This window comes from Phyllobacterium sp. 628, from assembly GCF_014189505.1.
Lineage (GTDB): Bacteria > Pseudomonadota > Alphaproteobacteria > Rhizobiales > Rhizobiaceae > Phyllobacterium.
Genome location: NZ_CP050301.1, coordinates 65,172 through 120,310, shown reverse-complemented (window position 1 = coordinate 120,310; position 55,139 = coordinate 65,172). Strand labels below are relative to the sequence as shown.

Genomic DNA, 55,139 nt, shown 5'->3' with positions numbered 1-55,139 from the left:
CGTTCACCAGTGGCGGCTCTTACATCTTTCTGCAGGGTCCAATTGCCATTACCAGCAGTTCCAATTCCTTCATTTACTCCCAGTTTGCCTCCGGCGTTAACGTCACACAGGCAACAATTACGCTCACCGGAACACCCAATTTCGCGAATGCTTTCGTGAATGTGACCGCTGGCGGTTTGGCGATTGGGACAGGCGCGTCAATCTCTGGAGCGGCGACCGGCAAGAGGTATTCCGGGACATTGAACTCAATCATAGTCGCTGGCGGCTCGGCGATGTTCTTCCCCGGTTCTGTTGCCGGCACTGTGGACGCAACCAGTTCGTACGGGTGATTCAATATGAGTATCAAAATACTTAAATCACTTCGGAAGAGCGCTGCAACTTCTTGCATGCCTGCAGTGGTTACGCCGTGTATTTCATATGTGGTTGCTATGAGGATGGACTCAATGGTGGGTATTTTTCCCACAGCGAACCTAACTGGCGATATCGAATTGATTACACAGACATTGCCTAAGGCTAAGGTCGCCTATGTCCTTGCCGTTAGTTGCGACCCCCAGATGGTGGTAAGTTTGGCACATGGAAACCTTGTCCATGAGGCTGTTGGAAATGGTTGGTTCAACGTCACCAATGAAGAAGCGGAAGCTGCGATCGATGCAGTTGTGAAGGCCTATACGGGGGCGGAAGTAACCCACACTACGAATGTAGAAATCATAACCAGAGTGAGGTCAGTCTAATGGATGTTTGGCAAATTGGTGTCAAGATCAGCTTGGCCAACTCGATGAGCCCTGTGCTTGCGCTTATTGCAAAGGACCTTCTTGGCCTTAAGGCATCAGTCAAAGACGTAGAAAAAGCATTTTCGGGTTGGAATTTGGCAATTGCCGGAGCCGGCGCCGCACTCGCTGGGAGCGCCATTGTTGCTGGTGTCATGAAGCTTGCCGACGGTGGTAAAAGCCTCATTGATCAACAGGACAAACTCCAACGTTCTGGCGTTTCGCTGAATGAAACTCTCAGAATTCAAAAGAATTTTTTCGATAATGTTTCGAACTCTATCCCCACTGCGACGGCAAGTGAATATCTCAAGACATTCAACGAGATGCAATCTGTTGTGGGCATTAAGGAAGCTGAGGCCAGCAGCCCATTTGCGATCAAGCTTGACGCCATTATTGCAAATGCCTTGGGGAAAGACGTAAGCGGATCTGGCTTCGCCTTGTGGCGGGCAATGGAAATGCGCGGCACCACGATTAGTGATCCGGAGGGATCGTCGAAACTTGCAAGCGCACTTGCTCAGGACATTATCGGCTCCGGGGGAAGCTAACCGCCGATACTTTCCAAACGATGGCTAAACGCGGCGGCGTGTCTTGGATCAAAGCAAGTCCAGAGTTTCTAACCGGTGCAGGTGCTGTAGTCGCATCTGATTTGGGCGGCGATACAGCGGGCACAGCTTTAATGAGCCTCTACCAGTTGCTGAGCGGTGCCGGTACGATGTCCAAGCAGCAGTACGAAGCACTTTCCACGGCCGGACTTATCAATACATCCAAAGTCAGCGTCGATAAGGGAGGGCGCGTTAACGCAGAACCTGGCGCCATCATCGGATATGATATGGGCATGAAGGACCCTTACAAATGGGTTCAGAATTACGTCAATCCAGGGTTGTCGAAAGCGACGGGTGGTGACCAGGATGTCATGGATTCTTACCTTGCAAAAATAGGTCGAAACCGCAATACGACCCGCATGTTGACGATGTTTTCTGATCCGAGCTTCAAGGAGCAGATTGAAAAAGACAGCGAGTTGTGGAAACGCGCCAGTCCCGTTGATAAGGCGTATGACGATTCACTGCAGCGCAATCCGACGTTTGTGGACAAGGCGTTTCGGGAGCAATTCAAGTCGATGACGGAGGCGATCGGCGGTCCGTTGGCGCAGGCTGCTATTCCTATCATGAAAGACCTCACTTCGGTGTTTCAGGCAATCGGTAAGTTCGCAAACAATAATCCGGGCACGATCAAGCTTGTCGGAGAAGCCTTGATTGGTCTCGGTATTGGATTGGCTGCCGTTGGCACGGTAGGTGTAATTGTTGCTGCCGCTGCGTTGGCTCCCGGTGGTTTGATTGTTGGCGCGATAGCGGCGGTTGGAACAGCCATCGCTGCTGTGGTGGCCATTAATTGGCATGGGGTCGTTGAAATCTTTGATGGAATTTATGCCGCAATCGTCAGCTTCATCGAGAAGATGAAAGCGCTCGTTGCTTCCATTGCTGGCATGATCTCCGGCGCAGCATCGGGAATTTCGAACTTCGAGCCGTTCAAGCCAAGGGTTCAGCGTGGACCTGGCGGGCCAAGTTTGTTCCGTCCCGATCCGGCGAGTTATGTACCTCCCGCACCGCCAGCCAACCAGAACACGACGTTGCACACATCGATCCAGTTGGATGGCCGGACACTGGCAAAGGCGGTTAGTCAGCACATGGCCAGCAATGGCGCATGGAGCAATTCATCTTCGTCTTTTGACGGACGGGCAATGCCTGCACCGACTGACGTTTCATACATCTGAGGTAAACCATGATTGATGTACGCGCTGTGTGTGCCGAATATGATCTTGAGATCGTGCCAGCCAACGTACTTCCCCAGCCGGGGCAAACACGTGCTGTCGCCACGATGGAGAGAATCCTGAACAAATATGGCGAAGGTCATTTCCGCATGGTGCTGACAACTCTGGCGGAAACCCGTGATAATAATTGTCTGATTGACGAAACCTCGCTGTACGCCACCAGCGACCTAATACTGGCGTGTCCAGACTGGGTGGAGAACCATACCAGTGAGTGGTTGGAATGGTGGGACAAGATACCTCTTGGCCCTATCATGGCAACGATCAGCCAGCTTCGCGGCAAAGTGCACGCGCGGTTTGCGCTGGCCGGCGCTATCTATCTGATGCTCACCCATTACAGCAATCAGCGGATGGCCAAATTGGATTCAGCCCCGTCAATCAAAAGTAAGCTGCCCAAGCAGTACAAGGGAAAGCATCTGCGCCAGGTCGAACGTATCAGGCTCGGCCGCAAACTCATCCAGATCAAAGCCGATTTGCCCCGTGGCCACTTCATACCATGGGTAAAAGACGAGTCTGGCATCAGCTATGGGGCTGTACAGCGGTATATGCGCGAGGCGAAAGCGGCATAGAGACAACCCTACCTTGCATGTTTGTACCCATCATGCTTGGCTAGAACGCTAACAATTGGGGAGTGGGATATGAAGATTACAGTCGTGATTCGTGAAGTCGGAAAATTGCAGCCTGACTATTCCCTAGATTTCGATCTTCCCGAAGTGCCCCGCACAGGCGAGTACATCTCAATCCAAAGACCAGACAAACGCGAGCCGTTCGGAGAAGATGTTATTGTGCGCAATGTTTGGTGGCGCCTGACACATCCGGAAACTGCTGGTTTCGCAAGCGAACCGAAGATCGGCAAAGTGCAGGAAATAATCGTCGAATGCGAACCAGCCCTTAGTCCATACTCTAGCGACGCTTGGAAAAAGCTTCTTATAGGAGCACGCGACCGCGGTCATACGGTTGAGGACATGACCGTAGAACGTTTTGTGGTTCCAGAGGCTGAATTCTTGAAGCTTAACGACTAGGGCCTACGGGCAGTCGGCTCTTAATCCGCTTCCGCTCATACCGACGCTCTCCAGTCTCTTGGATCCGCTTCAACCTCACCATCCGCCGGCCATTCGTTCATGGCTGCCTCAATTTCGGATATCAGCCAGAACTTCCGCGTGTGCCATTTGCGCGGTCGCGGAAGCACACCCTCCTTGACCATCTCATCAACTGTGTTCGGGGCCACTCCGATCGCAATTGCTACTTCCATGCGATTAAGTGCCAGTCGCGGAACGCTCGATAGTTTATTCTCTTTCATTATTCAGCCTCGGGCGGATCTGGGTCGTTGGTATAGCCTGGCGGAATCCCAAGGGCGCGATCCAAGTCAGCCTTCGCCCATATCATCCGCCGCCCTTTGCCGCTGCCACTGTCGACGACGGGTTTAGGGTATTCGGTGCCGACAAGCTTCAAGAACGCTTCTGCAGTGCGCTCACCGACGTAGCCTGCTGCGATCTCTGCTGGCATCCTAGGCGGCCAGCAACCAACAGGAATTACAGCAGTACGGGTCACTTATTTTTCTTCTTGTTCAGTTGGTGGAATAGAGCGGCCTGGGCAGCTTTACCATCAAACACCGGGGCACGCGGAGCCATGACGACCGGAGCGCGCGCTGTAGGCTTGCTACGGCATTTCTCTACCATCTCTCGAATGCCTTCCTTGGTCACGAAGTCCTTTCGTGCAATCTGGATGATTTCAAGATTGCCCTTCTCGGCTTCGGTGCGGAGAGATGAAGGCGTTAAGCGTCCGCCAAGCAGCTTTTCGCACGCCTCCTTGAGGGTCATCAAACCAAGATCATTCGGATCGTCATTCATTATCGTCTACCAAAAGATTCTTCGGCCCTCAAAATCGCACCAGTTTCTTCTCTGGAGGCTGGATCGTCTGAGGTCTGACCTTGTCGGCTGGCACGTGCGGTGACACCTCGAACGAACCATCAGCGTTCAAGCTAATACAGACATTCTGTTCTTTGGCTACAACCGCAGCGGATCGGATTTGTGCTCTGGTCCAAACAACTTTATCCATCATCTTTCATTCCATGTCGCATTCATGTCGCGTAGATTCGCCGCGCACCTGTGAAAATCGTTTGAAATCAATGATACTCAGTTGCAACATGACGCGACATGAAACCAAGCACGACGTTATGATAAGTCATTGAAAGTATTGGTGATCCCGACTGGATTCGAACCAGTGGCCTACAGATTAGGAATCTGTCGCTCTATCCTACTGAGCTACGGGACCATGCGGCCAGACATACTGTTTTTCCGCGTGGCCGCCAAGTCTCAAGATGCAGGAAATACCGGCACCCTGATGAATATCAGGATGCAGCAGGCAGAGCGCTTTCCGCCAGTTGTACCCAATAGCTGATGCCATGCGGAATAACATCATCGTTGAAATCATAAGCGGGATTATGGAGCGAAGCGCTTTCGCCGTTGCCGATGAAGATGAACGCGCCGGGCCGTGCTTCCAGCATGTAGGAAAAATCCTCGCCGGCCATCATCGGGGCGACTTCCAGATTGACCGCATTGGTGCCGGCAACGCTCTGGGCGGTGCGGGCAGCAAACTCGGTTTCCTGATCATGGTTGAAGGTCACCGGATAGTTGCGATCATAATCGATCTTCGCCACAGCGCCGAGCGCGGTCGCGATACCTTCCGCGGTTTCGCGTAGCCGCTTTTCGGCAAAATCACGCATCTCCGGACGAAGGGTGCGTATCGTGCCGGCAAGTTCCGCCTTTTGCGGGATGATATTGTGGGCATCGCCCGCATGGAATTTTGTGACGGAAAGCACGACTGAATCCAGCGGGTCTGTGCCACGTGATACGATGGTCTGCAAAGCGTTGACAAGCTGCGCGCCAATCACGACAGGGTCGATTGTCCGGTGTGGCTGGGCCGCGTGGCCGCCCCGGCCTTCGATGGTGATGGTGAACTCATCCGTCGCCGCCATGATCGGTCCCTTGCGAATGGCGAACTGGCCGATAGGCAGGCCGGGAATGTTGTGCATGCCATAGACTTCGGAGATGGAAAACCGTTCCATCATACCTTCCTTGACCATTTCGCGCCCACCGCCGCCACCTTCTTCCGCAGGTTGGAAGATCACTGCGACGGAGCCTTTGAAATTGCGTGTTTCGGCAAGGTATTGCGCTGCACCAAGCAGCATGGCCGTATGACCATCATGCCCGCAGGCGTGCATTTTACCCGGATTTCGGGAAGCCCAGGTTTTGCCGGTGATTTCCGTCAGGGGGAGAGCGTCCATGTCGGAGCGCAAGCCCACTGTCTGACCTTCGCCGTGACGGCCATGAATGATACCGACAACACCGGTCTGACCAATGCCGGTGACGATTTCATCCACGCCAAATGCATGCAGCTTGTCCGCAACAAATTGTGCGGTCTCATGGACATCGAACATCAGCTCGGGATTTTCATGCAAATGGCGACGCCACTGCGAAACCTCTTCCTGCATTTCGATGGCGCGATTGAGCAAGGGCATATCTGGTTCAACTCCACGTGCAAATAAAATCTGACAATTCAGTGAACAGGATAAAGGTGTTTTGCCTTTTGCCTGCCACATAGGGTAGATAAGGCCATTGCGACCCGGCGGGAAGCCCGGCAATGAATTCACAAGGCCATTTCCCTGGTTCTTTATACAGACAGGCTGGATATCTGGAATGCGGAAAACTGTAGCACTCTTTCTCTCGGGCTGCGTGGTGTCAACCATTGCGGGTGTATCGACAGCGGCTGTTGCGGGCCCAAATATCACTGTTGATGTCGGTACCGGCGAGATTTTGTCACAGGAAGATGCGTTTCAACGCTGGTATCCGGCGTCTTTGACCAAGCTGATGACGGCTTACGTGGCATTCCGCATGATAGAGTCCGGGCAGATTACACTCGACACGCCGATCAAGATGACGGCACGTGCGGCAAAAGAGCCGCCGAGCAAAATGGGCTACAAAGCAGGGTCACAGCTGACCCTGGATAATGCCCTTAAGATCCTGATGGTGAAATCGGCAAATGACGTTGCCATGGCTGTCGGCGAGACTTTGGGCGGTTCATCCGAAAAGTTTGCCGTGCTGATGAATGCAGAAGCCAAACGTCTGGGGATGTATGGCTCGCATTTCATGAATCCCAATGGCCTGCATTCGGACGATCATTATACGACAGCACGCGATCTTGCCGTGCTGACCGTGCAGATGCGTCATGAGTTTCCGCAATACATGCATTATTTCGACATTGAAGCTATTGATACGGGTAACAAGATTCAGGCGAATTTCAACGCTTTGATCGGCCGGTTTCAAGGCGCTGACGGTATGAAAACAGGCTTTGTCTGCCCTTCCGGTTTCAATCTGGTTGGTTCGGCGACGCGCGATGGCCGGAATATCGTCACCATTGTTCTGGGCGAGTTGAAACAGGAGCGCCGCGCCACCAAGGCTGCGGAATTACTGGCCAAAGGGTTCGAGACGCGCGGGACAGGAATGACCCTGGAAGCGTTGCAGCCATATGGCCCCGCAACACGCGACGTGGCCATGAATATGCGTCCGTCTGTCTGTTCGAAGGAAGCTGCGGCTTCCGACAGCTGGGACGGCAAGGATGCGGAAGGGCATATGATACAGGGCTCACCCTATATGTACCGGATGGATCACGACCCAAAGGCAGAGCTGGTGGCGCTGCTTCCTTCCAAGACCAATTCAAAAGGCATTGATTTAAGCCGTATTCCGATTCCAATTCCGCGGCCTGAGCGTGCATCGGTGACTGATGCCGCCGACGCTGCGAAAACAGTCAATTGAAATAAACAACATTAGGAAATTATCATGAGTGGTCTTCTCGCCCCTATTCCGGTTTCTGTGCTCACGGGATTTCTGGGGTCGGGCAAGACCACCTTGCTCAACCGCTTGTTGAAAGATCCAGCCCTTGCCGATACGGCTGTCATCATCAACGAGTTTGGTGACGTGGGTATCGATCACCTGCTGGTGGAAAAGGCCAGCGACGGCGTTATCGAACTGTCCGATGGCTGTCTCTGCTGCACGGTTCGCGGCGAACTGGTGGACACGCTGGCCGATCTGATTGACCGGGTACAGACGGGGCAATTGAAAAGCCTGAAGCGTGTGATCATTGAGACGACCGGCCTTGCCGATCCTGCACCTGTCCTGCACGCAATTATGGGGCACCCTGTATTGTTGCAGGCTTTCCGCGTGGATGGGGTCATCACCACTGTTGATGCGGTCAATGGCATGGCGACGCTTGACGTCCATGAAGAGGCCGTCAAGCAGGCGGCGGTTGCCGATCGTATTGTTTTGACAAAGACGGATTTGCCGGAAGCCGCGGCCGGGCTACCGGCACTGCGGGCCCGTCTGCGGGCGCTTAATCCCGGTGCTGATCTCATTGATGTTGGCGACGAGCGGACAGGTTATGCGGCGCTGTTTGAATGCGGTGTCTATAACCCTGAGACAAAGACCATCGATGTGCAACGCTGGTTGAAGGCTGAAGCCTATCGTGATCGCGACCATGAGCGCGAGGAGGTGGATCACCATGCCCACCACCATGATCACGATCATTCACATGATGATCACCACCACCACCACCATCATCACGATGTAAACCGGCACGATGCGGCGATACGGTCTTTCTCATTGAAACACGATAAACCGGTAAGCCGCTCGAGCTTTGAGATGTTTCTCGACCTGTTGCGTTCGGCGCATGGAGAGAAGCTTTTACGCGTCAAAGGCATTGTGCAATTGGCTGACGATCCGGAGCGTCCGCTGGTTATCCATGGTGTGCAGCAGATTTTTCACCCTCCTGTCCGGTTGGCGGGATGGCCCGATGCGGTGCGCGAAACACGTCTGGTGATGATTGTGAAGGATTTGCCGGAAAGCTACGTGATGCAGCTTTTCAGCGCGTTCCTCAACGAACCAAAAATCGATACACCGGATCGCGCTGCTTTGTTCGACAATCCGCTGTCGATACCGGGCATGAAAATCTAGACGCATCCCATTTATTTGGGCGGTGCAGGACATGCGATGCGTGGTTCGACAAGCTCACCATGAGGGAGATGGAGGATTGCAGGGAGCCAAATTCTGTAATGTTTCCGAGTGGAATTGCAGCCAACACTCTCCCTCATGGTGAGCTTGTCGAACCACGCACCGCAGTTTTTGCAGATTAAAGTCTATCCGCGCTCGATGTGGAAGCGGTGACCGCCATCGATTGTCACCGTTTCAATAAGTTGATGGCCATCTGTGACGCAGAAATTGGGCATGTCGATAACAGCAAGTGGATCGCTGGTTTCTACCCAAAGACGTGTACCTGCGGGCATGGTCTCCAGGCGTTTTCGGGTTTTCAGAACCGGCAGCGGGCAGTTCAGGCCGCGCAAATCATAGATATCAGCTGACATGACGAGCACTCCGGGTGCAACAACGCGAAATGCTCAATTGCCGATGATCTTCCACCAGGCCTTCTTTGCCGGTTCGGCGGGTGCCGCGACGTCCTGCACTTGGGCAGGAGCAGCAGCGGGTATTGGTGTCTGTGCAGCCGGTGCAACATTTGCTGCAACCTGATTGGCTGTCGATGCGGTTGTGGCCGGTATGGCGGCAACGGTCATGCGATGTCTCTTGCTGGCATCACGCTCTTCGCGCGCCTTATCGGCTGCGACTGCTGATGCAAGGCGAACCATAACCTGTGGCTTCAGCGCGGCATCCTTGTCCTGCGGAGACAATGACGGTGGTTCCTGCGTGACCCGTTCACCGCGTGAGCGCCGGGCGCTCCATTCAGCAATGATCTTGGCTTCGTTCAAACCCTGAATAGACCGGCTTGGCGGCTGGATGCTGCCTTTGCCGGCCATGGATGTGAATGCTGCGTCATAGGTGGTCTGATAGCTCTGGTAAGCCATCTTGAGTGTTTCGGGTTGCTGCATTGGCGGACAGGTTGCCGTTGCTGCGATCGGCGCATTCGGGTCGGTTGTGTTGTTGAAGACATATTTCTTCTCGCACACATCCACCTTCGGTGGCACTTTGGTGATCTCGAAATGGTCGTAACCTTCTTTCAGGTTCTTCCAGAAGGGGTAGTTGGGATCGTCCTTGTAACGCGCCATGTTGGCAGCGGTCATACGGAACGGAAATGCCTGCAGCTGGATGGAGTCCTGTCCGCCTTTGAAAGCATCACGCGCGAAGGCATAGATTTCCTGCACTTGAGCGTCTGTCATGGAATAGCAGCCGGATGACGAGCATGCGCCATGCACCATCAGATTAGCGCCAGTACGGCCGAGTGCGCTGTCAAGCGCGTTGGGGAAACCGGTATTGAAAGAAAGGTAATAGCTGGATTTCGGGTTCATCTGTCCCGGGCGTACCGAATAGAAGCCTTCCGGTGCCTGGCGGTCACCTTCAATGAATTTCGGACCAAGCTTGCCGGACCACTTGCAGATTTTGTAGCTGGTGACGATGTCGTAGCGGCCATTGTCTTTCCGCTTCCACACTTCAAGCACGCTTTCTTCCTTGAAGATGCGCACCATGACCGGCGCGGTCATGCTCATACCCTTGGTCTTCATCAGCTTGACCAGCTTTTCGGACAGCTGCTTTTCAGACTTTGGCGCAAGGTCTTCGACCGATGAGCCCTGACAGCCCGCCAGGAACAGAGTCAAAAGAAGAGGTGCAAGGATATGCGTTGGTATTTTCATCTTCGCAGCTGTTACCAGTTTGCCTTGTCGCGTTAAACCTGTCGAAATCGCGTGGATTGCCGCCCACAGCATCATATTTGCATCCGTTATAGTTGATAAAGACTTACTGCAACGGATGAAATTGCTCAATCACGCAGATGTCACCTGCGATAAAGACAGGGCGGTTTTATGGCAAAATGCACTGTTTTTCCAGAGGTGGCGGATATTGCATGGTCACATTACCAGTAAAACGCAGCATTGACATAAAGCGCTGGTGATCATCAAGTAACATGTCCCGACCGACATCCAATGACGTTTCGCGCCTCTTTAGGGAGAGAAAGAATGGCTGTTGCACCTTCTCTGATGCTCAAACGTCATCTGAAGGCGCCGCCCAGCCTCGTTTGGGCGGCGTGGACCGATCCTTCCATGATTGTGCGTTGGTGGGGACCGGCAGGCGCCAAAACGCTGAAAGCGGAGGCAGAACCGCGCGTTGGTGGGAAATTCCACATTGTCTTTCAAACGCCTGACCGCGAGCAGCATGATATCAGCGGCATCTACTGCGAAGTCATTGTTGAGGAACGTCTGGCGTTTACCTGGGTCTGGATCACCTTGCCCGATCGCGAGTCGCTGGTGACGCTGGTGCTGAAGGGTGTCGCCGATGGTACATTGCTGACGCTGATCCACGAAAAGTTCCACGACGTCGCCGCGCGCGACCGGCATGCGGAAGGCTGGGACGGAGCGCTCGACAGCCTGACGCGATTTGTCAATCAAATGGCGGTGAACCAGGGTGGCTGAAAACCCTGCAATCACCTTCCGTCCGGCATCACTATCTTATCTGCCGTTGATGGCACGATGGCTGATGACATCGCATGTGCGCGCGTTTTATCAACTGGACCCCATTACGCCGCGTGAGGTGGCAGAGGAGTATGGGCCGCTGTTCACCGGCGAAACGCCGGATATCTGCCATATTTCCTATTATGGCGAACAGCCTTTCGGTTATCTGCAATGCTATAGAAACGTCGATTATGAGGATTGGGCTGAGTTGCCCGGCCTCGACCATGGGATCAGCCTCGATCTGTTCATCGGCGAGCCTGCTTATCTTGGCAGAGGCTTTGGACAACGCATGCTGAAACAATATTTGTCGCAGATTGCCTTTCCGCATTTCAACGAAGAGCGCTTTGCCTATATCTCGCACAATGCGCAGAACGTCACGGCAATAAGAGCATCCGAGGCGGCTGGCTTTAGACCAATTGATGAATTTGTTGAAGATGGCGACCGTGTTATCCTGTACAGGTTCGAACGGAATATGAGCCAATAAAAAAGGCGGCGCCGAAGCACCGCCTTTTCTGAAATCACCAAAAACGGCAATTAGCCGTTGAGGGCATCCTTCAGAGCCTTAGCAGGCTGGAAGGCAACCTTCTTGGAAGCTGCGATCTTGATCGTTGCGCCAGTTGCAGGGTTACGGCCTTCGCGAGCGGCGCGCGACTGTACCTTGAACTTGCCGAAGCCTGGCAGCGAAACTTCGTCGCCTGCGACGACGGCATCGGTGATGCCCTTAAGAACGCTATCAACAATCGCCTTGGACTGAACCTTTGTAAGACCCTGATCAGCGACGAGCTTCTCGATAAGATCGGACGTATTCATTTGGCGGTTTCCTCAGTATATTCGTTGATCGAAGGCGTCTGTATGGCACGCGTTTCCCGCCCTGTCATCAGGAATAGCACGCATTTTCGGGGTTTATACCCAGTGTTTACAGGGTGTTTTGCAAATCCGGCTATGAATTTCCAAATCGGGGCCTGATCGGGCGCACAAATCCAGCAGAGTGATTCGCTGGCTGATTCTTCAGGTCTCGCTCTGTTCAGGCTGTAACAGGTCGGTCATCTGCCAGAGGGGAGGCTCACCAATATGGCGCTTGAGATGGTCGATAAAGGTTCTCACTTTGGCTGAAACATGCCGTGTTGGCGGATAGACCGCGTATATTTTGTACGGCAATGGCTTGGCATCCGGCAGCACCGGAATGAGTGTGCCATTGCGCAGGGCATCGGCGCAGATGAACATGGGGAGCAGGACCAGCCCCAAACCGGCGATGGCCATATCGCGCATGGCTTCACCATTGTTGTCGACGATACGTCCATGCATGGCAACCGAAATTGGCTCATTCGGCGAATCCGGATTTTCAAATTGCCAGAGCTGGCTGGTGTTGACATTGGAATAATCAATGCAGGCGAAGGAGCTGAGTTGTTCAAGACTTTGCGGCAGGCCGTTTGCTGCTGCAAAATCCGGGCTGCAGCATATGACACGCGGATCGTTGCAAAGTTTGCGGGCAATCAGGCTTGAATCTTTCAGAATGCCGATGCGAATACCCACGTCGAAGCCGCCGCGCACCAGATCGACCATGCGGTCATCGAGTTCGACAGCGATTTCAAGCTCGGGATATTGCCGGGCGAAGTCCGCGATCATCCGGCTGAGATAAAGTGTGCCAAATGTCATGGGTGCGGTAATGCGCAATGTGCCCCGAATGGCGCTGTACCGTTCGCCCACGGTATCAGCCGCTTCCAGAATGTCGCGCACGAGAGGCCTGATGCGTTCAACAAACGCACGCGCATTGTCGGTAGCCAGCAATTTTCGGGGCGAGCGCTGGAACAGTTCGGTTCCAAGCGCTGCCTCCAGATCAGTAATGCGTTTGCTGATGACGGATTTTGACAGATTGAGCCGGGCGGCACTCAGCGTAATGCTGCCGGTATCCATCACGTCCAGAAATGTCAGCAGGTCTTCAAAGCGCCACTTCATGGTTCTGCTATAAAGGACTAATCTCCGCCATAAAAGACAGATTTGTGATTTTGGTTCGATTTTTCAGAACATGAGTTGGGCAGAACCGCTGTTTATTTTCCGGCCAACAGCGCAGATATTCACCCCAACGGCGAATGAACGCCTTGCAATCCAATTCAGGAGGCTTCGATGACTTTACAATTGACAGGTATCCACCACCTGACTGCTATCACGGCCAATGCGCCGGAGAATCTGCGCTTCTATACGCAAACCCTAGGACTGCGGCTGGTAAAAAAGACAGTCAATCAGGACGACACCAGCGCTTACCATCTGTTCTATGCCGATGGCGAGGCAACGCCAGGCACGGATTTGACCTTCTTTGATTGGCCGGTTGGCCCGGAGCGGCGCGGTACACACAGCATTTCGCGTACGGGTTTACGCGTGGGCAGCAAAGCCAGCCTCGATTGGTGGAGAGCCCGGTTTACAGAACTTAGCGTAAAGTCCGGGGATATCGCCGAGATTGGCGGATATGACTCGCTCGATTTTGAAGATGGTGAAGGCCAGCGGTTTCGCCTGATCAATGATGGTGGGGCAGCTCCTTCGCATCCTTGGGACAGAAGCCCGGTTCCGGCTGAACATCAGATCCGGGGCCTTGGTCCGATCACCATCAGCGTGCCTGACATCACCAATACGGAAGCTATTCTTCTGCACGTGATGAATATGCGTCAGACCAATACCTATCCATCGCCAGACGGTGCTGGTCACGTTCATGTCTTTTCCATGGGAGAAGGCGGACCCGCAGCCGAATTGCATGTGGCCGTCCAACCGGATCTTCCCGTTGCCCGGCAGGGTGCGGGTGCCGTGCATCACGTGGCTTTTCGCGCGCCGGATGTGCAGCAATTGCATGAATGGACGGAGCGTCTGAAGAGCTTCCGCATGCCATCAAGCGGTGAGGTCGAGCGCTATTACTTCCGCTCGCTGTATTTCCGTGAGCCAAACGGCATTCTGTTTGAGATTGCTACGGATGGTCCGGGCTTCACCGTTGATGAGCCGCTGGAAACGCTGGGTGAGGGCCTGTCCCTGCCGCCGTTCCTTGAAGGCAAACGGGCTTCGATAGAAGCCGGGTTAAAGCCTCTGGTTTAACAGATGGCATTTGGGGAGCGTGGTTCGACAAGCTTGTCTGTTTGAAGTGTGTATACTGGCTTGGTCCACGTGCCCATTGACGGCACGTGGACCGATGGACCTGAGGCCGTTTCGACAGCCGGACGTTTGCCAGTCCGATGGTGAGCAAGGCCCGGTCCTTCGATGACACCCGAACAGTTGCCAGGGGCATCGACCCCGCATGACAAGCCAGGGGTTTTCATCATGACACAGTTTACGCGTTTTGTCGGCATCGATGTGAGCAAGGCTTACCTCGATCTGCATTGTTTGCCTGATGGGCTGGAACTGCGGGTGCCCAACAGCCGCGCAGGCGTTGGTCTTTTGCTGCAGCGCATCGGTGTGCTGGAAGGGGTTGCCTTTGGCTGTGAAGCCACAGGCGGTTATGAGGATTGCCTGCTGATTGTGCTGGGTGAAGCTGGCATGGCAGCCTATTGCCTGCATCCTTCCGATGTGCGCTCCCATAGCCGCCTGACGGGCCGGCGGGCCAAGACGGACCGGCTGGATGCGATCGCCATTGCCCGGGCACTGCAGGTTGCCGTTGCCACCCGCAAACCGGCGATCCGGTCCACAACCATGAGCGCCATCAAAGAGTTGACGACATTGCGCCGCCGGTTGATTGCCGGACTGAGTGAGCTGAAAAGCCACGAGGCGCGCATGGGCGATGCGGATGCTGCCAGCATCATTGGCGTGTTGATGGACCAGCACATCAAAGCCATCAAGACACTGGAAGCACATATACGCAGCGCCATAGCCCGCAATCCCGCACAGGCACAAACGGCAAGGCGCATCGCCTCGATGCCGGGAGCCGGTCCCGTCCTGACCGCCGAACTCATCGGCTCCATGCCCGAGCTTGGCACGCTATCCAGCCGTCAGGCGGCCAGCCTGACCGGCGTTGCTCCGCATCCGCGCCAATCGGGAAACAGCAGCCGCAGCGGAAAGTGCCAGGGCGGACGGGCAGGCATCCGCCGCGTCCTCTATATGGCATCCTTAAGCGTCATACGTTGCGCAAAACACCCGCTCGCCGCCTTCTATCAAAGGCTCAGAGCCAACGGAAAGCCCTTCAAACTGGCCATTGTCGCACTCATGCGAAAGCTCATCGTCACCCTCAACGCAATGATCAAAAACCAAACAGATTGGCAACCAAACATTCAAACATAAACACAGTTGCTCACCATGAGGGAAAGTGAAGATTGCAAGGAGCCATATCCTGCAATCTTTCCGGTTAACCTTTCAGCCGCACTCTCCCTCATGGTGAGCTTGTCGAACCACGCTCCCCGCTCTTACCAATTCATACCGGAAGATTGGTTTTGATCCACTGGCTGACAGCATCAATGTCGTGCGGACCGGTTTCGTGACCGGCATAAACACTTTGGATGGTGAGATCAGCGCCCGCCTTGCGCAAGAGCGCTTCCAGATCGGGAGCCTGTGCTCCAAACAGATCATGGTCACCATTCACCATCAAAATCCGTGAACTGCTCAAATCCACCTCGGGCGTTTCCTTCAGCACATTCATCGCACGTAGCAGCACTGCACTGCGGATAAGGCCGGGATGCAGCAACATGGTTGCAACCAGCATGTTGGCGCCATTGGAATAGCCAAGGAATATGGTTCGCACGATATCCAGATGGTAGGCTTCGACAGCTCCCTCGATAAAACCAGCCAGAGCGGCCGCCTCCGAGCGAATATCGTTCTGATCAAAGCTCAAGGGACCGAAACGCCGGAACCAGCGGCCAATGCCTTCCTCATTGCTGCGTCCGCGCAAGCCGATCAAAGTGGCATGCGGAGCAGCGTTGGCAGCGAGGGGTAACAGCGTCGTCTCGTTGCCATCAGAGCCATGCAAAAGCACGAGGGTTGTTCCGTCAGGATTTGCCGGTGTGTAGACACGGTGGATAAACGGCAACTCGCGATAAATGAAGCGCTCCTCGCCGGGCAAGCCAAACTGCGGCAGCATGACTTTGAGATTGTCGGTCTCTTCAGCGAAATGCGGAGGAATGAACAGCTCTGTGCCCAGTGTCTCCAGCGGTTCGTCGATAAGCATACCGGGGCCGTCAGTCGCCATTTCAAACAAGGTGCCACCCGGTTCCCGCACATAGATGGAATAAAAATACTTGCGATCATGCATGGCGGTGGCATCCGCACCAGCGTTGATCAGCCGTTCATAAATGTGCTCCACATGGGCGATATCCGGTGTACGGAAGGCAATGTGATCAATGGTTCCGGTTCCGGGCGCTGAACTCCAGAAGCCGGTCGCATCCCGCACATCCACACAATCACCCGATGCGGAAAGCATCCGGGTGATTGTGTCGCTCTGGCCGCCCGCCTTGAAGCCGAAATAGTCTTCGAGAAAGGTGCAGGTTGCCTGCGGCTGCTCGGTGAGAATCGTCGCTCCGCGTATCCGCAGGACCGCATCATTTGTGGTAATGCCATTGCTGGTCCATGGATCGACTGCATCTAACGCGGAGGTGCCGACGAGCTTGACGATAATACCGTCGGGATCTTTCAGGCGCAGGACCGTTTCGCCGAATTCTTGCGCCGGGCCCGTCGTCGCGATGTTGAATTGCAGCGCACGGGTCAGCCAGAAGCCAATCGCTTCCGGGGCGATTGCAAGTGCGACCTCGCTCGGCTGGCCGTAACCGACCCGTCCCAACGACCCGTCTTCCCAGACGAGAAAAGTCACCAAGGTTCCGGGATTGGCGGAAGTGTCGCCGTATAAGAGATGGAGCTGGGTTGCGTCTTCGTAGCCGCCTGTGCGTTTGACGAGACGAAGCCCGAGAAAGCCGACATAAAAGTCCACATTTGCCTGAACGTTTCGCGTGATCAGGGTGATGTGATGAATGCCGCTCGTCATGAAGTCTCTCCGCCAGTGGATAGTCTGACTGATACGGGGAAAGAACGCGGTGCGCAACGCTGGGGAGGGGCTGTGTCAGGCAGGCAAATCAAGTTGCGAGGGCCTGAAAAAACAACACCCACCGCGGGAGGAGGTGCGGTGGGTGCTATTTGTAAAGACCGGCTGGGAGGAGGAGTGCCGGTCTTTGTACATCCGAGACCTTGGGAGGAGGTAAACCCCGGATGCAAACTTTCAAATTCTATTAACGTGCAGAAGCGGCCTTCTTGGCAACAAAAGCGATGTCGCCGCGGGAGATGCCGAGGTCGTTCAGTTCACGTGCAGACAAGCGGTTCAGTTCTGTGACAGTGTCACGATAACGGCGCCAGTTATTGTAAGAGCGGATCAGATTCATTTCACTCACCTTGGTAACTTCTTGTTTGTTGGATCATTTCTTGATCGTGAGCTGCATATAGTCGATGTCCCGCGAAACTTGCAGTGACAAGAATGCATAGCTGCTTTGCAGGAAGTGCGGAGTGGATGGCTAAATTGCGGCGGAAAAAATGACGTCAATCACAGGTGTTAAGAAGGCCGTCAAACAAGGGGTCTTCATTTCTTTTTTCGGGCGGCCAGAACCTTGTCGGCCTTTTTGGCGGCGGCCTCGCACCTGTTCCTGAATTCTTCAACTTCCTCCTCGGTCAAATGTTCGATGCCAATGAAGACATTCTCGCCCGTGGAGACACGGATCAACTCATCCAGCTTTGCCTGAATGGCGACACCGTCGCGGTTCTGCGTGTTCTGGATCAGAAAAACCATGAGGAAGGTGATGATCGTGGTGCCGGTGTTGATGACCAGTTGCCACGTGTCCGAGAAACCAAACAATGGGCCGCTGACAGCCCAGATAATAACGGTCAGACAACACAGGATAAAGGTGATTGGTTTGCCGGCTGCCATCGCAACCTTGTTGGCGATCTTGGTGAACAGCTTCCGCATGGCACACTCCTCCATTGAAGAGATTTGAGGTGCCGGGAGCTGAACCGCCACAACAAGTCTCTGCCGGTGGTTCACCAGCCTTCTTCTAACTGTTGGCGGCCTTATTCGTTCCAGATCGAGTCTTGCTGTTCCAATGAAACGCCGAGAGTTTTGACCCAGCTCAATCCGTCATCGGTTGCACCGCGCGGTTTGTATTCACAGCCAACCCAGCCGGAATAACCAAGCCTGTCCAACTCGGCAAAGACCGCTGGATACGCGATTTCACCTTCATCGGGCTCAGCCCGGCTTGGGACTGCGGCGATCTGGACGTGTCCAATCATCGGCAAATGATGTTCGAGTCGCTTGAAAATGTCGCCCTGGCTGACGCCGACGTGGTAAACGTCGAACATGATCTTCAGATTTGACGCACCGATCTCTGCGATCAGCGATGCAGCTTCTTCAAGCGTCGAGTAAAAATAACCCGGCTTGTCGCGCTGATTGATCGGCTCGAGCAGGAGTTTGAAATCTGCAGCCTTTTGCGCCGCCAAGGCCAGATTTTGTGCAAACACTTGTCTGGCGCGAGGCTTATCTGCCACAGGCACGACCCCAGCCATGACGTGGATCGCCGAAGCGCCAGCTGTTCGGGCGTAGTCGATTGCCTGATCCAGCGACGTTTCGAAATCCTTTTGTCGGCCTTCGAGCACGGCAAGACCAAACTCACCCTTGGCCGTGTCACCTAACGGAGTGTTCAGGGCTAGCAATCTCACGCCATGTTCGGCACAGGCAATGTGAACCTCGCTTGCTGGTATGTCATACGGCCAGTGCAATTCCACTGCCTTAAAACCCGCTTGTGCCGCCGCTGCAATGCGGGCGAGAAGCGACCGGTCTGGCCAGAGAAAACCGAGATTGGCAGAGAATTTGGGCATGGTTCACATCCTGTTTGAGCAGCGGGGCCGAGGTTACGCCGTTCCCACCTGAAGCAGAGCTTTGGAAAAGAAATCCTCTGAGCCAAAATTTCCGCTCTTGAGTGCAAGTCCGAGTGGTTCCGGGCGATCCGCGATCAGGGCTGGCACGCCGGGGTCAATTTCGCGGCCAATATGCAGGCTATGCAAATCAAGAGCTTCGACCACGGCTCCTGAAGTTTCCCCGCCACCCACGACGATGCGCCGGGTTCCCTGGCCAACCAGCTGACGCGCCAGATCACCGAAAAAATGTTCGATTTTTTCAGCAACGGCCTGCCTGCCGAAATTATGTTGAGCTGATGAAACCGCATCCGGATTGGCCGTTGAGTAGACGATTGGTGTCGCGTCCGCCTGCCGGGATATCCAGTCGAGTGCTTGCTTGACCGTCATTGCGCCTGACATCAGTGCTGCGGGATCAATAGCCAACCCCGGATGACCCTGCAGGTAATATGCAACCTGGTTTTGCGATGCCTTTGAACACGACCCGCTTAGAACAATTCCCGGGCCAGTTGCCACTGGCAATGGTTTGCGGTTGTCGGACAAAAGGCCCTTGTCGCGGAAATTGCGCGGCAGTCCAAGGGCAATGCCCGAGCCGCCGGTTATGAGCTTGTGATCCGCTGCAGCTTTGCCGATTGCTTGCAGATCCTGGTCCGAAATTGCATCGGCGACAACAAGGCGTCGGCCGGCCTTGTTCTCAGCTGCGAAAGCTTTGTTGAGCACGGCAGGACCAGCGCGCACTTTATCGAGCGGTATATGGCCTACTTCGGCCGCCGTCTGCCTGCGCAGCCAACGGCGAATATCCGAATCGGTCATGGGTGTCAGTGGATGGTTTTCCATGCCGGATTCGCTCAAAAGCCGGTCTCCAACGAACAGGTGGCCCATAAACAAACGCCGTCCTGTCGCTGGAAATGCTGGACAAACAACGGCGATATCGGCGCCGAGCAAATCAAGCAGCGCTTCGGCTACGGGACCAATATTGCCGTCAGGCGTCGAATCAAAAGTAGAGCAATATTTGAAGATGATCTGTTGGCATCCCTGATCGAGCAGCCAGCGCGCAGCGCCAATGGATTGATGCACAGCGACATCCACTGGCACCGAGCGGGTTTTCAGCGCAACGATGCCTGCCTCGCAGTCGGGTGCCGCAGCATGATCCGTGCCCACAAACTGCATAGTCGCCATACCACCCTTGGCCAATGTATTGGCGAGATCACTCGCCCCGGTAAAATCATCCGCGATGGCGCCGAGCAGCATGTCAGATCCTCACATGGTCGCAATTACAAAAGGTCATCCCACCTCATCGGTCATTTTCACGTCACGATGAAACAACAGTCCGGCTCGGATTTCGTTCTGAACGATCTGATCACATTCAGATTGTCCGGATCAATCTCTGCGCACTCATCCGTGTCAATGGAAACATAAGCATGGCCGGTATCTGGATGAAGGCAGGCCGCGGCCGGACGGCCATACAGCTTGAGATAGCCGGTTTCCTCAAGCGAAAGAGGGTCAACAACAGAAATGCTTCTGTCGTCATAATTGGCAATGAATAAACGGCTGTCTCTCATGCCGTAGATTCTCGCCGGATCATGCCGGGTCGGCGTTTCCCGAATGACCTTCATAGTCTGCGTATTGATCGCAACAAGTGTCGCGGATGCGCGGTTGCTGACATAGAGCGTCTGGCCATTGGCGCTTAAGAATTGCCCCTCCGGTTTGATACCGGGAGAAAGCGGAACCGGAACGACGGTTGCGTCGCCAGGGGAAATCTTGGTGACTGTGTGGCTGAGGAGGTTCATGCAGTAAGCCCATTGGCCATCATGACTCAGCGTAAACAGATGGCTCTTGAGGCCGCCGGTAATCACGGCGCGGGAGGGTGCTGTTGCTGATATGGGATCATCGAAACGCAACATGACATTGGCCGCTTCACTCAGGACATGCAGCCGGTCTGAGCCATCAAGCATAATTCCGTGCAGCCGGCTGAACGGGCGGCAATCGATGGTGCGGGCGAGTTTGCGCTGGGCTATATCAATGACAAAGACAGAACTGCCGCCGGGATCGGTGCTGGCCGATGTTCTGACGCCGTAATGACCGACATAAGCGTAAGCCCGTTTTGAGTCGACCGCGAACTCGTGCGGATAATCGGGAAGCTCAATGCTTTCGAGCAAAATGCCCGCAGCTGCATCGTAAAAACTCAGGCAATGGCTGTTTTTTTCGATGAGCATGAGAACCGGGTTGCCGTGGTCTTTTTCCCGCATGTGTGTGTCCTGTGCCGGATGTCATGTGACGAGGGACAACGAGCCTGCCTCACTGTCCCTCTGATTTCAAACGAGGCGTATCATTATTATTTGCCCCAGATCTTTTTGTACTGATCCCTGTAGCCATTATCTGGATCAAAGACGTTCTTGTCGCCGCCATCAAAGGCTATGTTATCGGCAGTCACGATGTGAATGCCGGGGACATAACCGGACCACGCCTGTTTGCTGAAAGCGCGGTTCAATTCATCCACAACCTGCCAGCCCTGCATGGCCAGTGGTTCGGGGACAGTCGCCGCTTGATACTGCCCGCTGCGTATTCTCTGGTAGGCCGATTCAGAACCGTCGCCCGCTGAAATATTGAACGGCGCTTCGTTGCCCTTCAGGCCAGCAGCGGCCAATGATGGCCCCATGAAATCATAATAGAGATCGTTGATGGCCAGTGAATGGGTCCATTTGGCTCCGTACCGCTGCAAAAGGGTAGTGGTCAGCTGCGGAATACGATTGGCCGTGTCGGCAAGCGGCGTATCTTCGAACGACAGAACCTTGCAGCCGGCACACTTCTTGATAACTTCTTCCATGGCGCGGCCCTTGGCAATCGCGATGGCATAGGCCGAGTCGGCAAAGATCACGACGCCTGCTTTGCCGTCGGAATCGGCAATAACCTTCATGGCGGCGATTTCCGCGACGTTCATGGCGTTCGTTGTCACATTGACGAATAGATGAGCGTCCGGCATCGGGCCAGGATTGGGGCCGGAGTGCCAGCCCGCGATCACAATGCCTTGTGCGGCGGCGGCTTCCAGCCCGGTCTTTTGCTCGACGGCATCGCTGCCGCCGAGAATGATTGCGTCAGGCTTCAACGCGATGGCCTGATTGAGAGCCGCAGATTGGCCCGAGACAGTCCCCTGTCCGTCGATCGCCCGGAAATTCCAGCCCATCACGGCTGATGCTTCCTTGATGCCGTCGGAAACCCCAAGAATGCCGCCATTACGCATGTCGCCCGCCACATAAACGATGGTCTTGTCAGCGCTGGCCTTCGGGCCTGTCGTTGGGCCGTCCCAATGATCGGCTTTTTGCGATGCGGCGGCCACTTTCGCCTTGGCAGTATCTACCAAGTCATCGGCAGATGCGGTGGACTGATTGATCAATATGCACAGTGCAATGGACGCTGTTGCCGCGAGTAATCCTTTCAAGCGCATTTTATTCCTCCTCTGTTTTTGCTTGTTATTTTATGGCCGTCTTGACGTCAGGTGCGGCCGCAGACCGTCTTTTCCGCTGGGCATAGCCCGCGATGCAGATTGCAATGAGCAGTGTCACGCCGTTGAACAATGGCTCGATGAAAAACGCGCCGCCGAATTGCTGAATGCCTGATATGCCTACAGCGAGAATGGCGACGCCAATCATCGTACCCCATACATTCACCCGGCCAGGTTTGATGGTGGTCGAACCGAGGAACGCGCCAACAAGAGCGGGCAGCAGATATTCAAGGCCGACGCTGGCTTGTCCGATCCGCAGTTTCGAGGCGAGGATGACACCAGCTACCGCGGACAAGGTTCCTGACGCAATGAATGCACCCATCACGTAGCGGCGCACCGGGATACCGTTGAGGGTGGCGGCTTTGTTGCTCGCACCAATGGCATAGAGATAACGGCCGATGGGTGTGTATTCGAGTAGAACCCAAAGGCAAACCGCAAGAATGAGAACATAGAATCCCGGAAGCGGCAGACCAAGAAACGACGTGCCATTGATGGCGTAAAATGCATCGGGAAGCACACCAACCACCTGACGACCGCCGGTATGCCAAAGGGCAACAGCATAGAGGATTGTTCCGGTGCCGAGTGTTGCAATGAAACTGTCAATCTGGGCGACTTCGACGAGAATGCCGTTAAACATGCCAACACAGGCACCGAGCAGCAGCACGGCAAGCACGGCAACAGGCCAAGGCAATCCCAGTTGAGTCTGCAGGCTGATGGCAAGCACGTGCCAGAGAACGATGCCGTAACCAACGGTCAGATCGATCTTGCCGGTCACCATCGGTATCATCACGGCCAGCGACAGAATGGCGATAATTGCCTTGTCGCTGATAATCGACCGCGCGTTCAGCATGGTCGGAAAGGTGTCCGGCAGGATAATGGAAAAGATAATTACCAAAAACAATGTGAGCAGCACCAGCCCGTAGACCGGGAGCAACTGAATCAGCTTTCGTCCGATCGGCTTGCCGCGCAAATCATATTTGGTTGGTTCAATGGCATTGGATTTTATCGACTGCATGGTACCCGGCTCCTCCCGAGATTTTGTCTTTGCCGGATTTCAACCCACCCCGGCGGAGGCAGAATGAATAAGCCGGTCAATATCCAGCTCCGCATCTGCCAATTGATCGACGATTGCTCCCCGACTGAAGACGAGGGCCCGGTGACACAGTTTCTCAACCTCTTCGAAATCCGTGGAGATGAGAATGATGCCAAGGCCGTTCTTCAGCCCCTCATTCATCAAGGTGTAAATTTCCGATTTGGCTCCGACATCGACGCCAGCTGTCGGATCTTCAGCAATGAGCAGTCTGCATCCCATGGCGAGCCAGCGGCCAACGACGACCTTCTGCTGGTTGCCGCCGGACAGGGCTTCAATGGGCAGATGCGGCTCATTGGGTCTGAGGCCGACTGTGCGGCCAAGATCGCTGGCCAGCGAAGCTTCGCGTTGCCGTGATATCATCGTTGTGATGCGGCGGCCCATGGCGCCGGGATTGGCGAAAATGTTCTCGCGGATGCTGAGCGCCGGAAAGGTCGATTCTTCTGTCCGTTCCCGTGCGATCAGGCCGACGCCGCTGGATATGGCAAAACGCGGATTTGCTGGCGCGTAAGGCTGCCCGTTAAGCTGCGCGTGGCCGGTGAACGGCTCACAGCCAAACAGCGCGCGGCCGACATTCTCCTGACCGGCGCCGCGTAAGCCCACGAGCCCAACGATTTCCCCTTGGCTGACATTGAAGTTGATAGGTGCGCCTGCGCCGATGCGCATATCCTTGACGGTCAACAGGGGTTTGCCGCATTCCCGTTCGACCTTGGCAAACACCTTTTCCGGAGCGCGGCCGACAATTAGGCGTACCAGCTTGTCCGGATCCATCGTGCTCACGTCATGATCCCCGACGAGCCGTCCGTCGCGCAACACGGCGACCCGGTCAGCAATCTGGAAAACCTCATCCAGCCGGTGCGATACGAAGATCATGCCCATGCCGCGCTGTTTCAGGCGCTTCAAGGCTTCGAACAGACGTGCCACCTCGTCAATCGGCAGGCTGGCTGTAGGCTCGTCCAGTACAAGGACATCTGCATCAACCGCCAGGGCACGGGCAATAGCGACCATGGATTTCTCGGTGCGGCTCAAGTCCTGAACCCGGCGGTCCGGATCAATATCGCTGCCAATCAGGTCCAGTGCACGCCGTGCCAATGTTTCCGCAGTTCGCCAGCTTATCAGGCCCGCTTTGCGCGGAAAGCCGACTGTCAGCGCAATGTTCTCTGCGACGGTCATCCATTCGAGCAAACCAAGGTCCTGATGAATGAAGGCGACTCGCTGGGATATCCCGGTTTTCGGCGGTGTGTGGTGATATGGCTTGCCATGATAGAAGACGCTGCCGTCATCGGGCGTATGCACGCCCGCCAGGATTTTGATCAGCGTCGATTTTCCAGCACCATTCTCGCCGAGCAGCGCCAGTATCTCGCCAGCTTTCAGTGAAAGGGAAACACCTTTGAGTGCCTGCGTGCCGCCAAACTGCTTCTTGATGTCAACGAACTGGATCAACTCCGGCGTTGCACTATAGGCCGATTGGGCAGCTGCCGGTATCATGGGCGCACACTCCCGCTGGTTGCAAGATTGATCCTGTAGAGTGATGTACTGGCGGTTATAAAAAGCTCGTTCCGAGCGGGTCCGCCAAAGGTGCAATTCGATATAACTTCGGGGACAAGTATCTTGCCGAGCCGGGTTCCATCAGGGGCGAAAACCTGAATGCTGTCGCCTGAGCTGGTGAAAACATTGCCATGGACATCAAGGCGAAATCCGTCGGCCAGTCCCGGTTCGATCACCGCAAACACGCGGCCATTTTCCAGTTTCCAACCATCCCTAACGTCAAACACGCGGATATGGTGATTGCCATCAGGGTCATGGGAGCGTGAAGTATCGGAAATATAGAGAAGACTTTCATCTGGCGAGAATGCCAGCCCATTCGGCTTTTCGAAATCATCGCTGGCGATGGTGATCGTATTGGTAGCCGGATCGAAGCGGTAAACGTGGTTAGCACCGATCTCGCTATCGGCGGCCACTCCTTCGTAGTCGCTCATAATGCCGTAGGGCGGATCGGAGAACCAGATTGTGCCATCGGATTTAACCACAACGTCATTGGGTGAATTCAAACGCTTGCCGTCAATGCTATCGACCAGCGTAACGACTGTGCCATCTGCCTCTGTCCGGCTGATGCGGCGGCCGCTGTGTTCACAACTGACCAGACGGCCTTCGCGATCGCGCGTATGACCGTTGCTATGGTTGGAAGGCGAGCGGTATGTGGTTGTACCTTCGCCGGGACTCCAGCGCAGCATGCGGTTGTTAGGAATATCGCTCCAGGTTACGCTGCAATCGTTCCACCAGACCGGACCTTCGCCCCAGATCGCGCCGGTCCAAAGTTTTTCCAGCTTGGCTCCGGGTATGAGCAATTCCTGCATACGCGGATCTTCGATAATGATCTGATCGTTCACAAATACTCTCCGTCACAATCAATGCGCTGAAATCGATGTCTTGCCGTGCCGTGACATCCGCGCCGCAAGCAGCAGCGCTTCCCGGCTGGCGCGCGGATTGGCAACTCCCTTGCCTGCAATGTCGTAGGCCGTGCCATGAGCCGGGGTGCAGACAGGGAATGGCAATCCGCCGAGCATCGTGACACCGCGGTCGAAACCCATCATTTTCATCGCGATCTGGCCCTGGTCGTGGTACATGGTCAGCACCGCATGCATGCCGGCTTTCAGGGCACTGAGAAACACGGTATCGGCAGGATAAGGGCCTGATACGTCCCATCCGCGCCTGATTGCTTCATCGACCGCCGGGCTGATAATTTCAATTTCCTCACTGCCGAAACTGCCGCCGTCACCGGCATGAGGGTTAAGCCCTGCCACAGCGATTTTGGGGGAGGCGATGCCTGCGCGCTTCAAACACTCAAAGGTCAGTTCCAGTTCGGCCAGAATGGCGTCTTGTGAGAGATGGCTGGAGACCGCGGCTAGTGGAATGTGCGATGTGACGCGGGCATTCCAGATGTTTTCGAGCACATTGAATTCGCGGGCCTTGCCCGTGAAGCCGATAATCTCGGAAATGAAGCGGATCTCGTCGTCATAGCCGGAATAGGCGAAGCGCATTGCCTTCTTGTTGAAGGGGGTGAAGCAGACGGCATCAGCCCGCCCTTCATTGGCCAGCCGTAAAGCAAACGCAAAATTCTCCGTTGCATATTGTCCGCCCACGAGATTGGCTTCGCCTACGATTATATCAGCCGGATCAAGGTTCGCCAGATCTATGAAGATCGGCTTTGGGGACCGCGTTGATGGGATTGTACCAAGCGCGGCCTGCTCAATATCAGGATTCAGATCGGCAATGCGTGCGCCTTCATCAAACACACGCCGGTCACCGATGACTATCAGATGTGCAGCTTGCCTTACGTCATCCGAGGCAACCAGCTTGGCTGTCAGTTCGGCGCTGATCCCTGCGGGATCTCCCATGGCGAGAGCAATGATTGGACGGTCATCCAGCGTTTTGGTCATCAACTACACCTTTCCAAGCCTTGAATTCAGCGTAGCGGCGCAAAAAAGTTTGGTCAAGTATTTTGTATACAATATTTTAAATGTTAAATTTGTTATGCAATAAGCAGAGATGGACAAGGTCATATCAAGGGTCTACCAAGCAGGCAGGCCTTGCGAAGGAGAATTTTTCGTGGCGACCGATAAAGACCAATCTGGCACTTCAACAGACGCCGCTGGCTCTGACGCTGGGCCAATTGCCCGTATTCCCCTGCACGATGCGGTGGCGGGGCGTTTGAGAGATATGATCATCGAAGGTGTGCTGGAACCCGGCGCGCGGATTCATGAGACGCATATCGGTGCGCAGCTTGGCGTGTCGCGGACGCCCTTGCGGGAAGCCATAAAGTTTCTCGCAAGTGAAGGTCTGATCGAGCTCATTCCGGCGCGGGGCGCAATTGTGCGGGTATTCAGCAAAAAGGACGTTGCAGACATGCTCACCGTTCTTCGATCGCTAGAATCGCTTGCGGGAAAGCTTGCCTGCGAAAATGGGTCAGACAGGGATATTCGGGCGATCCGCAAAATTCACGATCAGATGCTGGTCTATTACAAGCAAAAGCGGCGGCTTGAATATTACAAGCTCAATCAGGAAATCCATTCGGCCATTGTCCGGCTGGCGGACAATGAGCATCTCGCTTATCTCCACGGTATTCTGCAAAGCCGTTTGAAGCGCATTCGCTTCATTGGGCATGAGGGACCGACGAACTGGGCTAGTGCGGTTGAGGAGCACGAAGAGATTATTGCAGCCTTGGAAGCGCGTGACACGGTGCGGCTGATGGCGATCCTCGATCGGCATCTCTTGGGCGCGTGGGAACGTGTCGAGGCGATTATCTAGGATTTGGCTGTACTTACAGCTCGGGTTTTTGCAATCAGCCAGATCAGGCAAATCGAAATTCCAGATAGGCTATGTATTGAGCATAGGCTTGCTGTCAGTTGTTTGGTGGGTCGGTCAGGATGGTGCTCTTGAATTCCACGAGAGTACGGCGTCTTGAACGAAGAATATGACGACAAGCAATATCTGCATTACACGACACCGGTTTGGGCTCATTTGCTGGCATTCGGCGTTGTGGTCTGTATCGCAATACTCATCTGTCAGATTTTCCATTCGCTGGCCTAGGGCAAGCGGCGTACATGGCAACAGCATTGGGTATCCGGATTTTACCGAATTTTGAAAGTGCCGGAAACGTTAGGCGTTGGGATTATCTTCGAGCAGGCGTGACGTGTAAAAACCTACGGTGTATCCATGCGGATAACCGGGGAGGCCAAGCTTAAGCATTTAAGAGAGAATGGCGCGCCCGAAAGGATTCGAACCTCTGACCCCCAGATTCGTAGTCTGGTGCTCTATCCAGCTGAGCTACGGGCGCGTGCCACAAATGCGCGATCGTCTGCGCAGGGCGGTTCGTAATCGGTTGGGCGGCGAATTGCAAGCAGCTTTGGCAAAAAAACCGCAACAATTTTTTATCCAACACCGACTTTCGAATTATTCGGCGGCTTAAGGCCGGGAATGCTGGTTTTGGCCAATTTCTCCACGCGGCAAATACGGTGGAAAAGAAAAAGCCCGGATCGGGTTCGGGCATTTTTCTTTATCTGATGATGGTTAGAGACTGCGGCCAATGGCGAGGAACTTGTCCCGCCGGTCTTTTTCAGTGTTTCACTATCCATGCTGGACATGGATTTGAGGGCAACATTGATAATGTTGCCGGTGGCCTCGATGACTGCATCCTTGCCACGATGCGCACCGCCGGTGGGTTCCGGGATAATACCGTCGATGATTTTCAGCTCATACAAATCCTGAGCGGTGATGCGCATGGATGTTGCCGCATCCTTGGCGCGGGTCGAATCGTGCCAGAGAATAGAGGCCGCGCCTTCCGGCGAGATAACCGAGTAAATGGAATGCTCAAGCATGTAGACGCGGTTTGCCGTCGCAATCGCAATCGCACCGCCGGAGCCGCCTTCACCAATGATCACGGAAACCATCGGGACCTGCAGGCTAAGGCTTCGGGCTGTGGAGCGGGCAATTGCCTCTGCCTGACCACGTTCTTCCGCAGCGATGCCGGGAAAGGCACCGGCGGTATCGACAAGCGTAATAACGGGCAGATTGAAGCGGTCTGCCAAATCCATGATGCGCACGGCCTTGCGGTAGCCCTCCGGCATGGCCATGCCGAAATTGTGCTTGAGGCGCGATTTGGTATCGTTGCCCTTTTCCTGACCGATCACCGCAACGGCCTGACCGTTGAAACGGGCAAGACCTGCCTGAATGGCTTCGTCTTCAGCAAAGTTGCGATCGCCAGCAAGCGGGGTGAAATCTGTGAAAAGCTTGGCGATATAGTCCGTGCAATGCGGACGGTCGGGATGGCGGGCAATTTGTGCCTTCTGCCATGGCGTGAGCTTGCGATAAAGGTCGCGCAATGCCTCGGCAGACCGCTTTTCCAGCCGGACGATCTCATCGTTGGTGTCGAGCGCGTCGCCTTCTTCGGCAAGCTTTTTCAACTCGATGATTTTGCCATCGAGATCGGCAACCGGTTTTTCGAAATCAAGATAGTTGTACATGGACGCGTTGTCTGCCTGCAAAACGGTGGATTTTTCACGACCTAACTGGCTGTTGCTGACGCGCATGTCAAGGAAGCATGGCTGACAAGACGTGCTCGCGCGGCAAGTTATAGGGATAATTTCGGCGAAGGTGTGGTGGAAACCCGTTTATCCGACAGGATGTATATGCCGATGGAACGGTAAGCATTGCATGAATTTGGTGCTACCAGACACAATGGACAAGTATTATGAGGCGGGCTTCTTGGGTGTTTTCGTGCGTCTGACCGGTTTTGTTCTGGCTTTTGGCGCCCGCTTCACCGGTCCGGGGCGCTGCCAGCCGATCCATTGACCTTCGCCATCATAATAGTGAAAGCCGCCAGCCGCATTGTTGAGGCCGCGCCGCAGCTCTTCCGTGTTCAGGTCGGGCAAATTTTGCAGAAGCGCCGATGGCAGATGATTGATATCCAGCCAATCCGCATCGAAATAGATATATTCAGGCCCGTTTTCGTTTTCAACAACGATGAACCACTCACTTTCCATGTAGTCGCCAAACCATGGATCAGGAAACATCGCCTGCTTGAAGGAGAAGCCGAAACCGTTGATTTCGTCCCAGCGCCAATGTTCTCTCCAGCCCATGTCGCGGATCAAATTGCTGGAACGGGTGAATCCGGTTTCATCAAAGCGGATCGTTTCGCTGCCCGTTTCGGCAGGCGATGGTTCTGGTCCCGAAAACAGCTTTTTCAACAGCCGCCACATAGAGAATCCCGCCAAAATCCTTGGTCCCGCGTGGTTTGCGGGAGGTGATTAGTCTGCCAGAGGGTGGTGCTCCGTGACAAGACGGTGCAACCGCTCCTCCATGACATGGGTATAAATCTGGGTCGTGGAAATGTCGGAATGACCCAGCAATTGTTGTACCGCACGCAAGTCGGCGCCATTTTGCAAGAGATGGCTGGCGAAAGCATGCCGTAGCACGTGTGGCGAAATTGCCGAAGTAACAAGTCCGGCACGAGCCGCCAGCCCCTTCAGTTCGCGGGCAAAAACCTGCCGGGCAAGAAAGCCGCTTTCGGAGATTGCCGGGAAAAGCCAGGGATTGCCGCTGAGGTTGGGAGCAGCGTCCCGCATGGCGAGATATCGCGTCATTGCATCGCGTGCCTTGCCCGACAGTGGCACCATCCGGTCTTTGGATCCTTTGCCGCGTACCATCAAAAACCGGCTGTCGGAACGGGCTACCGTGACGGGCAGACCGACAAGCTCCGAAACGCGCAAGCCTGTGGCATAGAGAATTTCCAGCAAGGCATGCAGGCGCAGCGCTCGCAGATGATCGCTCGTTGACGCCTTTGTGTCGAGTGTTTCCAGCTCGGCACGTCCAAGCAGCTTTTCGACATCGGTTTCGCTGAGGATTTTGGGCAGTGAGCGGTCCTTCTTCGGTGCGTCAAGCGTGCCCGTGGGATCGTCGGTGCGAATGTTTTCGACATAAAGAAAGCGGAAAAACTGCCGCAGGGCCGAAAGGCGCCGCGCCTGCGATGTCGATGCATAGCCGCGCCCGGCAATATCATCGAGATAATCGCGGATGGTTTGAGGCTGCGCAAATGTAAGCTGTATACCTGTTGCGCTGCTGAAAGCCGCCGCGTCTTCCAGATCGCGGCGATAGGAATCGAGTGTGTTCTGAGCAGCACCGCGTTCGGCGCTCATCATTTCCAGAAAGGTTTCTATGGCCGCCGCTGCGCGCATGGATTTACTTCGGATTGTTGGGTTTTGGATTGAGTTTTTCTGTCGGGATGCGAATGGTCATTTCGGTCTGTGTCGGATGAACAAACATCACAAGCCCGAGCATACCCGCATAGACGAGCCCGGCGAGGATCGCGAGGGTTACAATCAGTCGGGTCAGTGTCGGCATTTTCGGATCAAATCGTCTTTGCTGCTTGCTCGGTGTGTTCCATAATCTTGCAGGCAAAACTCTTATGATTTGATGAAGGCGCAACAGCGTTTAAACCCATACATTGCTTGACGACGGCACGGTTTTCCTGTCGAAACGCATTTATGAACAGTACTGATGATATCCTTGGGTCAACACAAGTTCCGGAGATGGCGCGATCCATCCGGGAGCGTCTTGGCCGCAAGTCTATTGTGCTCATCGGATTGATGGGCGCAGGCAAATCCACCGTTGGCAAAAAACTGGCTTCGATGGTCGAATTGCCGTTCTTTGATGCGGATACGGAAATCGAAAAAGTTTCGACAATGACCGTCCCGGAATTGTTCGAAGCCTACGGCGAAGCGGAGTTCCGTGATCTGGAACGGCGCGTTATTGCGCGCATGCTTGAAGAGGGACCGATCGTTCTGGCCACGGGCGGCGGTGCCTATATGAACGAGCAGACCCGGCGGGCCATCGCGACCGACGGGGTTTCCGTCTGGCTCAATGCCGAGCTCGATGTGTTGATGGGGCGGGTTGTGCGCAAGCAGAACAGACCGCTTTTGAAAAACGATGATCCCCGCGCCGTCATGGAACGGCTGATGGGCGAACGGTATCCTGTTTATGCGCAGGCGGACCTCACCATTCACTCACGTGAGGAAAAGAAAGAAATCATCGCGCTGGAAGCGATGCAGGCGGTTTTGCAGCATCTGGATGCGCTCGGCCTGAATGATAAGGACGCGATATGAGCGAACAGACAATAGTCCCGGTAAAGCTGGGTGATCGCTCCTATGATATCCTGATTGGCTCGGGGCTGATTGACCGCGCCGGACAAGAGCTTGCCAATCGCACGCAGGCGCAGCGGGTTGCGATTGTCAGTGACGAGAATGTTGCGGCTCTTCATCTCGCTCGCCTGACCGGAAGTCTCAAGACATCAGGAATTGATGCAACGCCGATTATCGTAGCCCCCGGTGAAAAGTCCAAAGGTTTCGCCACGCTTGAGACCGTGACGAATGCAATCCTGTCTGCACGGCTGGAACGCGGCGATATCGTTATTGCTTTTGGCGGGGGTGTCATTGGCGATCTTGCTGGTTTTGCTGCCAGCATTGCCCGGCGCGGCATGGGCTTTGTGCAGATACCCACATCGCTGCTGGCACAGGTGGATTCCTCCGTCGGCGGCAAGACCGGTATCAACACTGCGCACGGCAAAAATCTGGTTGGGGCGTTTTATCAACCACAACTGGTTCTGGCCGATACAGCTGTGCTGGACACACTCAGTCCGCGCGAGTTCCGTGCCGGCTATGCGGAAGTGGCGAAGTACGGTCTCATTGACCGTCCGGATTTCTTTGCCTGGCTTGAGAAGAACTGGCAGGGGATTTTTGACGGTGGTCCGGCACGGACGCAAGCCATTGCCACATCCTGCCAGTCAAAGGCTGATGTGGTGGCGCGCGACGAACGCGAGACAGGCGATCGCGCCTTGCTTAATCTCGGCCATACCTTTGGCCACGCATTGGAAACCGCGACGCAGTATGATTCTGCCCGGCTCGTGCACGGCGAGGGCGTTGCCATCGGTATGGTTCTTGCGCACCAGTTCTCGGTGAAAATGAATCTTGCCAGTGTTGATGATGCCACGCGCGTCGAGGCGCATCTGCGTCAGGTTGGTTTACCTGTTTCCATCGGCGATATTCCCGGCGAATTGCCATCGGCGGAAAAATTGATGGATTATATAGCGCAGGATAAAAAGGTGGCGCGTGGCGCGCTGACCTTTATCCTGACGCGCGGTGTCGGTCAGTCCTTTATCGCTAAAGATGTTCCACCATCTGCTGTTCTTAGCTTTTTGCAGGAGAAGCACCCAAAATGAACTTCGAACTCTGGATCTTTTGCGGAATCATTTTCCTTTTGATCCTGATGTCGGGTCTGTTTTCCGGGTCTGAAACCGCGCTGACGGCCGTGTCGCGTGCGCGCATGCACCGGTTGTCCAAACGCGGCGATGACCGGGCGACAGTCGTCGAAGGGTTGATCGAAAAGCGCGACCGGTTGATCGGCGTCATGCTGATCGGCAACAATCTCATCAATATTCTGGCGTCGTCCCTGACGACCAGTATGCTGCTCAATCTGTTTGGTCAGGCCGGCGTTGCCTATGCAACGGCCATCATGACCGTGCTTCTGGTTATTTTTGCCGAGGTCCTGCCGAAGTCCTGGGCCATCTCCAGCCCTGACCGCAATGCGCTGGCGCTGGTCCGATCTGCACAGATCGCGGTTTTTCTGTTCGGCCCGTTATCCGACCTCATCAACTGGATTGTTCGCCGTATTCTCGGGCTGTTCGGTATCAATCTGACGGCGGTGGCGTCCATGCTGTCAGCGCAGGAAGAATTACGCGGCGCCGTTGATCTTCTGCATCGCGATGGATCAGTGGTGAAGCGTGATCGCGACCAGATCGGCGGTTTGCTCGATCTGCGCGAGCTCGAAGTTTACGATGTCATGATCCACCGCACCGATATGGATTCGATCAACGCCGATGATCCGATCGAAGAGATCATCAGCCAGATTCTCGCGAGCCACCACACCCGTATTCCGGTCTGGCGCGGTGACAACGACAATATTGTCGGCGTTGTCCATGCCAAGGATCTGGTGCGTGCCATCCGTGATGCCAACCGGGATTTCTCCAAGATCAACATCATGAAGGTGGCGACCAAGCCGTGGTTCGTCCCCGACACCACTACCCTGCAGGATCAGCTCAACGCTTTTCTGCGACGCAAGGCGCATATCGCAATTGTTGTGGACGAGTATGGTGATGTGCAGGGGCTGATTACGCTGGAAGATATTCTTGAGGAGATCGTCGGGGATATTGCTGATGAACATGACATCGATGTTCAGGGCTGCCGTCCGCAGCCGGACGGTTCCGTACTTGTCGATGGTTCCGTGCCGATTCGCGATCTTAACCGCGCACTCGACTGGCACCTGCCGGATGCAGAAGCCACGACGATTGCGGGCCTCGTCATCCATGAAACTCAAAGCATCCCGACCGAGAAGCAGGCGTTCACCTTCCACGGCAAGCGGTTCACCGTGCTTAAGCGCGAAAAAAACCGCATTACGCGGCTTCGCATTCGACCTTTGGAGGATGACGAAAAGGCGAAAATAGGTTAACTTCCTGGCATTATTTTTGTTGTTTTAACATATTGATTTTTAAACGCATTCCCACTCACATATTGGGGGTTGCATGCATATTGTTATTGCGGTTTTAAGCATCTGTGGGTTGTGTTTTTACGTCATTAATAGAGCGCACTCGACCGTCCAAGCTGCTGATGAGCTTAATCGGAACACGCTATTTCTGCGGAATAGAGTCAGAAGGCGTTTTGCAGGCCTTATTGGCTCGCGTTGCCGGCGAATTCGAGACCCGCGCTTGGCTGCCGTGGTGTTGATGATCCAGCTCGTGCGGACTGGCACGCCATTAATGGCTGATGAAAAGCTGAAGATCATGGAACTCATGAGCGAACCGTTACAAATTGCGGATCCGGACTCGATGTTCAAAAGGGCGTGGCAATATACCAAGCACCGCGGATTTTTCTCGAGCATGGCGGACGATATGGTGCCTATGTTGCGGGCGCGCCTGACGAGGAGAGAGCGTTCGCAACTCATCGACATGTTGCGGCAGACCGCGTCGGCATATGGCGAAGAAAGTGAACTTCAAGAAAGTATGGTTGCGCGGCTCAAGCTTCAGCTAACGCAACCTGAAGGCGTTTAACGCCGTGTTGCTTCGCCCGGTGCAGAGGGTTCCAGCGCTAAAGCATGGACACTGCCCGCCAATTCATCTTTCAAAACATCGTTGATGGCGCGGTGCCGGGCAACGCGTGACAGGCCCGCGAATGCTTCTGCGACAATGCGCACGCGAAAATGCGTTTCACCGGAACCGTCGAATGTGCCATGATGATCGCTGTCTTCATGGTGGTGGCCGGCATGAAGATGACTTTCGTTGATGACGGCCAATGAAACAGGATGAAAAGCCTGCGTCAGTTTGTTTTCGATCGCTGACTGAGTGGACATTTCGTTCTCCTGCGCCCATATGGTAATTTCATTTGGCAAATCCGCACATGATCACAAATTTACCGCCATTTCAGGCGTTAGGTTGATCCATGGGCAATTGTCAATTCTTGTCTTGTAAACCAATCCGTTGATAATCGTACGCAATGACCTCTAGTTCGAAATATTTTGACAGCATCCGTATCCGCCCCAAAAAGGCGGAAGAAGAGAAATCGCGCATACCTGTTTGTCAGTGGGATGGCTGCGATAAGCCCGGACCGCATCGTGCTCCCGTCGGACGCATGAAGGAAGGCGAGTTTTTCCATTTCTGCATTGACCACGTGCGTGAGTACAACAAGGGCTATAATTATTTCTCCGGCCTCTCCGATGTGGAAGTTGCGCGCTACCAGAAGGAAGCCTTGACTGGCGACCGCCCCACCTGGACTGTTGCTGGCCTGCCAGGCAGCGGTGCCGGTGCAAGTGCGGCGGCTGCGGCATCGGGCGGAGCCAAAACCTCGCCTGATTTTTCCAAGCTGCGTTCAGGCCGCGCTGCCTATCAGAATCGTTTCCGCGATCCGAACAGCGTGTTCGGTGATGCGCGGCCAAGTGCGCGGCTGCGCAAAGCCAAGCCGCTTGAGGCAAAAGCGCTCGATACGCTTGGTTTGGACGTAAAAGCCACTGGCGAAGACATCAAGTCGCGCTATAAGGAATTGGTGAAGCTTCATCATCCGGACGCTAACGGTGGTGATCGGGCTTCCGAGGATCGTTTCCGCGACGTAATCCAGGCTTATCAATTGCTCAAACAAGCCGGTTTTTGCTAAGCGACCTGTTGGCTGAATTCGAAGCCTCCCCTTGAGGCTTCATGGGTGTGACTATTTATTGCGTCTGCACGTGCAGTCGCGCTGGAGGCATGATGAATAAGGTTGATCGCGATATTGCGAATTTGCCGGATACAACGGTTTCTGCCGCAAAGCTTTTCGGATTTGATACCGACATGATGGTTCCTGCCTATAAGGCAGGCGACGCATATGTTCCGGAAACCGATCCGGATTATCTGTTTGATAAACAGACAACACTCGCCATTCTGGCCGGTTTTGCCTTCAACCGCCGTGTCATGGTCTCCGGTTACCACGGAACTGGTAAGTCGACTCACATTGAGCAGGTTGCCGCCCGCCTCAATTGGCCATGCGTACGCGTTAATCTCGACAGCCATGTCAGCCGTATCGATCTCGTCGGCAAGGATGCGATTGTCGTCAAGGAAGGCATGCAGATCACGGAATTCCGCGACGGCATCCTGCCATGGGCCTATCAGCACAATGTCGCTCTGGTTTTCGATGAGTATGACGCTGGCCGTCCGGACGTGATGTTCGTGATTCAGCGTGTTCTCGAATCATCCGGCCGCCTGACACTGCTCGATCAGAGCCGCGTTATCCGTCCACATCCGGCTTTCCGCCTGTTTGCAACAGCCAACACGGTTGGTCTTGGCGATACGACAGGCCTCTATCATGGCACGCAGCAGATCAACCAGGCACAGATGGATCGCTGGTCCATCGTCACAACGCTGAACTATCTGCCCCATGACAATGAAGCTGCCATCGTTGCGGCGAAGGCAAAGCACTATCAGAACAAGGAAGGCCGCGAGATCGTCTCCAAGATGGTTCGCGTTGCTGATATGACCCGTGCCGCTTTCATCAATGGCGATCTGTCGACTGTCATGAGCCCGCGTACGGTTATCACCTGGGCTGAAAATGCCGATATCTTCAAGGATGTGGGTTTTGCTTTCCGTCTGACCTTCCTCAACAAATGCGATGAACTGGAACGCCCGATTGTGGCCGAGTTCTATCAGCGCGCGTTCGGCAAGGAACTGCCTGAGTCGACGGCCAATGTGGTCATAGGCTGAGCGTCATAACAGCATGGCGGGCCCGGGGAGACAATTCACGCACAAATACGAAAGGTCCGGTTGATTCCGAGCCTTTCAAGCGCGCGGTTACGGCCTGCATGCGGGCAATTGCCGGCGACCATGAAATGGAAGTTGGTTTCGGCAATGACCGGCCGGCATTGACCGGCCACCGGGCACGTCTGCCTGATTTGCCGAAGCGCCCGACTGCCAATGATATCGCGATTACGCGGGGCATCGGCGATTCGATGGCGTTGCGCAAAGCCTGCCACAATGACCGTATCCACGCGACGCTGGCGCCGGAAGGCAAGCAGGCGCGGGCCATTTTCGATGCTGTCGAACAGGCGCGTGTTGAAGCTATTGGTTCCTTGCGAATGGATGGCATGGCCGAAAACCTGACATCGATGCTTTCGGACAAATATTCACGTGCCAATTTCCCGGCGATTACCGACAAGGCCGAAGCGCCGCTGGAAGAAGCGGTTGCGCTGATGGTGCGTGAAAAGTTGACGGGACGCAAAGCGCCCGAATCAGCTGGCAATGTGGTTGATCTCTGGCGTGACTGGATTGAAGAAAAGGCGGCCGCCGATCTCGAACATCTGGGCGCAAAGATCAACGACCAGAACGCTTTTGCCCGTGTTGTACGTGAAATGCTGGCTTCCATGGAAATGGCTGAAGAGCTGTCCCAGGAAACCGAGCAGGACGACGATCAGGAAAACAGCGACGACGCACCTGAGCCTGAAGAGAGCAATGAGGGCGGTTCCGACGAAGATCAAGGCAGCGATGCATCGGAAGACGATGACTCGGAATCGTCCAGCGATGACAGTCAGTCGGGCGAGACCGAAGCAGCTGATGCATCATCAGATGAGATAGACGATGATGCGGATACGGATGCGGAAATGCCCGGTGAGGCACGCCGGCCGAATCAGCCATTCTCGAATCTTGGCAGCGAAAGCGGCTATAAGGTCTTTACGCAGGAATTTGACGAAACCACCGACGCGGAAGAGTTGTGCGACGAAGCCGAGCTGGAACGTCTGCGGGCATTCCTGGACAAGCAGCTTGCCAATCTTTCCGGGGTTGTCGGGCGGCTGGCTAACCGTTTGCAGCGCCGTCTGATGGCACAGCAGAACCGTTCGTGGGATTTTGATCTGGAAGAGGGCTATCTCGATTCAGCCCGCCTTGTGCGGATTGTTATCGATCCAACCCAGCCGCTTTCCTACAAGCAGGAGCGCGATACGGATTTCCGCGATACAATCGTGACGTTGCTCATCGACAATTCCGGTTCCATGCGCGGCCGGCCGATTACTGTTGCAGCAACCTGCGCTGATATTTTGGCGCGCACGCTGGAGCGGTGCGGCGTGAAAGTCGAAATCCTTGGCTTCACGACCAAAGCCTGGAAGGGCGGACAGGCACGTGAGGCATGGCTGGAACGTGGCAAGCCCGCCAGTCCCGGTCGCCTGAACGATCTGCGCCATATCGTTTACAAGCGCGCTGATGCCCCGTGGCGCCGTTCACGGCGCAATCTTGGGCTGATGATGCGTGAAGGGCTCTTGAAAGAGAATATCGATGGCGAAGCCCTCATCTGGGCGCACCAGCGCCTGCTGGGCCGTCCGGAACAGCGCAAGATCCTGATGATGATCTCGGATGGTGCGCCGGTCGACGATTCTGACGTTGTCGGTTAATCCGGGCAATTATCTCGAGCGGCATTTGCGGGCTGTGATCGAAGAGATCGAAACCCGCTCGCCGGTTGAGCTTATTGCAATCGGCATTGGTCATGATGTGACACGCTATTATCGCAAGGCGGTAACAATCGTCGATGCGGAAGAGCTGGCCGGCGCCATGACCGAGCAATTGGCTTCGCTGTTTGAAGAGCAGGCGCAACAACGTGGCGCTGCCGGTAAATCCGCTGCGCGGAAACGCTGATATGGCTTATCCCGCGCTGTTGGACCGGCGCGGGCGGCTTGCTCTCTTATTCTCTCTTTTCTGCGCACTTCCTGCCTCCGCACAGGATAACAGAGTTGTCCCAGCAGAGATCACTGCGCGGCCCATCGTCGATTTCCGTATAGGTTCAACTGAAACCCGCTTTGGGGATCTGGAGTTTGTGGGCGGATTGGAGTTGCGCTCCAAAAACAATGATTTTGGTGGTCTTTCGGCATTTCGTTATCTTGATTCAGGCAAGGCATTTCTTGGTATCACCGATACAGGCTTCTGGTATGCGGGGGAAATGCAGCGCGATGCCAAAGGGCTGCCCGTTTCAGTCACTGATTTTCGCCTCGCTCCGATCCAGAGCGCCGACGGTACCGCTGTTGAAGGCAAAAGTAACTCGGATGCAGAAGGTATGGCCGTTTCCGGCAAGACCGTCACGGTGACCTTCGAGCGGGTTCATCGGATTGCCGAATATGATCTTGATCTGAAAAACTTTGCGTCACGGCCGAAAGAGCTGCCGCTGCCTGTGCCCAGAAACGAACTGCGCAACAATCGCGGCTTCGAAACAATCGCCTATGCTCCCGCCTCAAGCTCGCTCAAGGGCGCGCGTGTTGCGGTTACCGAGAAAAGCATCAACAAGGCAGGCGACATCTTTGCCGCTGTGCTGGAAGGTCCGCAAAAGGGCCTCTTTTACGTCAAAAGACTCGATAGTTTTGATATCAGCGATGGCGATTTCCTGCCAAACGGTGATCTTCTCCTGCTCGAACGGCGGTTCAGTCTTTCCAGCGGCATAACGCTTCGCATTCGCCGCATTGCGGCGGCGGATATCAAGCCCGGCGCGACCGTTGACGGTCCGGCGATCTTTGCGGCTGATATGCGCTATCAGATTGACAATATGGAAGGACTGGATGTCTGGCAGGCCAATGATGGATCAACCCGGATTTCCCTGATGTCAGACGATAACAATTCCATCCTGCAAAGAAATCTTTATTTGGAATTCCGGTTGGCTGAATAAATCGCCGGCGCGAAGATGGCAAGGATAGCGCCATAAGGCACCAGCATCACCATGGCCATGACGACCTTGACCATCAGATCACCGAAACCAAGCGACATCCACAACGGAATCTCTTTGCCAAAAAACGGCACCAGCATCGCCAGTGAGGAGTCCGCTTGTCCAGTGGCTGCGTCGATCCAAGCGAATTGAGCTGCGAAGGCAATCGAGAAGAACAGCAATGTATCCAGAATCGAACCGAAGACGGCAGAGGCAAACGGTGCTTTCCACCATGTCAGCTGCCGCAGTTTACTGAATACCGTAATGTCTAGAAGCTGTGCGCACAGAAATGCTGTTCCCGATGCGATGGCGATGCGCGGCGTTGCCAGCCAGATCGACAGCACGACGGCGATGATAAAGCCTGCATAGACAACTGTCCGGGCGAACTGTGGTCCGAAGCGGCGATTAGACAGATCATTGACCAGAAAAGCGATTGGATAGGTGAAGGCACCGAAGGTGAGGACTTCGCCGAGGCCAAAATGATTGAAGGGATACTGCACCAATATATTGGAGGCAGCCACAACCGCGCACATAGCAAGTACGGGAAGAATGAAGTCGGAAAAGGTATAGGCGCGCTGAAGCGGCATTTTTTTATCCTGGGTAATGGAACCAGCAACAATAAGGCCAGCGGAAGCTGGCCTCAAGCGATTAACAGTTTAAAGCCAATCGGCTGATCAGGCAGCAACTGCTACCGGAGCTTCAGCCGACTTCTTGGCGATCTGACGCTTCAGAAGACGAGCGCGCTGTGACAGCTCCTTCTCGTCAGCCTTTGTCAGGAATGCATCAAGACCACCGCGATGTTCAACAGTGCGCAGGGCATGGGCCGAAACACGCAGACGGAAGCTCTGACCAAGAGCTTCGGAGATCAGCGTAACGTGGCAGAGGTTTGGCAAAAAGCGGCGGCGCGTGCGGTTGTTCGCGTGGCTCACATTGTTGCCGTACTGTACCGATTTAGCGGTCAATTCACATGTGCGGGACATTTGGGTCTCACCTTCAAAATTCATTACCTATAGCCCGAAAGTTCTTGTTACCATCACACGTCGCCGTGCAGCGGCGCGCATATCGGACAGGCGGCCTATTGGGAAGTCGCGTTTCTATAGTGACATGAGCCGCGCGCGTCAAGTGTACTTCTGGCATGTTTGCTACTGCTTTTGCGTATTTAACGGGCCTTGCATAAGGTTTAACACAACTTTGCCTGCTTTGTACGGTCTCACCGGAACCAATTGATGCAATACGGACGGAGCATTCCATGATCGGCCTCAATCTGCGCCTCAGCCAAAGATGGACAAGGACATTCGCCTCCCTGTCCCTTGTACTTCTTGGCGCTTTGCCAGCACAGGCAGCCGACACCTATCGATCTGACTACCGGGTTTCCCTGCTCGGGCTGACGTTGGCCAAGTCGTATTTTACCACCAGTGTTGCCGATGGAACCTATACTGTTTCCGGCAGCTTGAAGAGCTCCGGCCTCGCGAGTGTGTTCGACGACACAAAGGGCAAGATTGATGTCAAAGGTCAGTTTACCAAGACGGGCGCGGTACCGAGTTCGTATGTGGTTAACTACAAACATGGGAACAAGGACAAGAGTACGTCCATTGCTTTTTCCAATGGCAATGTGACGGAGACGACCAATGTTCCGCCGGTCAAAAAGAAAGACAATTGGGTAGAGCTTTCGCCGGGCGCTCTGCAGGCGGTGGCTGATCCGATTTCAGGCATCCTGGTAGCCGCCGATAGTATTGGCAAGGTCTGTACACAGACCTTGCATCTCTATGACGGACAGACCCGGGTGGACCTCAAACTGTCGCCCGCCGGCAGCCCGAAACCGTTCTCGACAAAGGGGTTTGAGGGAGATGCAGTCACCTGTTCGGTCAAGTTTATCCCGGTTGGCGGTTATCAGTCGGGACGCAAGGCTATCGAATACCTGAAAAATCAAAGCACGATCAGTCTCACCTTTGCATCGCTTGGCAAGTCCGGTATCTATTCGCCCGTGCAGGCAAAGATCGGCACACAGATCGGGACGGTCACGGTATATGCCACCCGTTTTCAACACGTGGAATAGCAGCGGCGGGGGCGCCGCTCTTTCAAATGGGGGCGGTGCGTGGCAACGTTTGTCGGATTTCTTGCTGTTATCATGTGGGCGATGCTCGCGCTTTTTACCGACGTGTCGGGGAAAGTACCGCCGTTTCAGCTGACAGCGATGACATTCGCCATCGGGGCAAGTCTCGGATTGATGTCATGGCTCTGGCGACCGGGCGCGGCGAAACATCTGCGCCAGCCGCCAAAGGTCTGGCTTCTGGGCGTTGTCGGCCTGTTCGGTTATCATTTCCTGTATTTTACCGCTCTGCGCAATGCACCGGCTGTTGACGCCAGCCTGATCGCCTATCTCTGGCCGCTGTTCATCGTGGTTGGTTCCGCGTTGATGCCGGGTGAACGTTTGCGCTGGTTCCATGTTCTGGGAACCCTGCTGGGGCTGGCTGGCACCGTGCTTATTATTACCAAAGGCGGCAATGTGGGCTTTGAGGCGAAATATGCATTCGGCTATGCGATGGCAGGCCTTTGCGCACTGACCTGGGCCGCTTATTCCCTCTTGTCACGGCGTTTTGCCAGTGTGCCGACGGATGCCGTCACCGGTTTCTGTGTTGCGACATCGGTTCTCTCGCTGATTTCGCATTTGGCGCTGGAACAGACCGTATGGCCGGAAACGCCGGTGCAATGGCTGGCTGTGCTCGGGCTGGGATTGTTTCCGGTCGGCGCGGCGTTCTACGCGTGGGATTTTGGGGTTAAGCGTGGCAATATTCAGGTTTTGGGCGCGTCGAGTTACGCGGCGCCATTGTTGTCTACGCTTGTGCTTATCATAGCGGGTGCGGCGGAGCCGACCACCCGCGTCCTGCTGGCGTGTCTGCTGATCACCCTTGGCGCAGTGCTTGCAGCCAAGGAAATGATTTTCAAAAAAGCGAAAGTTTAGGGCTCCCAACCGGGTTCAGCCAGCTCGAACTGGGCAAAGTCAAAGCCGGGCGCAACCGTGCAGCCGACAAGCGTCCAGTCGCCCAACGTTCTGGCGGTCTGCCAATGACCAGCCGGAACGATGCCCTGTGGACGTTCGCCAGCCGCAAGGTCCATGCCAAGGCGGTGGGTTTCGTGCGGTGAGCCTTCTTCCGCGATCGTTAGAGCCAATGGTGCGCCGCCATACCAGTGCCAGACCTCGGCAGCGTCCTTCACCCGGTGCCAGGCCGAAACCTCGCCCTTTTCCAGGAGAAAGTAGATGGCGGTGGAATGGCCACGCCCGCCAACCGGCCAGTCAACTTGATTGTCGCGGAACGTTTGGATGTAGGCGCCGCCTTCCGGGTGCGCTTGAAGGTTCAATTCCTTGCGGATTTGTTCGGCAGTCAGCGTCATCAGAAATTGTCCTTGCGCTTGCGGATTTCAGTAAAGACGGCCTCGTCGCTGGCATTTTCCAGCTTCAAATTTTTACGGATGGCCGGATCGTGCCAGCGCAGGAACGGGTTGGTCGCCATTTCCCGCAGAATGGTTGTCGGCAAAGTCGGCAAGCCGACTTCACGCAGGGCGAAGATTTCCTTGGCCCGTTCCTTCAAGGCTGAATTGTCCGGATCAATTGACAGAGCGAAGCGGGCATTGCTCTCGGTATATTCGTGGCCGCAATAGACCTGTGTATCAACCGGCAGCTTAATCAGATGGTTCAGAGATTTGAACATCGTAGCGGGCGTTCCCTCGAACAGGCGGCCGCAACCAAGTGAGAACAGCGTGTCGCCCGTGAAGACGACTTTTGCTGCAGGGATATAAAACGATATTTCCCCGGCTGTGTGGCCCGGCGTGGAAATAACGTCCACATCGTAATTGCCGAACCGGAAGCTGTCGCCATGTTTGTAGGCGCGGTCGATGCCGGGAATATTGGCCTTTTCAGCTTCCGGGCCAAAAATCTCAAGCTTGAAACGCTTTTTCAGCGCCAGATTGGCTCCCACATGGTCATTGTGGTGATGGGTCGAAAAAATATGCGTGAGTTTCCAGTCGCGACGTTTCAGGGCATCAAGAATCGGCTTCTCTTCGGGCGCATCGATTGAGGCCGTCAGATTGGCCTCCGGATCGTGGATGAGCACGCCGAAATTATCGCTAAGCGCGGTGAATTGTTCAATTTGCAGATTCGACATGGGGTCCGTCCGGTTTGATCGTTGCGGTCAGGATAGCCAGCTGTCTCAATGGCGCAACCCGTCTTTCAGTCATTTTCTTGATGTTACCATTTGCCGTGCTACGTTGATCCCATGCATCTCGACATTATCGATCTTCGTGCCTTTTACGCTTCCACTCTCGGTCATCTGGCTGAGCGTGCCATTTCCATGGCCCTGGCACCCATATGGCCAAAATTGCCGGGCGAACGGCTGGTCGGCCTTGGCTACGTCGTGCCATATCTCGACCGGTTTCGCGGCGATACGGAGCGCACGTTTGCCTTCATGCCTGCCGGGCAGGGTGCCATCAGCTGGCCGCCCGTCGAGCCGTCGGCGACAGCTCTGGTCTTTGAGGAAGAGTTGCCTTTGCCCGATTCCGCAGTGGACCGGATTTTGATGGTGCATGCGCTGGAACATGCGGAAGATCCGCGCGAAACGTTGAAAGAAATGTGGCGCGTGCTGGCCCCCAACGGGCGGCTGGTGATTGTGGTGCCTAACCGTCGCGGTCTCTGGGCGCGCTTCGAACATACGCCCTTTGGCAGTGGGCGGCCCTATAGCCGGGGTCAGTTGATCCGGATTTTACGGGAAACCAATTTCACGCCGGGTCCGTGGGGTGAGGCGCTGTTCTTTCCGCCATCGTCGCGGCGCTGGATGATGCGGCCGTCCAGCCTGTTCGAGCGGGTCGGCCGGCGTTTCTGGCCGATGTTTTCCGGTGTACTGATCGTCGAAGCGCAAAAACGCATCTATCAGGGGCTGCCGGTTGCCAAACGTGCTTCGCGGCGCGTCTTCGTACCCGTCTTGTCACCGCAGGGAACTGCAATGCGATATGATGGCCCAGACGAGAATTAATTCCCGCCGCAAGTTGGCGCCTCAACGTACTAGAATCATGCTGTGACTGCGGCCAACCGGCAGGCCGGTACCGCACAAAGTCAATGGTTTGTTTGATTTTAAGGCTGGCCAGTCGCAAGTTGGGCTCGACATCAGGCCTATTGGCGGCTATGCCCGCTGACTTGAACCTTTGCCCGCGATGACCATCGATTGCAACGATGTTACGGATATCAAGCATCATGACCACGACATTGAAAGATACGCGTCCTACCCCAAAGCCCGGTGTTCTCGATATTGCCGCCTATGTGCCCGGCAAGGAATCCGCACCCGGTGTGGCCAAGGTCTATAAGCTGTCTTCCAATGAAACGCCTCTGGGCGCGAGCAAGCACGCGACCGAAGCTTATCATGCGGCATCCGAACGGCTTGAAATCTATCCGGATGGTCAGGCAACGGCGCTGAAAAAAGCCATCGCCGATGTTCATGGTCTCAACGCTGACAATATCCTTTGCGGCAACGGTTCGGACGAACTGCTTGGCCTGCTCTGCCAAACCTATCTCGCGCCCGGCGACGAGGCCATTTACACCGAACATGGCTTCATGGTGTACAAGATTTACATCATGTCCGCCGGTGGAACGCCGGTGGTCGCCAGGGAAAAGAATGAGCAGGCGGAAGTTGATACGATTCTTGCTGCGGTGACGCCGCAGACCAAGATCGTGTTTCTGGCTAATCCGAACAATCCGACCGGCACCTATATTCCATTCGAGGAAGTGCGGCGTCTGCATGCCGGACTGCCGAAGAATGTGCTGCTCGTGCTTGATGCAGCCTATGCTGAATATGTGCGCCGCAACGATTACGAAGCCGGGGTTGAACTGGTGTCGTCATTCGAGAACGTGGTGATGACCAGAACATTTTCCAAAATCCATGGGCTCGCCGCCCTGCGGATTGGCTGGATGTTCGCTCCGGCTCACGTCATTGATGCCGTCAACCGTATTCGCGGCCCATTCAATCTGAATTCGGCGGCCATCGTCGCCGGTGCTGCGGCGATTCGCGACCGCGCGCATGTCGATAAGGCCGTTGCCTTCAACGACAAATGGCTGCCATGGCTGACAGAACAACTGTCGGCGCTGGGATTGCGCGTCACGCCGTCAGTCGGCAATTTCGTGCTTGTCCATTTTCCTAATGAGGCAGCGAAATCGGCTGAAAAGGCCGACGCGTATCTCACGAGCAAGGGCTATATTTTGCGCCGCGTTACGGGATACGGATTTCCTAACGCGTTGCGCCTTACCATTGGATCCGAGGAAGCCAATCGCGGCGTAGTCGCTGCACTCTCCGAATTCTTGAAGTAGCAAATGTCTAGAATCCATTTCGATACAATCGCACTGATCGGCATCGGCCTTATCGGTTCGTCGCTGGCGCGCGTCATCAAACGCGAAGGCCTTGCCGATCACATCGTCATCTCAACCCGCAGCGAAAGCACCCTGAAACGCGCAGAAGCACTCAGCCTTGGCGACAGTTATATTCTTGATAGCGCTGATGCCGTCAAAAATGCCGATCTCGTCATTGTGTCCGTGCCCGTCGGCTCTTCAGGCGCAGTGGCCAAACATATTGCCGGGTCGCTGAAACCCGGTGCAATCGTCACCGATGTTGGTTCGACCAAAGGGTCAGTGATCGCACAGATGCAGCCCGAACTGCCGGCGCATGTGCACTTTATCCCGGGCCATCCCCTGGCCGGTACGGAATATTCCGGACCTGATGCAGGTTTCGCCGAACTCTTCGCCAATCGCTGGTGCATCCTGACGCCGCTTGAGGGCACGGATGCTGATGCGCTCGATAGACTGACAAAGTTCTGGGAAGCCTGTGGTTCACGTCTCGATACGATGGACCCTGTGCATCACGACCGCGTTCTGGCCATCGTCTCGCATCTTCCGCACATCATTGCCTACAACATTGTTGGGACGGCAAGCGATCTGGAAGAAGTCACCAACTCCGAAGTGATCAAGTATTCGGCGTCGGGTTTCCGTGACTTCACCCGCCTTGCGGCGTCAGATCCGACCATGTGGCGTGACGTCTGCCTGCACAACAAGGATGCGATTCTTGAAATGCTGGCGCGGTTTTCCGAGGATCTGGCTTCGCTGCAGCGGTCGGTCCGCTGGGGTGATGGTGATGCGCTGTTTGATCTGTTCACCCGCACCCGTGCTGTCCGGCGCGGGATCATCGATGCGGGTCAGGAAGTCGATGCGCCTGATTTCGGCCGTCAAAAGGCTAGTGCGAAGAGTTCCTGATAAAGCTGCATAGCATTTGTGCGTGGTTCGACAAGCTCACCATGAGGGAGATGAGTGGGCTGCAAAGCAATCGTGCAGTTTGTCGTAAACTTGCAGAATCTAGCTCCTGCAATCCTCACTCTCCCTCATGGTGAGCTTGTCGAACCACGCACAATATCGTGTGCAATCCGATCTGCCCTCACAATGAGGGCAGGCGGCCGATACTGATGAAGCCAACCGACATCTTCCCGTTCTTGACTGTGACGGGGAGAGTTGGTGCGCCGCTTGCATCCCTCGGCACAAAGGCCATAGCCTGAACGACGGACGAGATGATCTTGTCCTGTCCGGGAAGCACAGTCTTGACGGTATTGGCTACGCTTTCCGGATTGCGCAGAGTGACCTTGAAATCGCCGCTGATCCGGCCATCATCGGCAATCGAGAACGGTCCTGATATAGCAATACCGCTGCCGTCAGGCAGCGCCAAATCGACCTTGCGCAGGGTTCCCGACTGACCACGAAGAACGGTGATGTCCCGTTCCGTTTTGCCCAGAAGGGCAAAGCCATTTGCCAGCTGTATATCGGCAGAACCAGTCAGTTCCGGCAAGGGCTGGTTATAAACCACGTTATCGGCAAATTTCAGATTGCTGAACGATAGAGCAACATCCATCGCGGGTGTGGTCGTGCGAAAGTGCAGTTGCCCGTCTTTCATGGTTGCAAGCGGCGTAGCAGTGCCACCGTCGGGCGCCCGCTGATTGACGACGACGTTGCGTCCTTCGATAGACAGGCGCTGTGGAATAGGCTTGTCGAGCCGCACGCTGGATTTGAGGTTTTCCCAGTTCAAATCAAGGGGCATCATGCCGGGCACATCGACCTTGGCGGGGCCGTCAATCTCGCTGACGATGTGAAACGGCGCATAGACCTGCGCAGCGGAGCGAAATGCACCGGCGCTGACCGAAACAGACTTGGCCTGATCCACCCATGCAACGCTCGAGCAATTGAGCCCGAGGCGGAAAGGATAGCCGCTTGCCGATGCATTCTCGCAAGCGGCGTTGATGCCCTTCTCTTTGAAACCGGCAATATTGGTTGCGACGCGTGTTTCCAGCATATTGGCGAGATAATACCATCCGCCCGTATAGAGTGCGCCGACCGCAACAATACCCACGGCCAGGAATCGGATACGCCTTCCGGCATTGTAGCTTTTGGCGGGAGTGCTTGACGTCATGGTCCGGGTCTCGCTATCGGTCAGGAAAGAAGCTTCGAAGTGAAGCACAGCTATCAGGACGGATATGGGCGATTTTTGGGTCTTTGGCTATGGTTCTCTGATGTGGAAGCCCGGCTTTGCACATGTCGAGACGATGCATGCGCGTCTATATGGCTACCGGCGGGCCCTTTGCGTGCATTCCTATGTGCATCGCGGAACGCGTGAGCGGCCGGGGCTGGTGCTGGGTCTTGACCATGGCGGCTCGTGCCTTGGCCTTGCCTTTCGGGTGCCGGGTGAGCTGGAAGAGGAAGTCGTTACCTATCTGCGCGAGCGGGAGCTGGTAACAAATGTCTATCTGGAAAGGCGGCTTGCGGTGCGCCTCAAGGATGGCCGCAAGGTTGAAGCGCTGACCTATGTGGTTGATCGTCACCATGTTCAATATGCCGGAGCATTGACGGTTGACGAGGCTGCCGCAGCGGTTCGGGGCTCGGTTGGTCAATCCGGCCGCAATGAGGACTATGTGCACAATACGTTCGAACATATGCAGAAGATGAATATCCGTGACCACTGGTTTGAATCACTGGTGGCTGCGATCAATCGCGATGTCGGTTAGGCTGCAACAGCCTTTAATATTAAGGCGATTGGCCCCACCCTCCCCCCCTTGTGGGGAGGGTCGCTGCATAGCAGCGGGGTGGGGGGTGAATACAGCTATCCGGTTTTTGAAAACTCTTTATCTTTTATTTGAGTACCCCCCACCCCGGACCTGTTGGTCCGACCCTCCCCACAAGGGGGAGGGTAAGTACGAGTGCCTTCTGCGCAAGCTCCGCTTGGTGACTACACAGCCCACTCATCTCCCTCATGGTGAGCTTCCTGAGCTTGTCGAGGGGCGAACCACGTACAATACATCTGCAGCAAACGAATCTCAGACCGTTACACCCAGTTCCTTCAACCGCTGAACCGCTGTGGGTGGCATGGGCGGCGGGTTCTTTGACTGCGCAGCTTCGATCAAAAGTTCATCGCACGCCGCTTCGGTGACTTCCTGCAGCTTTTTCAAAAACGCCTCAGGTGTAAGGCCGGGTTGGATCGGCGGCAGGATGCGGCAGCGGATCGTACCGGGAAAGCGGCGGAACTTGCGGCGCGGCCAGTAAAGACCGGCAACATGCGCGATGGGCAGTACCGGAACACCAAGCTCGCTGTAAATATGCGCCACGCCATATTTGTAATTCGGTGGTGCACCGGGTGCGGTGCGTGTGCCCTCAGGATAGATCATCAACTGACGGCCTTGGGAAACTGCTTCCCGCGCACCCTTGATGGCGGTCTTCATGGCGACAGAGCGTTTGCCGCGATCAATCGGCACCATCTTCATTTTCAGGATGTACCAGCCGAACAATGGGATCCACATCAACTCGCGCTTGAGGATGTAAACCGGATCGGCGATCTGCGGCAGAAATGCATAGGCATCCCAGAAGGACTGATGCTTTGGCGCGCAGATATACGGGCCATCGGGAATATTATCGAGACCTTCAATCACATGATCAGTGCCAGCCAAGGTTTTTTGCAACCAATGGTTGGACTTCGCCCAGTTCTTCGGCACAGCCCAGGCATTCTTGCGGGGGCTGAGGAAATAATAGGGTGTGAAGATGATCATCTGAACGATCAGATTGAGATAGAATGCGATGTTGAAGACAATTGATCGGATGATCGTCATGGGAGTCCCGGTCATATCGGTAAGTTTGAAGCTCTCGTTATAGCAAGTTACCGCCGCCGTGAACTCCCCAATCTCACGACGTCTTCACCCATTTGACCATGGTCTGCGTGATGCTCGAGAGATTGTCGGGCAGGGCGGAGCGTATGACTGCGCCCAGATATTTCACATATTCGACCAGCAGCACACGCACGACCTGACCACGCGCCAGCCAATCGCCATTGCGCAGGTCGCTGTTGACGATCGGATAGGGAATGAATTCGATGTCTTCGGAGGCCCGTCTCAACTCCACCATGGTCCGCGGCATGTGATAATTGTTGGTGACGACGATAACGCGGCTGTAATGATTGGCCTTGGCCCATTTGATGCTCTCGGAGGCGTTGCCGATTGTATCCATGGCGGAGCGGTCAATATCGACGCAGCATTCGAACAGGGTTGCATCGCCGCGCGTGACGCGCTGCAATTCGCCGCGTTTTGTCGAAGGATGCACGCCACTGATGAAAAGCCTTTCGCCGCGCTTGTTCTTCAGAAGATCAAGAGCGCCTTCGATGCGTGAATAACCGCCCGTCAGAACAATGATGCCATCGGCAGGTTCGACCATGTCAGGCGTTTGCATCGTGCTGACGTGATCACTGAAAACAATGAAACCACCAAGGAACAGGCCGAGGGCCAGAACGCCAAGCAAAAAAAACGGCCGCGCGAAGCGTTTTCGCATGGCAGACACGAACCATCCTGCGCGGCCTTTCTGGCCTGCAGGGGATCTCGTTGTTGCTGTCGTTCGCGCCGTCCATGGTGGGGTCACGCATTGCCTTGTTCGAGGGATATATTCACTGAAGCCTATAGGCGCTTGAAGCCAAAACTCCCGTAAATTTAATCGTATCAATTTGAATAGATGTGGTCAGGTATCGTGACTCTCGCCCGTGCGTCCGTCTACCTGCCTTAAATGCGCTATGACCGTCATTCGTGTTGTAATCATGGTCAAAACGCTGACCGCCAATATGATAAGCACAACGCCGGAATAACCGCCCGAGCCGATGGAAAAATTGCCGAAGAGCGCTGTTGCCTGATCCGCCTCCGGCGTTGCCAGATTGTGGGATGACCACCAGCCGATAATAAGAAAGATCAAAATAGCCAACGCTCCTCCGCACAATGCACCTTTCAGCGCGGTCCAGAAGAAATGGCGTTCAAATTGCCGGGCGACGAATTTCTGTTCCGCACCGATGAAATGCAACACTTCGATGATGTGACCATTACCGGCCATGGCGCCCCGGGTGGCAAAAATAACAGTTAGAACGGTTGCAGCGATAACCAGTCCGAGCACTGCCATGCCGATCAGCACGGTCGAACGGGCCATGGAAACGAGCCGGTCCACCCATGTGCGGTGATCGTCAAAGCTTGCGCCGGGAACATTCTTTACAAGTTCGCTGCGCAAGGTGGCGAAATCCGGCGGGTTAGCCTCATCGAGCGTCACCACCACAAGCCGGGGTACCGGAAGCTCGTCAATGTTCAGCCCAGTGCCGAGCCATGGCTCCAGCAGGCGGGCGGTTGCAGCCCGGTCGATCACATGGGTGGACTTCACCCCGGCAAAGCCCTGGGCAAGCTTGCTGGCCTGTTCCAGCCGTGCTTCCATGTCCTGACCCTCGATCGGGCGGATCTGGATGGTCGCCTCGGTCGAAATCTGGCTTTGCCACGTGGCGGCAGTGGATTGAACAAGGCTAACAGCCCCGATGGTAAGGCAGGCAAGGAAGGTCATGATCGCGATGGTAATCATCAGGGCATGACCGACGACGTTTCCGGCGGGTACAATGGACACTTGCGGATTCTTGCCGCGAACGAGGGCGAGGCCCCGTTGGAACCACTCCCGCGCCTGTTCCTTGAGCCGGACATCGTCAATCATAGATATCAAGCCTCCCCTGATCCAAAATCATGCGCCGGGCATTGATCTGGTCCATCAGAGTAAGGTCGTGGGTGGCGATGACGACAGCGGTGCCGGAGCGGTTCAGTTCGCCAAACAGGCGCAGCAGACGGCGAGCGAGCGGCGGATCAACATTGCCTGTGGGTTCGTCCGCCAGAAGAATTTCCGGCTGATCGATCAGGGCACGGGCAATGGCGGCGCGCTGCTTTTCACCGCCGGAGAGAACCGGCGGCAGCACATGCATGCGTTCGCCAAGGCCAACCCATTGCAATAGTTCCTGCACTTCAGCACGATAGGTTGCCTCTTCCTTGCCGCGAACGCGTAGCGGCAGGGCAACATTCTGATAGGTCGTCATGTGATCGAGCAGGCGGAAATCCTGAAAGACGACGCCGATCCTGCGCCGCAACATCGGCATTTCCTTGGACGAAATCGTGGCGATGTCCTTGCCGAACACGGTAATGAGACCGCGCGTGGGTTTCAAAGTCATGAAAAGCAGACGCAGCAAAGAGGTTTTACCCGCACCCGAAGGGCCGGTCAAAAACTGGAACGAACGAGGCGAAATATGGAGGCTGACATCACGCAGAACCTCCGGGCCCATCCCGTAGCGTAAACCGACATTCTCAAAACGAATCAAGCGCGACTTTCCAAGTTTCTTGTCCACGCGTGTTTTATTCAGCGCGGACGGATTTGACCACCCACCAATCGCCGCATCCATTCGTCGAAACATTAATTATTGGGCGGTAGGATTGCGCCATGATTCGCAGGAACATGACTGCAACATGGCGGAACGACCGGAAAACGAGTGATCGCACGATTTAAATCCATGGATGTGACGCGCGTTTCGCACATCGCACCCGGACTTCATTTTGACAAAGGTGGGGTTGAGGACGCGATTTATGAAACCGTCGGGCCTCTTTCACAGGTGCAGCTGTTTCCCCGATCGCCAGACACTGGAACGCCCGGCAGCCGCATGGCAATCCTGCGGCGATCGCATCACAGGCAAAGCCGGATGCCAGGATTTGCCTATTGGCTGCTGGTTGCAATCATTGCTGCATCAACCTTTTGGATATCGGGCGGGCATGTGCTTTTCACCGCGCCACGCGCGTCCGAGTTGCATGCCGTATCGCCGCTGCGCAATGATTTGAAACCGCACTGATAGTCCATTAACGATGATCCGCAGCGCTCGGTTTTGCATTTGTGGCCAGTATCAGGCTATAGGGTGCCTCTCAGACCTATCACCGGAAAGTCAGGAAACGTTGCATGCCGAAGGTTGGCGAAAAAGAAATCGATGTTCTGTTCAGCGCAGATGTGATTGCCGCCCGTAATCTTGAACTTGCCAAGGCTATCGTTGCCAAGCATTTCGACAACCTTCTGGTCATCTCGATTCTGAAAGGGTCGTTCATATTTGCTGCCGATCTGATCCGTGCCATGCACGATGCGGGCGCTGAGCCCGATGTCGAGTTCATCACCGTGTCCAGCTACGGTAAGGGCACGGAAAGCAAGGAAGTGCGGCTTCTGCGCGATATCGACAGCGATGTTCATGGCCGCGACGTGCTTTTGATCGACGATATCCTGGAATCGGGCAAGACGCTGAAATTCACACGCGAACTGATGCTGGAACGCGGTGCGCGCAGCGTTTCGATTGCCGTCCTTCTGGACAAGAGCGTGAAGCGCAAGACCGATATTGAAGCTGATTTCAAAGGTTTTGAATGCCCCGACTATTTCGTAGTCGGTTATGGCATGGACGTCGGGCATTCCTTCCGGCAATTGCCCTATGTCGGTGTTGTCAGAGACTAAAGGCTTAGTCGAACTTCAGCAGGCGCTCGAGATAATCTTTTTCTTCCTGAGGGCTTAGAGCATTACCGAGGCGCTTGCGGATTTCATCGAGAATCTGGCGCGCACGCTGCACATCTGCAGCGCCGGGCAGCATGTTTTTGTCAGGTCCGAAATCAGCGCCGGTTGATCTGGAAGGCCGGCCAAGAGGATCTCTGTCGCTTTGTTGAGGCTGCCCATTCCGGCCGGTCTGGCCCATCGCCTGCATCTGCTTCATCATGTCCTGTCCGCCCTTGCGCAGGGAGTCCAATGCATTGCTCTGCTGATCGAGCGCTTGCCCGCCATCGGCGTCCCCGAGTGACTTCTTGGCTTCGCCCATGGACTTGCCGGCGTCGCCGAAGTCCTTGTTCGGCGTGATGCCCTGACCATTGAGATCATCTGTCAGTTGCTGCAGGTCTGACTGAAGTTTGCCTTGGCCGTCCTGCAATCCTTGCAGGGCTTTGGCGATTTCCTCGTCAGACATCTGGCCCTGATCTTGCTGGCCGTCCTTGCCGGACTCACCATAATCCTGCTGCATGCGGTTCTGGCGCTGCTGTTCCAGCTTGTGCGTCTGGTTCATCATTTCCTGCTGACGTCGCATCAATTCGCCAAGCTTGTTCATCTGCTGCTTCATCTGGTCGCCCTGACCATCTTTGCCATTCTGGCTTTGCCGCATCTGCAGATTGTTCAGCATGTCGTTGAGCTGCGAAAGCAATTGCTGGGCTTGCTCTTTCGAGCCCTGTTTGGCCAGTTCCTCGATCTGCTTGAGGATGCGGTCAATATCTTCCTGACGCAGTTCGCGGGCATTGGGATCGGCCTGCGCCGTTTTGGGGCTGCGCTGTGCCTGCTGGGCAAGCTCACGCATATATTTGTTCATGGCTTTACGCAGATCC

Annotated in this window: 60 protein-coding genes, 2 tRNA genes and 2 pseudogenes (2 of these 64 cut by a window edge); 30 read left to right on the top strand and 34 right to left on the bottom strand. The window is 55.2% G+C overall.

Annotated features, from left to right (window positions below; translation table 11 throughout):
• The 6 genes from HB779_RS02055 to HB779_RS02030 form a co-directional block, all read left to right on the top strand.
• Window positions 1-329, top strand: partial view of a hypothetical protein gene (locus tag HB779_RS02055; protein WP_188344166.1) — the final stretch only. 1,390 nt of this gene lie to the left of the window's left edge; the window shows 329 of its 1,719 coding nt (coding positions 1,391-1,719); its start codon lies beyond the left edge, outside the window; the stop codon is at window positions 327-329.
• Window positions 330-443: 114 nt separating this feature from the next.
• Window positions 444-731 carry a hypothetical protein gene (locus HB779_RS02050; RefSeq protein WP_188344165.1) on the top strand — a complete coding sequence of 96 codons (288 nt, stop codon included), beginning with the start codon at window positions 444-446 and terminating at the stop codon, window positions 729-731.
• The gene (locus tag HB779_RS02045) at window positions 731-1,312 is read left to right on the top strand and encodes a hypothetical protein (protein WP_188344164.1); all 582 of its coding nucleotides are present in this window, start codon (window positions 731-733) and stop codon (window positions 1,310-1,312) included. The genes HB779_RS02050 and HB779_RS02045 overlap by 1 nt, the downstream gene beginning before the upstream one ends.
• A 20-nt stretch (window positions 1,313-1,332) precedes the next feature.
• Window positions 1,333-2,538, top strand: a complete 1,206-nt coding sequence (locus HB779_RS02040) for a hypothetical protein (protein WP_188344163.1) — start codon at window positions 1,333-1,335, stop codon at window positions 2,536-2,538.
• A gap of 8 nt (window positions 2,539-2,546) precedes the next feature.
• Window positions 2,547-3,161: a hypothetical protein gene (locus tag HB779_RS02035; RefSeq protein WP_188344162.1), complete on the top strand. Its 615-nt coding sequence runs from the start codon at window positions 2,547-2,549 to the stop codon at window positions 3,159-3,161.
• Between the two features lie 69 nt (window positions 3,162-3,230).
• Window positions 3,231-3,614, top strand: coding sequence for a hypothetical protein (locus HB779_RS02030; protein WP_188344161.1), 384 nt, complete (start codon window positions 3,231-3,233; stop codon window positions 3,612-3,614).
• A 525-nt stretch (window positions 3,615-4,139) separates the two neighbouring features.
• Here HB779_RS02030 and HB779_RS02025 read toward each other — a convergent pair.
• The 3 genes from HB779_RS02025 to HB779_RS02015 all read right to left on the bottom strand — a co-directional run bounded on the left by HB779_RS02025 (window position 4,140) and on the right by HB779_RS02015 (window position 6,112).
• Window positions 4,140-4,442: a hypothetical protein gene (locus HB779_RS02025; protein ID WP_188344160.1), complete on the bottom strand. Its 303-nt coding sequence runs from the start codon at window positions 4,440-4,442 to the stop codon at window positions 4,140-4,142.
• A 347-nt stretch (window positions 4,443-4,789) separates the two neighbouring features.
• Window positions 4,790-4,866: transfer RNA gene (locus HB779_RS02020), tRNA-Arg, on the bottom strand.
• A 76-nt stretch (window positions 4,867-4,942) separates the two neighbouring features.
• A complete protein-coding gene (locus HB779_RS02015) occupies window positions 4,943-6,112 on the bottom strand; it encodes a M20 aminoacylase family protein (RefSeq protein WP_188344159.1) in 1,170 nt (389 codons plus the stop codon).
• 178 nt (window positions 6,113-6,290) lie between these two features.
• Between HB779_RS02015 and HB779_RS02010 the strand changes: the two genes are divergently transcribed.
• Both HB779_RS02010 and HB779_RS02005 read left to right on the top strand, forming a co-directional pair.
• Window positions 6,291-7,406 (top strand): D-alanyl-D-alanine carboxypeptidase family protein, encoded by a 1,116-nt coding sequence (locus HB779_RS02010; protein WP_188344158.1) that lies wholly within the window; start codon window positions 6,291-6,293, stop codon window positions 7,404-7,406.
• 24 nt (window positions 7,407-7,430) lie between these two features.
• The gene (locus HB779_RS02005; RefSeq protein WP_188344157.1) at window positions 7,431-8,600 is read left to right on the top strand and encodes a GTP-binding protein; all 1,170 of its coding nucleotides are present in this window, start codon (window positions 7,431-7,433) and stop codon (window positions 8,598-8,600) included.
• 182 nt (window positions 8,601-8,782) lie between these two features.
• Here the strand turns inward: HB779_RS02005 and HB779_RS02000 are convergent, their stop codons facing one another.
• Both HB779_RS02000 and HB779_RS01995 read right to left on the bottom strand, forming a co-directional pair.
• Window positions 8,783-9,007, bottom strand: a complete 225-nt coding sequence (locus tag HB779_RS02000) for a sulfurtransferase TusA family protein (RefSeq protein ID WP_188344156.1) — start codon at window positions 9,005-9,007, stop codon at window positions 8,783-8,785.
• Window positions 9,008-9,040: 33 nt separating this feature from the next.
• Window positions 9,041-10,285 (bottom strand): murein L,D-transpeptidase family protein, encoded by a 1,245-nt coding sequence (locus tag HB779_RS01995; protein WP_188345743.1) that lies wholly within the window; start codon window positions 10,283-10,285, stop codon window positions 9,041-9,043.
• Between the two features lie 321 nt (window positions 10,286-10,606).
• Here HB779_RS01995 and HB779_RS01990 point away from each other — a divergent pair, with 321 nt between their 5' ends.
• Both HB779_RS01990 and HB779_RS01985 read left to right on the top strand, forming a co-directional pair.
• Window positions 10,607-11,059 (top strand): SRPBCC domain-containing protein, encoded by a 453-nt coding sequence (locus tag HB779_RS01990; protein WP_188344155.1) that lies wholly within the window; start codon window positions 10,607-10,609, stop codon window positions 11,057-11,059.
• A 49-nt stretch (window positions 11,060-11,108) separates the two neighbouring features.
• Entirely contained in the window at window positions 11,109-11,582 is a 474-nt protein-coding gene (locus HB779_RS01985; RefSeq protein ID WP_256440639.1) for a GNAT family N-acetyltransferase, read from the top strand.
• 50 nt (window positions 11,583-11,632) lie between these two features.
• Here HB779_RS01985 and HB779_RS01980 read toward each other — a convergent pair whose 3' ends face one another.
• Window positions 11,633-11,908, bottom strand: coding sequence for an HU family DNA-binding protein (locus HB779_RS01980; RefSeq protein WP_091880272.1), 276 nt, complete (start codon window positions 11,906-11,908; stop codon window positions 11,633-11,635).
• Window positions 11,909-12,106: 198 nt separating this feature from the next.
• The gene (locus HB779_RS01975) at window positions 12,107-13,054 is read right to left on the bottom strand and encodes a LysR family transcriptional regulator (RefSeq protein WP_188344153.1); all 948 of its coding nucleotides are present in this window, start codon (window positions 13,052-13,054) and stop codon (window positions 12,107-12,109) included.
• A gap of 168 nt (window positions 13,055-13,222) precedes the next feature.
• Here HB779_RS01975 and HB779_RS01970 point away from each other — a divergent pair, with 168 nt between their 5' ends.
• Complete coding sequence (locus tag HB779_RS01970; protein WP_188344152.1) at window positions 13,223-14,176, top strand: ring-cleaving dioxygenase; 954 nt, start codon at window positions 13,223-13,225, stop codon at window positions 14,174-14,176.
• Between the two features lie 222 nt (window positions 14,177-14,398).
• Window positions 14,399-15,352, top strand: a complete 954-nt coding sequence (locus tag HB779_RS01965; RefSeq protein WP_188343404.1) for an IS110 family transposase — start codon at window positions 14,399-14,401, stop codon at window positions 15,350-15,352.
• 130 nt (window positions 15,353-15,482) lie between these two features.
• Here the strand turns inward: HB779_RS01965 and HB779_RS01960 are convergent, their stop codons facing one another.
• From HB779_RS01960 to HB779_RS01910, 11 genes are all read right to left on the bottom strand, one after another.
• Entirely contained in the window at window positions 15,483-17,042 is a 1,560-nt protein-coding gene (locus tag HB779_RS01960; protein WP_188344151.1) for a VOC family protein, read from the bottom strand.
• 241 nt (window positions 17,043-17,283) lie between these two features.
• Window positions 17,284-17,433, bottom strand: a complete 150-nt coding sequence (locus HB779_RS01955) for a DUF1127 domain-containing protein (RefSeq protein ID WP_188344150.1) — start codon at window positions 17,431-17,433, stop codon at window positions 17,284-17,286.
• 194 nt (window positions 17,434-17,627) lie between these two features.
• The gene (locus tag HB779_RS01950) at window positions 17,628-18,011 is read right to left on the bottom strand and encodes a low affinity iron permease family protein (protein WP_188344149.1); all 384 of its coding nucleotides are present in this window, start codon (window positions 18,009-18,011) and stop codon (window positions 17,628-17,630) included.
• 101 nt (window positions 18,012-18,112) lie between these two features.
• Complete coding sequence (locus HB779_RS01945) at window positions 18,113-18,916, bottom strand: hydroxypyruvate isomerase family protein (RefSeq protein WP_188344148.1); 804 nt, start codon at window positions 18,914-18,916, stop codon at window positions 18,113-18,115.
• Window positions 18,917-18,949: 33 nt separating this feature from the next.
• Window positions 18,950-20,203 (bottom strand): 3-oxo-tetronate kinase, encoded by a 1,254-nt coding sequence (gene otnK, locus HB779_RS01940; protein ID WP_188344147.1) that lies wholly within the window; start codon window positions 20,201-20,203, stop codon window positions 18,950-18,952.
• Window positions 20,204-20,259: 56 nt separating this feature from the next.
• Window positions 20,260-21,201, bottom strand: a complete 942-nt coding sequence (locus HB779_RS01935) for a YncE family protein (RefSeq protein ID WP_188344146.1) — start codon at window positions 21,199-21,201, stop codon at window positions 20,260-20,262.
• 86 nt (window positions 21,202-21,287) lie between these two features.
• Window positions 21,288-22,397: a substrate-binding domain-containing protein gene (locus HB779_RS01930; protein WP_188344145.1), complete on the bottom strand. Its 1,110-nt coding sequence runs from the start codon at window positions 22,395-22,397 to the stop codon at window positions 21,288-21,290.
• Between the two features lie 25 nt (window positions 22,398-22,422).
• Complete coding sequence (locus HB779_RS01925) at window positions 22,423-23,469, bottom strand: ABC transporter permease (RefSeq protein ID WP_188344144.1); 1,047 nt, start codon at window positions 23,467-23,469, stop codon at window positions 22,423-22,425.
• Window positions 23,470-23,508: 39 nt separating this feature from the next.
• Window positions 23,509-25,032 carry a sugar ABC transporter ATP-binding protein gene (locus tag HB779_RS01920; protein WP_188344143.1) on the bottom strand — a complete coding sequence of 508 codons (1,524 nt, stop codon included), beginning with the start codon at window positions 25,030-25,032 and terminating at the stop codon, window positions 23,509-23,511.
• The gene (locus HB779_RS01915; RefSeq protein WP_188345742.1) at window positions 25,029-25,901 is read right to left on the bottom strand and encodes an SMP-30/gluconolactonase/LRE family protein; all 873 of its coding nucleotides are present in this window, start codon (window positions 25,899-25,901) and stop codon (window positions 25,029-25,031) included. Before HB779_RS01915 ends, HB779_RS01920 begins: the two co-directional genes overlap by 4 nt.
• Before the next feature lie 51 nt (window positions 25,902-25,952).
• Window positions 25,953-26,984, bottom strand: coding sequence for a 4-hydroxythreonine-4-phosphate dehydrogenase PdxA (locus HB779_RS01910; RefSeq protein ID WP_188344142.1), 1,032 nt, complete (start codon window positions 26,982-26,984; stop codon window positions 25,953-25,955).
• A 169-nt stretch (window positions 26,985-27,153) separates the two neighbouring features.
• Here HB779_RS01910 and HB779_RS01905 point away from each other — a divergent pair, with 169 nt between their 5' ends.
• Both HB779_RS01905 and HB779_RS25545 read left to right on the top strand, forming a co-directional pair.
• Window positions 27,154-27,852, top strand: a complete 699-nt coding sequence (locus HB779_RS01905; RefSeq protein ID WP_244642444.1) for a GntR family transcriptional regulator — start codon at window positions 27,154-27,156, stop codon at window positions 27,850-27,852.
• A gap of 153 nt (window positions 27,853-28,005) precedes the next feature.
• Window positions 28,006-28,134: a hypothetical protein gene (locus HB779_RS25545; protein ID WP_256440619.1), complete on the top strand. Its 129-nt coding sequence runs from the start codon at window positions 28,006-28,008 to the stop codon at window positions 28,132-28,134.
• Window positions 28,135-28,304: 170 nt separating this feature from the next.
• On the opposite strand, the gene HB779_RS01900 is transcribed toward HB779_RS25545, so the two are convergent.
• The 5 genes and pseudogenes from HB779_RS01900 to HB779_RS01880 all read right to left on the bottom strand — a co-directional run bounded on the left by HB779_RS01900 (window position 28,305) and on the right by HB779_RS01880 (window position 31,443).
• Window positions 28,305-28,381 (bottom strand) — tRNA-Arg (locus HB779_RS01900).
• 233 nt (window positions 28,382-28,614) lie between these two features.
• A pseudogene (locus HB779_RS01895) lies at window positions 28,615-29,567 on the bottom strand (acetyl-CoA carboxylase carboxyltransferase subunit alpha).
• A gap of 225 nt (window positions 29,568-29,792) precedes the next feature.
• Window positions 29,793-30,302 carry a hypothetical protein gene (locus HB779_RS01890; protein WP_188344140.1) on the bottom strand — a complete coding sequence of 170 codons (510 nt, stop codon included), beginning with the start codon at window positions 30,300-30,302 and terminating at the stop codon, window positions 29,793-29,795.
• A 48-nt stretch (window positions 30,303-30,350) separates the two neighbouring features.
• Complete coding sequence (gene xerD, locus HB779_RS01885; RefSeq protein WP_188344139.1) at window positions 30,351-31,277, bottom strand: site-specific tyrosine recombinase XerD; 927 nt, start codon at window positions 31,275-31,277, stop codon at window positions 30,351-30,353.
• Between the two features lie 4 nt (window positions 31,278-31,281).
• Window positions 31,282-31,443: a histidine kinase gene (locus HB779_RS01880; RefSeq protein WP_188344138.1), complete on the bottom strand. Its 162-nt coding sequence runs from the start codon at window positions 31,441-31,443 to the stop codon at window positions 31,282-31,284.
• Between the two features lie 143 nt (window positions 31,444-31,586).
• Here HB779_RS01880 and HB779_RS01875 point away from each other — a divergent pair, with 143 nt between their 5' ends.
• The 4 genes from HB779_RS01875 (at window position 31,587) to HB779_RS01860 (ending at window position 35,200) form a co-directional block, all read left to right on the top strand.
• Window positions 31,587-32,204 (top strand): shikimate kinase, encoded by a 618-nt coding sequence (locus tag HB779_RS01875; protein ID WP_188344137.1) that lies wholly within the window; start codon window positions 31,587-31,589, stop codon window positions 32,202-32,204.
• A complete protein-coding gene (gene aroB / locus HB779_RS01870) occupies window positions 32,201-33,316 on the top strand; it encodes a 3-dehydroquinate synthase (RefSeq protein ID WP_188344136.1) in 1,116 nt (371 codons plus the stop codon). Before HB779_RS01875 ends, aroB begins: the two co-directional genes overlap by 4 nt.
• Window positions 33,313-34,602 (top strand): HlyC/CorC family transporter, encoded by a 1,290-nt coding sequence (locus tag HB779_RS01865; RefSeq protein WP_188344135.1) that lies wholly within the window; start codon window positions 33,313-33,315, stop codon window positions 34,600-34,602. The genes aroB and HB779_RS01865 overlap by 4 nt, the downstream gene beginning before the upstream one ends.
• Window positions 34,603-34,675: 73 nt before the next feature.
• Window positions 34,676-35,200: a TerB family tellurite resistance protein gene (locus HB779_RS01860; RefSeq protein ID WP_188344134.1), complete on the top strand. Its 525-nt coding sequence runs from the start codon at window positions 34,676-34,678 to the stop codon at window positions 35,198-35,200.
• Here the strand turns inward: HB779_RS01860 and HB779_RS01855 are convergent.
• Window positions 35,197-35,499, bottom strand: a complete 303-nt coding sequence (locus HB779_RS01855) for a BolA family transcriptional regulator (RefSeq protein ID WP_188344133.1) — start codon at window positions 35,497-35,499, stop codon at window positions 35,197-35,199. The genes HB779_RS01860 and HB779_RS01855 overlap by 4 nt on opposite strands.
• A 143-nt stretch (window positions 35,500-35,642) precedes the next feature.
• Here HB779_RS01855 and HB779_RS01850 point away from each other — a divergent pair, with 143 nt between their 5' ends.
• From HB779_RS01850 to HB779_RS01835, 4 genes and pseudogenes are all read left to right on the top strand, one after another.
• On the top strand, window positions 35,643-36,296 hold the full coding sequence (locus HB779_RS01850) for a J domain-containing protein (RefSeq protein ID WP_188344132.1): 654 nt from the start codon (window positions 35,643-35,645) through the stop codon (window positions 36,294-36,296).
• Between the two features lie 92 nt (window positions 36,297-36,388).
• The gene (gene cobS / locus HB779_RS01845; protein ID WP_188344131.1) at window positions 36,389-37,375 is read left to right on the top strand and encodes a cobaltochelatase subunit CobS; all 987 of its coding nucleotides are present in this window, start codon (window positions 36,389-36,391) and stop codon (window positions 37,373-37,375) included.
• A 5-nt stretch (window positions 37,376-37,380) separates the two neighbouring features.
• Window positions 37,381-39,292 (top strand): annotated as a pseudogene (gene cobT / locus HB779_RS01840) (cobaltochelatase subunit CobT).
• 1 nt (window position 39,293) lies between these two features.
• Window positions 39,294-40,310 carry an esterase-like activity of phytase family protein gene (locus tag HB779_RS01835; RefSeq protein ID WP_188344130.1) on the top strand — a complete coding sequence of 339 codons (1,017 nt, stop codon included), beginning with the start codon at window positions 39,294-39,296 and terminating at the stop codon, window positions 40,308-40,310.
• Here the strand turns inward: HB779_RS01835 and HB779_RS01830 are convergent.
• Together HB779_RS01830 and rpmB are read right to left on the bottom strand one after the other, a co-directional pair.
• Window positions 40,283-40,933: a VUT family protein gene (locus tag HB779_RS01830; protein WP_188344129.1), complete on the bottom strand. Its 651-nt coding sequence runs from the start codon at window positions 40,931-40,933 to the stop codon at window positions 40,283-40,285. The two genes, HB779_RS01835 and HB779_RS01830, sit on opposite strands and share 28 nt — an antisense overlap.
• 87 nt (window positions 40,934-41,020) lie before the next feature.
• The gene (gene rpmB / locus HB779_RS01825) at window positions 41,021-41,326 is read right to left on the bottom strand and encodes a 50S ribosomal protein L28 (protein ID WP_188344128.1); all 306 of its coding nucleotides are present in this window, start codon (window positions 41,324-41,326) and stop codon (window positions 41,021-41,023) included.
• Between the two features lie 269 nt (window positions 41,327-41,595).
• On the opposite strand from rpmB, the gene HB779_RS01820 reads away from it, so the two are divergent.
• Window positions 41,596-42,402, top strand: coding sequence for a DUF3108 domain-containing protein (locus HB779_RS01820; protein ID WP_188344127.1), 807 nt, complete (start codon window positions 41,596-41,598; stop codon window positions 42,400-42,402).
• A 72-nt stretch (window positions 42,403-42,474) separates the two neighbouring features.
• A complete protein-coding gene (locus HB779_RS01815) occupies window positions 42,475-43,308 on the top strand; it encodes a DMT family transporter (RefSeq protein ID WP_244642531.1) in 834 nt (277 codons plus the stop codon).
• Here the strand turns inward: HB779_RS01815 and HB779_RS01810 are convergent.
• Both HB779_RS01810 and gloB read right to left on the bottom strand, forming a co-directional pair.
• On the bottom strand, window positions 43,305-43,739 hold the full coding sequence (locus HB779_RS01810; protein ID WP_188344125.1) for a cupin domain-containing protein: 435 nt from the start codon (window positions 43,737-43,739) through the stop codon (window positions 43,305-43,307). The two genes, HB779_RS01815 and HB779_RS01810, sit on opposite strands and share 4 nt — an antisense overlap.
• Entirely contained in the window at window positions 43,739-44,509 is a 771-nt protein-coding gene (gene gloB, locus HB779_RS01805; protein WP_188344124.1) for a hydroxyacylglutathione hydrolase, read from the bottom strand. Before gloB ends, HB779_RS01810 begins: the two co-directional genes overlap by 1 nt.
• Window positions 44,510-44,620: 111 nt before the next feature.
• Between gloB and HB779_RS01800 the strand changes: the two genes are divergently transcribed.
• From HB779_RS01800 to HB779_RS01790, 3 genes are all read left to right on the top strand, one after another.
• A complete protein-coding gene (locus tag HB779_RS01800) occupies window positions 44,621-45,373 on the top strand; it encodes a class I SAM-dependent methyltransferase (protein WP_188344123.1) in 753 nt (250 codons plus the stop codon).
• Between the two features lie 218 nt (window positions 45,374-45,591).
• Entirely contained in the window at window positions 45,592-46,698 is a 1,107-nt protein-coding gene (gene hisC, locus HB779_RS01795) for a histidinol-phosphate transaminase (RefSeq protein ID WP_188344122.1), read from the top strand.
• A gap of 3 nt (window positions 46,699-46,701) precedes the next feature.
• Window positions 46,702-47,634 carry a prephenate/arogenate dehydrogenase family protein gene (locus tag HB779_RS01790; RefSeq protein ID WP_188344121.1) on the top strand — a complete coding sequence of 311 codons (933 nt, stop codon included), beginning with the start codon at window positions 46,702-46,704 and terminating at the stop codon, window positions 47,632-47,634.
• A 178-nt stretch (window positions 47,635-47,812) separates the two neighbouring features.
• Here the strand turns inward: HB779_RS01790 and HB779_RS01785 are convergent, their stop codons facing one another.
• Window positions 47,813-48,835, bottom strand: a complete 1,023-nt coding sequence (locus HB779_RS01785) for a DUF2125 domain-containing protein (protein ID WP_188344120.1) — start codon at window positions 48,833-48,835, stop codon at window positions 47,813-47,815.
• A 64-nt stretch (window positions 48,836-48,899) separates the two neighbouring features.
• On the opposite strand from HB779_RS01785, the gene HB779_RS01780 reads away from it, so the two are divergent.
• Window positions 48,900-49,427 (top strand): gamma-glutamylcyclotransferase, encoded by a 528-nt coding sequence (locus HB779_RS01780; RefSeq protein ID WP_188344119.1) that lies wholly within the window; start codon window positions 48,900-48,902, stop codon window positions 49,425-49,427.
• A 309-nt stretch (window positions 49,428-49,736) separates the two neighbouring features.
• Here HB779_RS01780 and HB779_RS01775 read toward each other — a convergent pair whose 3' ends face one another.
• From HB779_RS01775 to ftsE, 4 genes are all read right to left on the bottom strand, one after another.
• Window positions 49,737-50,522 carry a 1-acyl-sn-glycerol-3-phosphate acyltransferase gene (locus HB779_RS01775; protein ID WP_188344118.1) on the bottom strand — a complete coding sequence of 262 codons (786 nt, stop codon included), beginning with the start codon at window positions 50,520-50,522 and terminating at the stop codon, window positions 49,737-49,739.
• A gap of 73 nt (window positions 50,523-50,595) precedes the next feature.
• The gene (locus tag HB779_RS01770) at window positions 50,596-51,234 is read right to left on the bottom strand and encodes a YdcF family protein (RefSeq protein ID WP_188345741.1); all 639 of its coding nucleotides are present in this window, start codon (window positions 51,232-51,234) and stop codon (window positions 50,596-50,598) included.
• Between the two features lie 183 nt (window positions 51,235-51,417).
• A complete protein-coding gene (locus HB779_RS01765; RefSeq protein WP_188344117.1) occupies window positions 51,418-52,416 on the bottom strand; it encodes an ABC transporter permease in 999 nt (332 codons plus the stop codon).
• Window positions 52,409-53,068, bottom strand: a complete 660-nt coding sequence (gene ftsE / locus HB779_RS01760) for a cell division ATP-binding protein FtsE (RefSeq protein WP_188344116.1) — start codon at window positions 53,066-53,068, stop codon at window positions 52,409-52,411. The genes HB779_RS01765 and ftsE overlap by 8 nt, the downstream gene beginning before the upstream one ends.
• Window positions 53,069-53,236: 168 nt before the next feature.
• Here ftsE and HB779_RS01755 point away from each other — a divergent pair, with 168 nt between their 5' ends.
• Entirely contained in the window at window positions 53,237-53,590 is a 354-nt protein-coding gene (locus HB779_RS01755) for a hypothetical protein (RefSeq protein WP_188344115.1), read from the top strand.
• Between the two features lie 104 nt (window positions 53,591-53,694).
• Entirely contained in the window at window positions 53,695-54,231 is a 537-nt protein-coding gene (hpt, locus tag HB779_RS01750; protein ID WP_188344114.1) for a hypoxanthine phosphoribosyltransferase, read from the top strand.
• A 4-nt stretch (window positions 54,232-54,235) separates the two neighbouring features.
• On the opposite strand, the gene HB779_RS01745 is transcribed toward hpt, so the two are convergent.
• Window positions 54,236-55,139: the end of a TIGR02302 family protein gene (locus tag HB779_RS01745; protein WP_188344113.1), read on the bottom strand. 1,637 nt of this gene lie beyond the right edge of the window; 904 of the gene's 2,541 nt are visible here — the last part of the coding sequence; the start codon falls outside the window, past its right edge; the stop codon is at window positions 54,236-54,238.

Bases quoted from the DNA above. Each gene is read 5' to 3' on its own strand.
- HB779_RS02050 (WP_188344165.1), top strand. From the start codon at position 444: ATGGTGGGTATTTTTCCCACAGCGAACCTAACTGGCGATATCGAATTG.
- HB779_RS02045 (WP_188344164.1), top strand. From the start codon at position 731: ATGGATGTTTGGCAAATTGGTGTCAAGATCAGCTTGGCCAACTCGATG.
- HB779_RS02040 (WP_188344163.1), top strand. From the start codon at position 1,333: ATGGCTAAACGCGGCGGCGTGTCTTGGATCAAAGCAAGTCCAGAGTTT.
- HB779_RS02035 (WP_188344162.1), top strand. From the start codon at position 2,547: ATGATTGATGTACGCGCTGTGTGTGCCGAATATGATCTTGAGATCGTG.
- HB779_RS02030 (WP_188344161.1), top strand. From the start codon at position 3,231: ATGAAGATTACAGTCGTGATTCGTGAAGTCGGAAAATTGCAGCCTGAC.
- HB779_RS02025 (WP_188344160.1), bottom strand. From the start codon at position 4,442: ATGAATGACGATCCGAATGATCTTGGTTTGATGACCCTCAAGGAGGCG.
- HB779_RS02015 (WP_188344159.1), bottom strand. From the start codon at position 6,112: ATGCCCTTGCTCAATCGCGCCATCGAAATGCAGGAAGAGGTTTCGCAG.
- HB779_RS02010 (WP_188344158.1), top strand. From the start codon at position 6,291: ATGCGGAAAACTGTAGCACTCTTTCTCTCGGGCTGCGTGGTGTCAACC.
- HB779_RS02005 (WP_188344157.1), top strand. From the start codon at position 7,431: ATGAGTGGTCTTCTCGCCCCTATTCCGGTTTCTGTGCTCACGGGATTT.
- HB779_RS02000 (WP_188344156.1), bottom strand. From the start codon at position 9,007: ATGTCAGCTGATATCTATGATTTGCGCGGCCTGAACTGCCCGCTGCCG.
- HB779_RS01995 (WP_188345743.1), bottom strand. From the start codon at position 10,285: ATGAAAATACCAACGCATATCCTTGCACCTCTTCTTTTGACTCTGTTC.
- HB779_RS01990 (WP_188344155.1), top strand. From the start codon at position 10,607: ATGGCTGTTGCACCTTCTCTGATGCTCAAACGTCATCTGAAGGCGCCG.
- HB779_RS01985 (WP_256440639.1), top strand. From the start codon at position 11,109: ATGGCACGATGGCTGATGACATCGCATGTGCGCGCGTTTTATCAACTG.
- HB779_RS01980 (WP_091880272.1), bottom strand. From the start codon at position 11,908: ATGAATACGTCCGATCTTATCGAGAAGCTCGTCGCTGATCAGGGTCTT.
- HB779_RS01975 (WP_188344153.1), bottom strand. From the start codon at position 13,054: ATGAAGTGGCGCTTTGAAGACCTGCTGACATTTCTGGACGTGATGGAT.
- HB779_RS01970 (WP_188344152.1), top strand. From the start codon at position 13,223: ATGACTTTACAATTGACAGGTATCCACCACCTGACTGCTATCACGGCC.
- HB779_RS01965 (WP_188343404.1), top strand. From the start codon at position 14,399: ATGACACAGTTTACGCGTTTTGTCGGCATCGATGTGAGCAAGGCTTAC.
- HB779_RS01960 (WP_188344151.1), bottom strand. From the start codon at position 17,042: ATGACGAGCGGCATTCATCACATCACCCTGATCACGCGAAACGTTCAG.
- HB779_RS01955 (WP_188344150.1), bottom strand. From the start codon at position 17,433: ATGAATCTGATCCGCTCTTACAATAACTGGCGCCGTTATCGTGACACT.
- HB779_RS01950 (WP_188344149.1), bottom strand. From the start codon at position 18,011: ATGCGGAAGCTGTTCACCAAGATCGCCAACAAGGTTGCGATGGCAGCC.
- HB779_RS01945 (WP_188344148.1), bottom strand. From the start codon at position 18,916: ATGCCCAAATTCTCTGCCAATCTCGGTTTTCTCTGGCCAGACCGGTCG.
- otnK (WP_188344147.1), bottom strand. From the start codon at position 20,203: ATGCTGCTCGGCGCCATCGCGGATGATTTTACCGGGGCGAGTGATCTC.
- HB779_RS01935 (WP_188344146.1), bottom strand. From the start codon at position 21,201: ATGCGGGAAAAAGACCACGGCAACCCGGTTCTCATGCTCATCGAAAAA.
- HB779_RS01930 (WP_188344145.1), bottom strand. From the start codon at position 22,397: ATGCGCTTGAAAGGATTACTCGCGGCAACAGCGTCCATTGCACTGTGC.
- HB779_RS01925 (WP_188344144.1), bottom strand. From the start codon at position 23,469: ATGCAGTCGATAAAATCCAATGCCATTGAACCAACCAAATATGATTTG.
- HB779_RS01920 (WP_188344143.1), bottom strand. From the start codon at position 25,032: ATGATACCGGCAGCTGCCCAATCGGCCTATAGTGCAACGCCGGAGTTG.
- HB779_RS01915 (WP_188345742.1), bottom strand. From the start codon at position 25,901: ATGCAGGAATTGCTCATACCCGGAGCCAAGCTGGAAAAACTTTGGACC.
- HB779_RS01910 (WP_188344142.1), bottom strand. From the start codon at position 26,984: ATGACCAAAACGCTGGATGACCGTCCAATCATTGCTCTCGCCATGGGA.
- HB779_RS01890 (WP_188344140.1), bottom strand. From the start codon at position 30,302: ATGTGGCGGCTGTTGAAAAAGCTGTTTTCGGGACCAGAACCATCGCCT.
- xerD (WP_188344139.1), bottom strand. From the start codon at position 31,277: ATGCGCGCAGCGGCGGCCATAGAAACCTTTCTGGAAATGATGAGCGCC.
- HB779_RS01880 (WP_188344138.1), bottom strand. From the start codon at position 31,443: ATGCCGACACTGACCCGACTGATTGTAACCCTCGCGATCCTCGCCGGG.
- HB779_RS01875 (WP_188344137.1), top strand. From the start codon at position 31,587: ATGAACAGTACTGATGATATCCTTGGGTCAACACAAGTTCCGGAGATG.
- aroB (WP_188344136.1), top strand. From the start codon at position 32,201: ATGAGCGAACAGACAATAGTCCCGGTAAAGCTGGGTGATCGCTCCTAT.
- HB779_RS01865 (WP_188344135.1), top strand. From the start codon at position 33,313: ATGAACTTCGAACTCTGGATCTTTTGCGGAATCATTTTCCTTTTGATC.
- HB779_RS01860 (WP_188344134.1), top strand. From the start codon at position 34,676: ATGCATATTGTTATTGCGGTTTTAAGCATCTGTGGGTTGTGTTTTTAC.
- HB779_RS01855 (WP_188344133.1), bottom strand. From the start codon at position 35,499: ATGTCCACTCAGTCAGCGATCGAAAACAAACTGACGCAGGCTTTTCAT.
- HB779_RS01850 (WP_188344132.1), top strand. From the start codon at position 35,643: ATGACCTCTAGTTCGAAATATTTTGACAGCATCCGTATCCGCCCCAAA.
- cobS (WP_188344131.1), top strand. From the start codon at position 36,389: ATGAATAAGGTTGATCGCGATATTGCGAATTTGCCGGATACAACGGTT.
- HB779_RS01835 (WP_188344130.1), top strand. From the start codon at position 39,294: ATGGCTTATCCCGCGCTGTTGGACCGGCGCGGGCGGCTTGCTCTCTTA.
- HB779_RS01830 (WP_188344129.1), bottom strand. From the start codon at position 40,933: ATGCCGCTTCAGCGCGCCTATACCTTTTCCGACTTCATTCTTCCCGTA.
- rpmB (WP_188344128.1), bottom strand. From the start codon at position 41,326: ATGTCCCGCACATGTGAATTGACCGCTAAATCGGTACAGTACGGCAAC.
- HB779_RS01820 (WP_188344127.1), top strand. From the start codon at position 41,596: ATGATCGGCCTCAATCTGCGCCTCAGCCAAAGATGGACAAGGACATTC.
- HB779_RS01815 (WP_244642531.1), top strand. From the start codon at position 42,475: ATGTGGGCGATGCTCGCGCTTTTTACCGACGTGTCGGGGAAAGTACCG.
- HB779_RS01810 (WP_188344125.1), bottom strand. From the start codon at position 43,739: ATGACGCTGACTGCCGAACAAATCCGCAAGGAATTGAACCTTCAAGCG.
- gloB (WP_188344124.1), bottom strand. From the start codon at position 44,509: ATGTCGAATCTGCAAATTGAACAATTCACCGCGCTTAGCGATAATTTC.
- HB779_RS01800 (WP_188344123.1), top strand. From the start codon at position 44,621: ATGCATCTCGACATTATCGATCTTCGTGCCTTTTACGCTTCCACTCTC.
- hisC (WP_188344122.1), top strand. From the start codon at position 45,592: ATGACCACGACATTGAAAGATACGCGTCCTACCCCAAAGCCCGGTGTT.
- HB779_RS01790 (WP_188344121.1), top strand. From the start codon at position 46,702: ATGTCTAGAATCCATTTCGATACAATCGCACTGATCGGCATCGGCCTT.
- HB779_RS01785 (WP_188344120.1), bottom strand. From the start codon at position 48,835: ATGACGTCAAGCACTCCCGCCAAAAGCTACAATGCCGGAAGGCGTATC.
- HB779_RS01780 (WP_188344119.1), top strand. From the start codon at position 48,900: ATGGGCGATTTTTGGGTCTTTGGCTATGGTTCTCTGATGTGGAAGCCC.
- HB779_RS01775 (WP_188344118.1), bottom strand. From the start codon at position 50,522: ATGACGATCATCCGATCAATTGTCTTCAACATCGCATTCTATCTCAAT.
- HB779_RS01770 (WP_188345741.1), bottom strand. From the start codon at position 51,234: ATGCGAAAACGCTTCGCGCGGCCGTTTTTTTTGCTTGGCGTTCTGGCC.
- HB779_RS01765 (WP_188344117.1), bottom strand. From the start codon at position 52,416: ATGATTGACGATGTCCGGCTCAAGGAACAGGCGCGGGAGTGGTTCCAA.
- hpt (WP_188344114.1), top strand. From the start codon at position 53,695: ATGCCGAAGGTTGGCGAAAAAGAAATCGATGTTCTGTTCAGCGCAGAT.